The organism is Achromobacter sp. Root170 (assembly GCF_001428165.1).
Lineage (GTDB): Bacteria > Pseudomonadota > Gammaproteobacteria > Burkholderiales > Burkholderiaceae_B > Achromobacter > Achromobacter mucicolens.
The window spans coordinates 1-55377 of sequence record NZ_LMHN01000015.1; the positions used below are offsets into that span (position 1 = coordinate 1).

Annotated in this window: 50 protein-coding genes and 1 rRNA gene (1 of these 51 only partly in view); 19 read left to right on the forward strand and 32 right to left on the reverse strand. The window is 66.7% G+C overall.

Annotated elements, in window-relative coordinates; translation table 11 throughout:
* The first annotated feature begins 105 nt into the window (after positions 1–105).
* Positions 106–218 (forward strand): 5S ribosomal RNA (rrf, locus tag ASD87_RS14395).
* Between the two features lie 237 nt (positions 219–455).
* Here rrf and ASD87_RS14400 read toward each other — a convergent pair.
* Together ASD87_RS14400 and ASD87_RS14405 are read right to left on the reverse strand one after the other, a co-directional pair.
* Positions 456–1196, reverse strand: coding sequence for an aldolase (locus ASD87_RS14400; RefSeq protein WP_056322789.1), 741 nt, complete (start codon positions 1194–1196; stop codon positions 456–458).
* A gap of 27 nt (positions 1197–1223) precedes the next feature.
* Complete coding sequence (locus tag ASD87_RS14405; protein ID WP_056322791.1) at positions 1224–1937, reverse strand: haloacid dehalogenase type II; 714 nt, start codon at positions 1935–1937, stop codon at positions 1224–1226.
* A gap of 371 nt (positions 1938–2308) precedes the next feature.
* Between ASD87_RS14405 and ASD87_RS14410 the strand changes: the two genes are divergently transcribed.
* Positions 2309–3178, forward strand: coding sequence for a LysR family transcriptional regulator (locus tag ASD87_RS14410; protein ID WP_056322793.1), 870 nt, complete (start codon positions 2309–2311; stop codon positions 3176–3178).
* A 646-nt stretch (positions 3179–3824) separates the two neighbouring features.
* Here the strand turns inward: ASD87_RS14410 and ASD87_RS14415 are convergent.
* From ASD87_RS14415 to ASD87_RS14425, 3 genes are all read right to left on the reverse strand, one after another.
* Positions 3825–4229 (reverse strand): YchJ family protein, encoded by a 405-nt coding sequence (locus tag ASD87_RS14415; protein ID WP_056324484.1) that lies wholly within the window; start codon positions 4227–4229, stop codon positions 3825–3827.
* A gap of 860 nt (positions 4230–5089) precedes the next feature.
* Positions 5090–5362 carry a GNAT family N-acetyltransferase gene (locus tag ASD87_RS14420; RefSeq protein ID WP_056322795.1) on the reverse strand — a complete coding sequence of 91 codons (273 nt, stop codon included), beginning with the start codon at positions 5360–5362 and terminating at the stop codon, positions 5090–5092.
* Positions 5363–5805: 443 nt separating this feature from the next.
* A complete protein-coding gene (locus ASD87_RS14425; RefSeq protein WP_235512706.1) occupies positions 5806–6816 on the reverse strand; it encodes a 3-hydroxyacyl-CoA dehydrogenase NAD-binding domain-containing protein in 1011 nt (336 codons plus the stop codon).
* Between the two features lie 109 nt (positions 6817–6925).
* Here ASD87_RS14425 and ASD87_RS14430 point away from each other — a divergent pair, with 109 nt between their 5' ends.
* Positions 6926–7552, forward strand: coding sequence for a hypothetical protein (locus ASD87_RS14430; RefSeq protein ID WP_056322798.1), 627 nt, complete (start codon positions 6926–6928; stop codon positions 7550–7552).
* An 18-nt stretch (positions 7553–7570) separates the two neighbouring features.
* Here ASD87_RS14430 and ASD87_RS14435 read toward each other — a convergent pair whose 3' ends face one another.
* Positions 7571–8968, reverse strand: coding sequence for an MFS transporter (locus ASD87_RS14435; RefSeq protein WP_056322799.1), 1398 nt, complete (start codon positions 8966–8968; stop codon positions 7571–7573).
* 118 nt (positions 8969–9086) lie between these two features.
* On the opposite strand from ASD87_RS14435, the gene ASD87_RS14440 reads away from it, so the two are divergent.
* Both ASD87_RS14440 and ASD87_RS14445 read left to right on the forward strand, forming a co-directional pair.
* Positions 9087–9956 (forward strand): LysR family transcriptional regulator, encoded by an 870-nt coding sequence (locus tag ASD87_RS14440; RefSeq protein ID WP_056322801.1) that lies wholly within the window; start codon positions 9087–9089, stop codon positions 9954–9956.
* A gap of 84 nt (positions 9957–10040) precedes the next feature.
* Positions 10041–11456 (forward strand): amidase family protein, encoded by a 1416-nt coding sequence (locus ASD87_RS14445; protein ID WP_056324488.1) that lies wholly within the window; start codon positions 10041–10043, stop codon positions 11454–11456.
* 102 nt (positions 11457–11558) lie between these two features.
* Here ASD87_RS14445 and ASD87_RS14450 read toward each other — a convergent pair whose 3' ends face one another.
* From ASD87_RS14450 to ASD87_RS14490, 9 genes are all read right to left on the reverse strand, one after another.
* The gene (locus ASD87_RS14450; protein ID WP_056322804.1) at positions 11559–12344 is read right to left on the reverse strand and encodes a 2-keto-4-pentenoate hydratase; all 786 of its coding nucleotides are present in this window, start codon (positions 12342–12344) and stop codon (positions 11559–11561) included.
* A 4-nt stretch (positions 12345–12348) separates the two neighbouring features.
* The gene (locus tag ASD87_RS14455; protein ID WP_180100684.1) at positions 12349–12729 is read right to left on the reverse strand and encodes a hypothetical protein; all 381 of its coding nucleotides are present in this window, start codon (positions 12727–12729) and stop codon (positions 12349–12351) included.
* A gap of 139 nt (positions 12730–12868) precedes the next feature.
* Positions 12869–14134: a glutamate-5-semialdehyde dehydrogenase gene (locus ASD87_RS14460; protein ID WP_056322805.1), complete on the reverse strand. Its 1266-nt coding sequence runs from the start codon at positions 14132–14134 to the stop codon at positions 12869–12871.
* Between the two features lie 130 nt (positions 14135–14264).
* Positions 14265–15320: a DNA polymerase III subunit delta gene (gene holA / locus ASD87_RS14465; RefSeq protein WP_056322808.1), complete on the reverse strand. Its 1056-nt coding sequence runs from the start codon at positions 15318–15320 to the stop codon at positions 14265–14267.
* A 3-nt stretch (positions 15321–15323) separates the two neighbouring features.
* The gene (lptE, locus tag ASD87_RS14470; protein WP_056322811.1) at positions 15324–15986 is read right to left on the reverse strand and encodes an LPS assembly lipoprotein LptE; all 663 of its coding nucleotides are present in this window, start codon (positions 15984–15986) and stop codon (positions 15324–15326) included.
* A gap of 11 nt (positions 15987–15997) precedes the next feature.
* A complete protein-coding gene (gene leuS, locus ASD87_RS14475; protein ID WP_056324495.1) occupies positions 15998–18655 on the reverse strand; it encodes a leucine--tRNA ligase in 2658 nt (885 codons plus the stop codon).
* Positions 18656–18742: 87 nt separating this feature from the next.
* On the reverse strand, positions 18743–19903 hold the full coding sequence (locus ASD87_RS14480; protein WP_056322813.1) for an MFS transporter: 1161 nt from the start codon (positions 19901–19903) through the stop codon (positions 18743–18745).
* Between the two features lie 98 nt (positions 19904–20001).
* Positions 20002–20514: a MarR family winged helix-turn-helix transcriptional regulator gene (locus ASD87_RS14485; protein WP_056322814.1), complete on the reverse strand. Its 513-nt coding sequence runs from the start codon at positions 20512–20514 to the stop codon at positions 20002–20004.
* A 182-nt stretch (positions 20515–20696) separates the two neighbouring features.
* The gene (locus tag ASD87_RS14490) at positions 20697–21155 is read right to left on the reverse strand and encodes an HU family DNA-binding protein (protein WP_056322817.1); all 459 of its coding nucleotides are present in this window, start codon (positions 21153–21155) and stop codon (positions 20697–20699) included.
* A gap of 419 nt (positions 21156–21574) precedes the next feature.
* Between ASD87_RS14490 and ASD87_RS14495 the strand changes: the two genes are divergently transcribed.
* From ASD87_RS14495 to ASD87_RS14505, 3 genes are all read left to right on the forward strand, one after another.
* Positions 21575–22735, forward strand: coding sequence for a D-alanyl-D-alanine carboxypeptidase family protein (locus ASD87_RS14495; RefSeq protein WP_082586281.1), 1161 nt, complete (start codon positions 21575–21577; stop codon positions 22733–22735).
* A gap of 24 nt (positions 22736–22759) precedes the next feature.
* Complete coding sequence (locus ASD87_RS14500) at positions 22760–23308, forward strand: hemerythrin domain-containing protein (RefSeq protein ID WP_056322819.1); 549 nt, start codon at positions 22760–22762, stop codon at positions 23306–23308.
* Positions 23309–23403: 95 nt separating this feature from the next.
* Positions 23404–25173 (forward strand): SulP family inorganic anion transporter, encoded by a 1770-nt coding sequence (locus ASD87_RS14505; RefSeq protein WP_056322822.1) that lies wholly within the window; start codon positions 23404–23406, stop codon positions 25171–25173.
* Between the two features lie 13 nt (positions 25174–25186).
* On the opposite strand, the gene ASD87_RS14510 is transcribed toward ASD87_RS14505, so the two are convergent.
* The 6 genes from ASD87_RS14510 to ASD87_RS14535 all read right to left on the reverse strand — a co-directional run bounded on the left by ASD87_RS14510 (position 25187) and on the right by ASD87_RS14535 (position 31216).
* On the reverse strand, positions 25187–25954 hold the full coding sequence (locus ASD87_RS14510; RefSeq protein WP_056322824.1) for an ABC transporter ATP-binding protein: 768 nt from the start codon (positions 25952–25954) through the stop codon (positions 25187–25189).
* Positions 25951–27828 carry an ABC transporter permease gene (locus ASD87_RS14515; protein ID WP_056322826.1) on the reverse strand — a complete coding sequence of 626 codons (1878 nt, stop codon included), beginning with the start codon at positions 27826–27828 and terminating at the stop codon, positions 25951–25953. The genes ASD87_RS14510 and ASD87_RS14515 overlap by 4 nt, the downstream gene beginning before the upstream one ends.
* On the reverse strand, positions 27828–29057 hold the full coding sequence (locus ASD87_RS14520; RefSeq protein ID WP_056322828.1) for an ABC transporter substrate-binding protein: 1230 nt from the start codon (positions 29055–29057) through the stop codon (positions 27828–27830). The genes ASD87_RS14515 and ASD87_RS14520 overlap by 1 nt, the downstream gene beginning before the upstream one ends.
* Before the next feature lie 217 nt (positions 29058–29274).
* Entirely contained in the window at positions 29275–29442 is a 168-nt protein-coding gene (gene rpmG, locus ASD87_RS14525) for a 50S ribosomal protein L33 (protein ID WP_003810296.1), read from the reverse strand.
* Positions 29443–29479: 37 nt separating this feature from the next.
* A complete protein-coding gene (gene rpmB, locus ASD87_RS14530; RefSeq protein ID WP_050447723.1) occupies positions 29480–29716 on the reverse strand; it encodes a 50S ribosomal protein L28 in 237 nt (78 codons plus the stop codon).
* 300 nt (positions 29717–30016) lie between these two features.
* Positions 30017–31216: a Bcr/CflA family multidrug efflux MFS transporter gene (locus tag ASD87_RS14535; RefSeq protein WP_082586282.1), complete on the reverse strand. Its 1200-nt coding sequence runs from the start codon at positions 31214–31216 to the stop codon at positions 30017–30019.
* Positions 31217–31373: 157 nt separating this feature from the next.
* Here ASD87_RS14535 and ASD87_RS14540 point away from each other — a divergent pair, with 157 nt between their 5' ends.
* The 5 genes from ASD87_RS14540 to ASD87_RS14560 all read left to right on the forward strand — a co-directional run bounded on the left by ASD87_RS14540 (position 31374) and on the right by ASD87_RS14560 (position 37095).
* The gene (locus tag ASD87_RS14540; protein ID WP_156403427.1) at positions 31374–32642 is read left to right on the forward strand and encodes a class I SAM-dependent methyltransferase; all 1269 of its coding nucleotides are present in this window, start codon (positions 31374–31376) and stop codon (positions 32640–32642) included.
* A 535-nt stretch (positions 32643–33177) separates the two neighbouring features.
* Positions 33178–34179, forward strand: a complete 1002-nt coding sequence (locus ASD87_RS14545) for an ABC transporter substrate-binding protein (RefSeq protein ID WP_056322835.1) — start codon at positions 33178–33180, stop codon at positions 34177–34179.
* 292 nt (positions 34180–34471) lie between these two features.
* Positions 34472–35329, forward strand: coding sequence for a proline/glycine betaine ABC transporter permease (locus ASD87_RS14550; protein WP_056322838.1), 858 nt, complete (start codon positions 34472–34474; stop codon positions 35327–35329).
* Positions 35326–36594 (forward strand): glycine betaine/L-proline ABC transporter ATP-binding protein, encoded by a 1269-nt coding sequence (locus tag ASD87_RS14555; RefSeq protein WP_056322840.1) that lies wholly within the window; start codon positions 35326–35328, stop codon positions 36592–36594. The genes ASD87_RS14550 and ASD87_RS14555 overlap by 4 nt, the downstream gene beginning before the upstream one ends.
* A gap of 126 nt (positions 36595–36720) precedes the next feature.
* Complete coding sequence (locus tag ASD87_RS14560; RefSeq protein WP_056322842.1) at positions 36721–37095, forward strand: tautomerase family protein; 375 nt, start codon at positions 36721–36723, stop codon at positions 37093–37095.
* Between the two features lie 75 nt (positions 37096–37170).
* Here the strand turns inward: ASD87_RS14560 and ASD87_RS14565 are convergent, their stop codons facing one another.
* The 3 genes from ASD87_RS14565 to ASD87_RS14575 form a co-directional block, all read right to left on the reverse strand.
* Complete coding sequence (locus ASD87_RS14565; protein WP_056322844.1) at positions 37171–38136, reverse strand: tripartite tricarboxylate transporter substrate binding protein; 966 nt, start codon at positions 38134–38136, stop codon at positions 37171–37173.
* Between the two features lie 80 nt (positions 38137–38216).
* Positions 38217–38696 carry a MaoC family dehydratase gene (locus ASD87_RS14570; RefSeq protein ID WP_056322847.1) on the reverse strand — a complete coding sequence of 160 codons (480 nt, stop codon included), beginning with the start codon at positions 38694–38696 and terminating at the stop codon, positions 38217–38219.
* Positions 38693–39940, reverse strand: coding sequence for a CaiB/BaiF CoA-transferase family protein (locus tag ASD87_RS14575; protein WP_056322850.1), 1248 nt, complete (start codon positions 39938–39940; stop codon positions 38693–38695). Before ASD87_RS14575 ends, ASD87_RS14570 begins: the two co-directional genes overlap by 4 nt.
* Before the next feature lie 71 nt (positions 39941–40011).
* On the opposite strand from ASD87_RS14575, the gene ASD87_RS14580 reads away from it, so the two are divergent.
* Positions 40012–40911 (forward strand): LysR family transcriptional regulator, encoded by a 900-nt coding sequence (locus tag ASD87_RS14580; protein WP_082586283.1) that lies wholly within the window; start codon positions 40012–40014, stop codon positions 40909–40911.
* 6 nt (positions 40912–40917) lie between these two features.
* Here the strand turns inward: ASD87_RS14580 and ASD87_RS14585 are convergent, their stop codons facing one another.
* From ASD87_RS14585 to ASD87_RS14595, 3 genes are all read right to left on the reverse strand, one after another.
* Positions 40918–42054 (reverse strand): AAA family ATPase, encoded by a 1137-nt coding sequence (locus ASD87_RS14585; RefSeq protein WP_056322855.1) that lies wholly within the window; start codon positions 42052–42054, stop codon positions 40918–40920.
* Positions 42051–42929, reverse strand: a complete 879-nt coding sequence (locus ASD87_RS14590) for an RNA ligase family protein (RefSeq protein WP_056322857.1) — start codon at positions 42927–42929, stop codon at positions 42051–42053. The genes ASD87_RS14585 and ASD87_RS14590 overlap by 4 nt, the downstream gene beginning before the upstream one ends.
* 310 nt (positions 42930–43239) lie before the next feature.
* The gene (locus tag ASD87_RS14595; RefSeq protein ID WP_056324504.1) at positions 43240–44373 is read right to left on the reverse strand and encodes a metallophosphoesterase; all 1134 of its coding nucleotides are present in this window, start codon (positions 44371–44373) and stop codon (positions 43240–43242) included.
* Between the two features lie 170 nt (positions 44374–44543).
* Between ASD87_RS14595 and ASD87_RS14600 the strand changes: the two genes are divergently transcribed.
* Positions 44544–45059 (forward strand): GNAT family N-acetyltransferase, encoded by a 516-nt coding sequence (locus tag ASD87_RS14600; protein WP_056322860.1) that lies wholly within the window; start codon positions 44544–44546, stop codon positions 45057–45059.
* A gap of 17 nt (positions 45060–45076) precedes the next feature.
* Here the strand turns inward: ASD87_RS14600 and ASD87_RS14605 are convergent, their stop codons facing one another.
* The 4 genes from ASD87_RS14605 to ASD87_RS14620 all read right to left on the reverse strand — a co-directional run bounded on the left by ASD87_RS14605 (position 45077) and on the right by ASD87_RS14620 (position 49494).
* Entirely contained in the window at positions 45077–46102 is a 1026-nt protein-coding gene (locus ASD87_RS14605) for a histone deacetylase family protein (RefSeq protein WP_056322862.1), read from the reverse strand.
* Positions 46103–46235: 133 nt separating this feature from the next.
* Complete coding sequence (locus tag ASD87_RS14610; protein ID WP_082586284.1) at positions 46236–47270, reverse strand: tripartite tricarboxylate transporter substrate binding protein; 1035 nt, start codon at positions 47268–47270, stop codon at positions 46236–46238.
* The gene (locus ASD87_RS14615; protein WP_082586285.1) at positions 47207–48283 is read right to left on the reverse strand and encodes an NADPH:quinone oxidoreductase family protein; all 1077 of its coding nucleotides are present in this window, start codon (positions 48281–48283) and stop codon (positions 47207–47209) included. The genes ASD87_RS14610 and ASD87_RS14615 overlap by 64 nt, the downstream gene beginning before the upstream one ends.
* Complete coding sequence (locus ASD87_RS14620) at positions 48283–49494, reverse strand: CaiB/BaiF CoA-transferase family protein (protein WP_056322865.1); 1212 nt, start codon at positions 49492–49494, stop codon at positions 48283–48285. Before ASD87_RS14620 ends, ASD87_RS14615 begins: the two co-directional genes overlap by 1 nt.
* Before the next feature lie 104 nt (positions 49495–49598).
* Between ASD87_RS14620 and ASD87_RS14625 the strand changes: the two genes are divergently transcribed.
* Positions 49599–50543 carry a LysR family transcriptional regulator gene (locus ASD87_RS14625; RefSeq protein ID WP_056322867.1) on the forward strand — a complete coding sequence of 315 codons (945 nt, stop codon included), beginning with the start codon at positions 49599–49601 and terminating at the stop codon, positions 50541–50543.
* A gap of 28 nt (positions 50544–50571) precedes the next feature.
* Here ASD87_RS14625 and ASD87_RS14630 read toward each other — a convergent pair whose 3' ends face one another.
* The gene (locus tag ASD87_RS14630; protein ID WP_056322869.1) at positions 50572–51975 is read right to left on the reverse strand and encodes a hypothetical protein; all 1404 of its coding nucleotides are present in this window, start codon (positions 51973–51975) and stop codon (positions 50572–50574) included.
* Between the two features lie 299 nt (positions 51976–52274).
* Here ASD87_RS14630 and ASD87_RS14635 point away from each other — a divergent pair, with 299 nt between their 5' ends.
* The 3 genes in view from ASD87_RS14635 to ASD87_RS14645 are tightly spaced (at most 47 nt apart) and all read left to right on the forward strand, a layout consistent with a single transcriptional unit that may run on beyond the window.
* On the forward strand, positions 52275–53276 hold the full coding sequence (locus ASD87_RS14635) for a ligase-associated DNA damage response exonuclease (protein WP_056322871.1): 1002 nt from the start codon (positions 52275–52277) through the stop codon (positions 53274–53276).
* A gap of 47 nt (positions 53277–53323) precedes the next feature.
* Entirely contained in the window at positions 53324–54928 is a 1605-nt protein-coding gene (locus tag ASD87_RS14640; protein ID WP_056322874.1) for an ATP-dependent DNA ligase, read from the forward strand.
* Positions 54925–55377 carry the 5' end (the start) of a ligase-associated DNA damage response DEXH box helicase gene (locus ASD87_RS14645; RefSeq protein WP_056322875.1) on the forward strand. 2010 nt of this gene lie beyond the right edge of the window, so the window shows 453 of its 2463 coding nt (coding positions 1–453); the start codon lies at positions 54925–54927; the stop codon falls past the right edge of the window. Before ASD87_RS14640 ends, ASD87_RS14645 begins: the two co-directional genes overlap by 4 nt.

The window sequence follows — 55377 nt, forward strand, 5'->3', positions numbered from 1 at the left end:
CCCCACCGTGCGCCGATCATCGAGCCCCAAGCTCTGATCGCCACGCGTTGCGCTTCTTCCAAGATTGGAGCTGTTGCCTAACCCGCAACTGCTCAACCAGTTACGCCTGACGACCATAGCAAGGTGGTCCCACTCCTTCCCATCCCGAACAGGACAGTGAAACGCCTTTGCGCCGATGATAGTGGACGGACGTCTGTGAAAGTAGGTCATCGTCAGGCTTTTATTGCTCAAAACCCCGCAGGTATCCCCTGCGGGGTTTTGTCTCTGTGGCGTCGGGATTACTGCATTGGGATTCCAGTATCGGAAATGCGGTATTAGGGATGCAGCAAAGGAATTGCTGCAACGGGAATGCAGGCTCGGAATTTATTAAAAACCCCCTCGCGGCTGGCGCCGCGAGGGGGTTTTGTTTATGGCTGGATCGGGTGCTCTGCTGTTTGAGTCGGATGCTTTTCTGACTACGGAAGCTGGCGGCGCAGCGCTGCGAAAAATAGCTCGGATTGCAGGCGTTCGCTTTGAATCTGGGCCGCAACCTTGGCGGCGAGGTCGGCGTGGACGGGAACCAGGGGACGGCCGGTGGATTGCGCCAAGACCTGGGCGGTACAGGCCCGCTCGAGGAAGAAGAGATCGTCGTAGGCGTAGTCGAGACGTTCGCCGCAGACAACGACGCCGTGGTTGCCGAGGAAAACGATGTCCGCGCCTTGCATGGCGTGCGCGATGCGTTCGCCTTCGGACACGTCCAACGCCAGTCCGTTATAGGCGTGGTCGATGGCGAGGCGGCCGTGAAAGCGCATGGCGTTTTGGGACAGGGTGGTGTCCAAGCCGCGATCCGTGGTGAGCGTGAGTGCCGTGGCGTAGGGCATGTGGGTGTGCAGCACGCAGGCCTTGCCGGCGATGCGGTGGATGGCGGCGTGGATGAACATGGCGGTGGGCTCGACTTCGTGGCGGCCGGCAAGCTTGTTGCCGTGCGCGTCGACCAGCACGATGTCGTCCGCCTGCACCTCGTTCCACATGAGGCCACGTGGGTTCAGAAGGAAATGATCGGGATCGCCCGGCAATGCCACGCTGAAATGATTGCAGACGCCTTCGCCCAGTCCGTGAGCCGAGGCCGCACGTAGGGCCAGCGCCAGGTCCGTGCGTAGAGCGGTGACGGGATCTGCATGGAAGAGTGCGCTGGCAAAACCGGGTTCCTGGAACATGACAACCTTCAAGGGATGGGTTGGGGATCAGAGCCAGCCGGCTTTACTGAAAACGTCCAGCACGCGATCCAGAGTTGCTACGGTAGCGTCAGGCTGGTAGTCAGGCAAGGGTTTGCGGCCGGTGCCGCGGTCGATCCAGATGCAGCGAAAGCCAATGTCGCGTGCTGCAGCGAGATCCAGATGAGGGCTGGCGCAGATATGAACGACGTCTGCCGGGGTGACGCCAAGCTTTTGATGAGCGTGCGCGAAGATGGCGGGTGAGGGTTTGTACGCGCGGGCCTGTTCAGCTGAAATGACGCGGTCGATATGGCCACCCATTTGGGCCACGTTGCCCGCGATGATGTTGTCATCGGTGTTGGAGATGATGCACAGGCTAAATCCGGCTTGTTTGAGCCTGCCGAGTGTGTCGACGACTTCCGGGAAGGGGGGCATGCGGGAAATGCTGCCCGTTAGTGTCTCCGCGTCTTCGGGCCGGTACTCAAGGCCGAAATGCGCCATGGTGAGGCGTAACGATTCGCGGGTGACCTCGGCGAAGTTGCGGTAGGGCGGCGTCTGTTCAAGGTGGTGCTCGTGCCCATCGTATATATGCAGAAACTGCGCGGCGGTCGGCCGGTTCATTGCGGCCTCGCGGCCCGCGAGGATCTTTTCCACCGCGGCTTGCAAGCCTTCGTCCCATTGAATGAGCGTGCCGTAGCAGTCGAAGGTCAGCCATTGCGGGCGGGGAGCTTGGTTAAAAGGCATGTCGGTGCTCGGAGAGAGTTCGGAGCTTCAGCGTAAGGCCCGCTGCTATAAGTTGTAAAATTAATTAATGCGCTTACCTTAGTTGTGCAGCCAATGAGGTGCGGTATGCTTATCAAGCGCCGTAGTGCATGGGTGGCTCCGCTAGCAAGAAGGGCCGTCCCATCCAGCTGATGAGCCGCACGCCGCGAGTGCGCAAACGGCGCTGGGGGAAGGGCCCCACGCCGACGTACAAGCGCGCCGCGCCCGACCTGCTTTGTTGTCTGGGTGTAGAGGTTAGATGCCAGGGCTAGCCGAGCCGGTCAGGGCGGGAAGATTTGGAAGCGATCCAGCTCGCTCGTGAGCGGCACTTCAACATCAATTAATCAAAGCCGATGCTCGATCTTGAACTATTGAAGACGCTGGTTTGCGTCGTGGACGAAGGCAGTTTCACTCGGGCGGCCAGCCGTGTTCATCGCACGCAGTCGACGGTTAGCCAGCAGGTGCGCAAGCTCGAACTGAGCGTGGGCAAGACCTTGCTGCTGCGGGACCGCGCCGGCGGCAATGTGTCTGCGACCGAGGACGGCGAAGTCATGTTGGCGTACGCGCGGCGCTTGCTTGCGATTGCGGGGGAGGCCGAGCATGTACTGTCAGCGCCGAGAAGCGCTCGCGTGATTCGATTGGGCGTGCCTGAGGACTTCGATGTGTCGCGGTTGACGGTGCTGTTGGCGGAGTTTGCGGCGCGGCATGCGCAGGTGCGGCTGGAAACGTTGAGCGGCATGAGCACGGATCTTCGGGCGGGGCTGGCGGCCGGCGAGTTCGATCTGGCGCTGGTCAAGCGGGATCCGGGTGAAGGGCCTTGCCTTGCGGCTTGGCCGGAACGGCTGGTGTGGGTGGGCGGACAAGGGCGCAATCAAGCGGCGGCCGTCGTGCCACTGGTTCTTTTTCCGCAGGGATGCGTCTATCGCAAGCGGATGATCTATGCGCTGGAGAGCACCGGGCGGCCGTGGCATATCGCCTACCACAGCCACAGTCTGGCCGGCGTGCAGGCGGCCGTGGCAGCGGGGCTGGGCGTCAGTCTGTTGCCGGCTTCGGCGCGCCTTGATACGCATGTCGAATTGGGCACCGCGGACGGGTTTGCCGATGTGCCGCCGACCGAGCTCGCGATCGTGGGAGACGCGCGCGCCCTCGGCAGTGTTGGCCAGGATCTGGTGGGTGCGCTGAAGCAGGCGATTGGTGGGGAGATGAAGCAGCCGGTGACGTAGCAGGGACGTTTTGGATGGTCGGGCTAAGCGGGAGAGGCCGCGCGGTGTAGAGTCAAATCTACGCCGTGGTGACGGCCTCAGCACAAGCGACAGTCATGGTGGCGGTCACGGCGGCGGTCAGGGATACAGTCGCGGCAGCGGTCGTGGTAGCAGTCACGGCGACAGTCACGGGCACCATCATGGCCACAGTCGTGGTCCCAATCCTGGACCCGATCGCGGCCTCACCTGCTGCGATACTCGCGGCAACATCGCGGCSTCAAACACKGCGTCARTCGCGGCAMCATTGCGGCGYCAAACACGGCGTCAGTCGCGGCAMCATTGCGGCGCCAAACASGGCGTCAATTGCGGCACCATTGCGGCCTCAAACACCGCGACATTCGCGGCAGCATCGCGGCCTCAAACACGACGTCAGTCGCGGCAATATTGCGGNCGGCCTCAAACACCGCGACATTCGCGGCAGCATCGCGGCCTCAAACACGACGTCAGTCGCGGCAATATTGCGGCGTCAAACACGGCGTCAATCGCGRCAACATYGCGGCKTCAARYACGGCGTCAATCGTGATCTCATCGCTGCCTCATCGCGGCTTCAAATTCGGCGTCAAATTTGGCGTCAATTATGGCCGCGATCGTGGCGGGAGGTTTCCCTTCAGCGTACGTCGCCGTCTAGGTAGAACCACTGTCCGTTTTCTCGCAGGAAGCGGCTGGTCTCGTGGATGCGGCTGGCGCGGCCGTCAAGGCGGCTTCTGGCCACGAACTCGACGGTTGCGTGTTCTGCGTCCTGATTTGCCGCGGCCTTGATTTGCAAGCCCAGCCATTTCAGGCCGGGCGGGTTGGGATCGAGTGACGCAGGGCGCGTGCGCGGGTGCCACGTTGCCAACAGATAAGGCAGGTTGTCCAGCACAAAGGCGCTGTATCGTGAGCGCATGAGGGCTTCGGCCGTAGGGGCTTGCAGCGCCTGCGGGCCGTCGTGCCAGCGGCCGCAGCACTCGGCGTAGCTACGGGAGCTGCCGCAGGGGCAGGAGGGATTGGAGGGGCTTGGTTGCTTTGGCACGGCTTGGGGCAATTGGATCCGGACGCGGATCAGAGAATCAGAAGTGTTCAAGCGGTCAGCATAACGGATCGAGGCGACCGGCAGATAAAACCAATTTGGAAGCGAGGCCGGAAGCCCGCTCGATTCGTCAGATCTAGGCTTCTGACGATACGGCAGAACAAAAAACAAGGGGTCGCTTCACCTGGGCCGCGAGAGGCTGAGGCGATTGATATGGCCGCTAGACAGGGCATCAAATCGAGGCAAGCAATCGAGGCGACGCGGCTCGAGGCAACGGACCGAGGCAACGGATCGAGGCAGCGAGTCGAGGCAACGGATCGAGGCAACGGACCGAGGCAACGGACCGAGGCAACGGACCGAGGCAACGGACCGAGGCAACGGACCGAGGCAACGGATCGAGGCAACGGACCGAGGCAACGGACCGAGGCAACGGACCGAGGCAACGGATCGAGGCAACGGATCGAGGCAGCGAGTCGATGCGACGGACCAAGGCAGCGAGTCGACGCAACGGATCGAGGCAATGGATCTGGCCCGCAAGTCGAGGCAAGAGATCGAGACAACGGGCCCAGGCAGCGGATCGAGCCAGCGAAACGAGCGAGCGAGTCGGGGCGGAGGATCGAGGCAACGGATCGAAGCAACGGATCGGGGAGCCGATCGAGGCAACGCAATCGCGCGACAAGAGCTCGTGCCTGATCACCGCAACAAATTACGGCAACTTGGCGGGACGACAGGCAAACCTGCCAAACCGAGCGCCGCTGCGACTGCAGCCAAGATATGGCGCAGGCGGAGGGCGCTGCGCATTAGCGCCAGGTCGGGCGAACAGGACTCGCAGGTAAAGGCGGAGAACGGATCGGGAGATCGCGTCAGGCCAGCAGGTCGGCGTATTCGGGATGGCGTCTGATGTAGGCGTCGGCGTAGGAACAATAGGGTTTGACCTTCCAGCCGTTTTTGCGCGCGGTGAGCAGGGCTTGTTGGGTCAGTTCGGCGGCGATGCCGCGGCCGCCTACCGCGCTGGGTACGCCTGTGTGCGTGATTGCCATGGCGCCGTTTTGCAGTTGATAGTCCAGCACGCACAGCACGCCGTCGACGGTGGCGGTGAAGCGGGAGCGGTCGGTGTCGTGTATTACGGAAATCATTCAAGAAACTCCTTGGGTGGCGGCTGAGCGGGCGTTGTTGAGGCCCGCGCCGCATTCACAAACAACGCGCTAATTGAGGATCGCGCCGGGCATAAACCGTGCACACCGCGTGCGAGTCACACCGGGCAGCCCCGCTCCGCTTCGAACGCGTTTCAAACCCCTCTCGCGGGCAGAACGGCAACCCCGCTCTGTAAACCGGGAAAGGACGGACTTCATTCAGCGAGCAAGTTTCGAGCCCGCGGCCTGGGTTGCCGACTCGGAAATCTGCCTTCGTGGCGCCAGGCACTTGCCATCGTATACAAGACGCCGCCGAAAAGCCGCGCCCGGAGTCGGTTCGCCGGGTGCGGCCCGGGGATCGGCGGGCGATGGCGGATGGCTATAACGATGACGGGTTACCGATATTAGCGCCGACGGCGCGCAGCTCCGGCTCAATGCTGAGGCCTTTACCGGTGCAGCACCTTGATCAACGCGGTAAGTTGCGCGTCGCGGGTTTCGACGAGGTCGGCAATGTTGCGGTGGCCGGCCTCGGCGTTGACGCCTTCGATCAGGCGTTGCTGCAGCGCTGGCGTGACCTCGGGTGCGCCTAGGTCGTCCCACCAAGTTTGCACCGGGCCCAGGAGGTGGTGCATGAAATGCGCCAGACCGCCTTCGCCGCCGCCCAGGTTAAACGTCATGTGCGGGCCGAAGAGCGCCCAGCGCAGGCCGGGGCCTTGCGATACCGCGGCGTCGATGTCCGCGACGCTGGCGACGTTTTCGGCGGCAAGGTGGATGGCCTCGCGCCACAGGGCGGCTTGCAGGCGGTTGGCGATGTGGCCGGGGACTTCCTTGTTCAGGCGGATGGGGTATTTGCCCATGCTGCGATAGAAGTCGATGGCGCGGTCCATGGTGTCGGCGGACGTCTGGTCGCCGCCGACGACTTCGACCAGCGGAATGAGGTGCGGCGGATTGAAGGGGTGGCCGATCACGAACCGTTGGGGATGGCGGCAGCGCGATTGCAGCCGGCTCATGATGAGTCCCGATGAGCTCGATGCGACGATGACGTGCGGGGGCAGGACGGCGTCGATGCGGGCAAACAGGTCCGTCTTGAAGTCTTCGCGTTCGGGCGCGTTTTCTTGCACGAAATCCACGCCGGTCAACGCCTTTTCGAGATCGGGTTCGAAGCGTAGCGCGTCGGCGGTGGCGCCGGAGCGCACGTGGCCAAGTTCGGCCAGGACCGGCCAAGCCGCCTGCACGCGGGCGATGGTTTGGGCCTCGGCATGCGGGCTGGGATCGCTGACCACGACTTCAAGTCCGTGCGCGAGAAACAGCGCTGCCCAACTGGCGCCGATCGTGCCGGCGCCGACGATGGCGACGCGGCGGATGGGGATGGCGGTGGAGGAAGCGGAGCCGTGCAAGTCAGACGGCGACGACGGCGGGTTTGACGAAGCAGAGCTGGACGAAGCAAGGCTGGACATGCAGGTCTCCGTTGTTGGGTTTGCTTCATTGTGAAGCAAAGCCGATGCCGTTGCCATGCAAGCTGAGCGGCGGCAAGATAGGGCTTTTAGAAATTGCCAGGAGGCTTGCATGCGTCCAACACCCGCGCGCGCGACCGTTCCGTATTTCTGCCAATGGGAATCCGCGCATCGGGCGGGCGAGATCATTCGCGGGGAACTGGCGCTGGCTGACGACCCCGCATGGCGCAATTCCGGGGCGCGGGATCTGGACGAGTACGTGCGTTGGGCCAGCCATGTGTGCGGGATGGCGTGTCTGAAGATGGTGCTCGCGGCGCGCACCGGTCACGCCTATCCGACCCTGGAGCTGGCGCGGCGCAGCTTGTCTTACGGGGCGTACGTCGAGGAACCGGACGGAAGCATCAGGGGCCTGATCTACGCACCGTTCGTGCAATACGTCGCGGAAGTCTTTGGCATGCGTGCGCACGTGCGCGTGGACTTGCCGGCTTCAGGCCTGCCTGAGCTGATGGCGCGGGCGGATTACTTCATGGCCTCGGTACATCCGTCGATTCGCTGGCCCGCTGTGCAGCCGCCGAAAAAGGGCGGGCATCTGGTGCTGGTGACGCGCGCCACGCCCGACGCCGTGACGTTTCATAACCCGTCGGGCGAGCCGGGCTCGCAGGCGGACGTGGTGCTGCCGCTGGCCGACTTCGACAGGTTCTATGCCGGCCGCGGCGTGGAAATCCCGCCCGCTGGTTGAAGATGCTTACATGCCGGCTCAGGCGTTGCGGGTGCGGCGCAGATAGCGCCATGCGAGCACAACCGTGATGCCATAGCTGGCGGTGATGACGCCGTAGGCGGCAGGCAACGTGGCGTGCCAGTCGGGCAGCAGATGCAGAAGGGTGCCCATCACCGCGACGCCGACCAGCGCGCCGGACTGGCGATTGGCATTCAGGGCGGCGGCCGCGCTGTTGGCGTGCTGGCGGCCGGATACCTGCATGACGATACTGGTCATCGCCGGCACGGCGATCCCTACGCCCAGGTTGGCCAGCGCGACGACGATGGCAAATGGCCAGTACGCGACGCCGGGAGTGAACGCGGCGATGCCGACGGCGCTCATTGCGGCCGCGAGCGAGACGCCGCCGAGCAGCGATGCCGACACGTTCCACCGCGCCGACACGCGCCCCGAGATGAGGTTGCCGATGGAGAATACCGCCAGCATCGGCACCAGCTCGATGCCGGTCTGCAACGCATCGGCGCCGCGTGCATGCTGCAGGAACAGGCTGAGCAAGAACAGTTGGCCATACGACGCGAGGTTGATGAGAAACCCCACCGCGTTGGCCGCGGAGAATTGCGGGGTGGCGAAGAGCGTCCGCGGGAGAATGGGTTCGGCGTGCTGCCGTTCGCGGTGCACCAGAAGCGCGGCGGCGGCCAGGCCCAGAAGCATCGTCGCTGCGATGGCCGGGGAGGTCCAGCCATAGGCGTTGCCCTGGATCAGCACGAAGCACAGACTGGACAGCGCCACGACGCCGAGCACGTGGCTCATGGGGTTGAGCGCGCGGGCGCGACGTGGCGCGGACGCGATGCGGCGGCGGGCGAGCCACAGGCCTGCCAGGCCCAGCGGGATGTTGATGAGGAAGATGCCGCGCCATCCAAATTGGTGGATCAGCGCGCCGCCCAGCAACGGTCCCGATGCGCCAGCGACCGCCACGATGGCGGACCAGGCGGCCAGCATGCGGTTGCGCACCCTTTCGTCGTCATAGGCGTGCGTGAGCAGGCTGAGCGAGCTTGGCATGAAAAGCGCCGCGCCGACGCCTTGCAGCATGCGGGCCGCGATCAGGGTGTTGGCGTTTGGCGCCAGGCCGCAGAGCAGTGACGCGGCGGTGAACACCCCCAAGCCGGCAAGGTAGAGGGTCTTGGCGCCGTAGCGGTCGGCCAGCGCGCCGGCGACCAGCAGCAGGGCGGCGAACGTCAGCGTGTAGCCGTCGACGATCCACACCAGGTCGGTCAGCGGGACGGCGAACTGGAGCGCGATGCTGGGAATCGCCACATTGACCACGGTTACGTCGAGCATGGCCATGACGAACCCGATGGCCAGGGTGACAAGCGGCACCCATCCCGTGGCAGCGACGGGCAGCGCGTCTTGGGCGGCGATGGGGCGGCAGGCGGATGACATGATGGGACTCTTTTCGAGGGGGCGGGGTGCGGGAGGTGCAAAGCTTAGGCGCTTGTTGTGATGCAAAAAAGCCGTATTACTGCTTTATAGTCATGCAAAAGTGCATCACGGACGTCAAATGGATTGGGACAACGCGAGAATATTTCTGGCCATCTACCGTGTGGGAACGCTGCGCGGGGCGGCGGCGGTGCTGCAGATCGACCAGGCCACCGCTGGACGGCGCCTAGCCGCGCTGGAGGCGTCGCTGGATGCGCGCCTGTTCTTGCGCACGCCCGGTGGCTACGTCCCGACTTCGGCGGGCGAGCTTGCGTTTGCGGCCGCCGAACGCATGGAGCAGGCGGCGGACCAGCTGCAGCGCCAGATGCAGGGGCTGGATCACCGGCTGTCGGGGGTGGTTCGCGTGGCAGCCTCGGAGACGGTTGCCCGTTATTTCGTGATGGAGGCCATCAAGCGGGTCCACGCCGAACACCCTGACATTCGCGTGGTGCTGACGACCGGCATCCAGATCAGCAATCTGACGCGCCGTGAGGCCGATCTGGCCATCCGCAACATCAAGCCCGACAACCCCGATCTGATCCATCGCCACTTGGCGCGCAAGGAGGTCGGCCTGTATGCGTCGCGCGCGTACCTGGACGCGCACGGAGAGCCCAAGCCCGGCACCGCGTTCGCGGGGCACACCTTGATCGCCTATCAGCAAGCCGTGCTGCCGGGCTGGTCGGATTCCCTTTGCGGCGAACCCACGCGCAATGGCCGCATCGGTGTCGAGGTGAATTCGGGGTTGATGATCATCGACGCGGTCGTGGCGGGTCTTGGCATCGGCGAGCTGCCCACGCACATGGCGCCCGACCACCCGGACCTGGTGCGCATCTGGCCAGCGCGCGCCGAGGCGTATGACCTGTGGCTGGTGATGCATGGCGACCTGAACCGCACCGCGCGCGTGCGGGCCGTGGCCGACGCGATTGTCGAGGTCTTTGAAGAGAGCAATTAGCGGCAAGCCGAGGCTTGTCGCGCGGCGCGACTGGCGCTAAGGTTTGCTGGCCCGCAGGAAAACCCACGACCTCAGGAGTTGCGCGTGTCCGATCTTTGGCGTTTGTCCGCAGTTGAGCTTGCCGCCCTTGTCCGCAAGCGTGAAGTGTCCGCCGTGCAGGCCGCGCAAAGCGCGCTGCAGCGGCTTGATGCCGTCAATCCCGCGATCAACGCGGTGGTGGATCATCGGCCGGAAGACGTGCTGGCGCAGGCGGCCGAGGTGGACGCGGCAATCGCGCGCGGAGAAGATCCCGGCATGCTGGCCGGCGTGCCCGTGACCGTGAAGGTCAACGTGGATCAGGCGGGCTTTGCTACGACCAACGGCGTGCGATTGCAGAAAGACCTGATTGCCGAACGGAACAGTCCGGTCGTCGACAACTTGCGGCGGGCCGGCGCGGTGATTTTGGGCCGCACGAACACGCCGGCGTTTTCCCTGCGCTGGTTCACCGGCAACGTGTTGCATGGCGACACGCGCAATCCGCGGAATCCGGCGCTGACGCCCGGCGGTTCGTCGGGCGGCGCCGCGTCTGCCGTGGCGGCAGGCATTGGGCATCTGGCGCATGGCACCGACATCGCCGGGTCGATCCGTTACCCCGCCTATGCGTGCGGCGTGCATGGCCTGCGTCCATCGCTGGGCAGGGTGGCGGCCTACAACGCCTCGCTGCCGGAGCGTTCGATCGGCGGGCAGATCACCGCCGTGTCGGGACCGCTGGGCCGCACGATTGCCGATGTGCGGGTGGGGCTGGCCGCGCTGGCTGCGCCGGATCCGCGCGATCCGTGGTGGGTGCCGGCGCCGCTGACCGGCCCGGAGGCGCCGCGGCGCGCTGCGCTGTGTCTGAACCCGGAAGGCATGGATACCGATCCCGCAGTGGTGAAGGCGTTGCAGGAAGCGGCGCGGCGGCTGAGCGAGGCGGGTTGGACAGTCGATACGCTGGAAGCGCTGCCGCCGATGCAGGAGGCCGCCGACCTGCAGATCCGCATGTGGATGGCCGACGGCTACGACGCCATGCTGGCGGCTGCGGAAAAAGAAGGCGACCCGGGCGCGTTGGTGGCGCTGGCCGGGCAACGCGACAAAGCGGCGGGCGCGGATCTGACGACCTTTTCGGCGGTGCTGACGCGTCGCGCCACGCTCACGCGTTTGTGGGAGATGTTCTTTGCCGAGTATCCGGTGCTGCTTTTGCCGGTGTCGGCCGAACTGCCATTTCCCGACAACCTGGATCTGCAAGGCGACGCGGCCTATGCGCGCGTGTGGCGCGCGCAGATGACCCAGATCGGTCTGCCGTTCATGGGCTTGCCGGGACTGTCCGTGGCGATGGGTAGCGCCATGAGCAGCGCGGGCCCGAGTCCGGTGGGCGTGCAGGTGGTGGCGGGGCGGTACCGCGAGGACCTGTGCCTGGCGGCCGGCGAAATCATCGAGGCGGCCGGCGAGCCGATCAGTATCGCCGGGCCTGCGCCGAAGTAATTGGCGGTTGGTGGATAACGGCGGGGCTGCCTGAAGGTGGGACGGCCAGAAGGTGGGCCAGCCTGAAAGTGAGGCGGCCTGAAGGTGGCCGTCCGTGCGGCCTTAGCCGCCGAAGCGCACCTTCAGCACGCCCAGATCGCCGTACGCCAGTTCGATGTCTTGATTGGCGGGCACGTCCAGAAAGCCCGCGTATGAGCCGGTGATGACGTGCTGGCCGGCCGTCAGCCCCAGGCCTTGCTCGCGCAGGAAATTGGCCAGCCAGTACAGGCCGGCCTTGGGGCGGTCGTTCGGGTGGATGCCCGCGTGCTGCTCGACTTCAACGCCATCGACCGTCAACGTGATGGTCATGCAGCCGGGGGCTGCGTCGGGCGATGAAATCCGCGGGCCCAGGACGAGGCCTTGGTTGAACATGTGGTCCGCCAGCAGCTCGGGCAGGCTTGCATGTTCGGGGGCGGCGTAGCGGCAGCCCAGAACTTCGAGCGCCAGGCGGGCGCCGCCGACGGCGGCATCGATCTCGGCTTCGGTGTAGGGTGTGTCGCGCGGCGGCAGGTCGCGGGCGATTTCGAACGCGATTTCGGGTTCGATGCGCACGACGGCATCGCGGGTGGCGACCGGCCCGGCCGCGGCGTCAGCCGTGCCCGAGGCATAGATGGGCGCCACGACGGTTTTTTCGGGCGAGGGTAGCGCGCTTTTCCAGGCCGCGATGGTGTCCTGGCGCGTTTCGCGAAGCAGTTCAGCGGTGCGCTGCTGCACGGCGAAGGCCTGGCCCAGGGACTGCGGCCGGCATTCCGCAGGCAGGCGGGGGCCGGCCACGCCGGTCTGGCGCGCGGCGATCAGAAAGCGCGCGGCGTCGATGCTGCCGGGATAGTCTTCAAATCTGATCTGCATGCGTTCAGGCTCCGAGGAACAGCATGATCCACAAGACGATCATGGCGATCAGGCCCAGCCAGCAAGATCCCCAGAAGCCGACGATCGGCCATTTGAGGGACAGCGGAACCTTCTTGGGATCGACGTGGGCAAGCAGGTCGTTGGCATTGCCGATCAACCACATGCGCGTGCCGGGAAACATCAGGCGGAAGAAATAATCGAGCATGATCGCGGCTTGGATCGCCAGCGGGAATTGCTTGAACGGCCGATGCTGCAGATAGGGGTGCTTGAGGGCCGCATTGACCTGCTGGGTCTTGAAGAAGAACAGCACGATGCCGCTGATCGTGCAGGTGATGAAACACAGCACAAACAGGCTGAAGGCCATTGCCATGACGGGTGAATGCATGGGGGATCTCAACGATGCGCGGCGGGACCGCGTGGGATGGACAAATTCAGGCAAAAAAAGCTGGCCCTATTGTAGAGGGCTTGGCGCGGCCCCGTGTTCAGGGCCGCGTCAGTAGCGCCGGTCGGGCGCTTGGGCTGGGTCAGCCGCGGGTCTGGCCTTCGCCGTTCAAGACCCACTTGAGCGTGGTCAGGCCTTCCAGACCGACCGGACCGCGCGCGTGCAGGCGATTGGTGGAAATGCCGATTTCGGCGCCCAGCCCGTATTCGAAGCCGTCTGCAAAGCAGGTGGGAAGGTTGACGTACACGGAGCTGGAGTCGACTTCACGCTGGAAGCGCTGGGCCGCAGACAGGTCTTGCGTCACGATCGCGTCGGTGTGGCCCGAGCCATAGCGCGCGATATGTTCGATGGCGTCGTCCAGCGTGTCGACGATGCGCACGGCCAGGATGGGCGCCAGGTATTCGGTGGCCCAGTCTTCCTCGGTGGCGGGCGTGGCGTGCGGCAGCAGCGCCAGCGTGCGCGGGCAGCCGCGCAGTTCGACGCCGTGTTCGGCGAAGGCGGCGGCCAGGCTGGGCAAGATGGACACGGCGGCCACGGCGTCGATCAGCAGCGTTTCCATGGCGCCGCAGATGCCATAGCGGTAGGTCTTGGCGTTCAGGGCGATGGCGTGGGCCTTGTCGGGGTCTGCCGCCGCGTCGATGTAGATGTGGCAGTTGCCGTCCAGATGCTTGATGAGCGGCACGCGCGCTTCCTGGGACAGCCGGGCGATGAGGCCCTTGCCGCCGCGCGGCACGATGACGTCGATGTGCTCGGTCATGGTGATGAGCGCGCCCACGGCCGCGCGGTCGGTCGTGGCGACGACCTGCACGGCATCCTGCGGCAGGCCGGCGGCGGCCAGGCCGGTCTGCACGATGCGGCCGAGCGCCACGTTCGAGTGCAGGGCTTCGCTGCCGCCGCGCAGGATGGCGGCGTTGCCGGACTTCAGGCACAGGGCCGCCGCGTCGATGGTGACGTTGGGGCGCGATTCGTAAATGATGCCGATCACGCCCAATGGCACGCGCATCTGGGCGACACGCATGCCGTTGGGCCGCACGGTGGTGGCGGTGATGCTGCCGATCGGGTCGGGCAGGGCGGCGATTTGGCGCAGGCCTTCGGCCATGTGCGCCAGCGTCTTGTCCGACAGGGTCAGGCGGTCGAGCAGGGCGGGCTCCAGGCCATTTGCCCGGGCGGCGGCCACGTCCTTTTCGTTCGCGGCTTTCAGTTCGTCGTGGCTGGCGGCCAGCGCGTCGGCCATGGCGATCAGCGCCCGGTTCTTGGCGGCGCTGTCGGCGCGCATCATGGCGCGCGAGGCGCGGCGGGCGTTTTCGCCCAGGGTCAGCATGGCTTGTTCGATGGAGGACGAGGACATGGCGGCGTCGATCTTGTGGAGAAGGCGGCGCGGGCGCCGCCTGAAGAGTCAGTGTATATCCGGCGGGAGGGCCGGGCGAGATCCGGTCGGCGGACCGGATGGGGGCGGGAGGCAGGCGGCGAAGCCGCCTTCACGGTCGGCCGCCGGCGGCGGCCACGCGCAGGGCCAGCCGGGTCATTTCTTCCCAGGGGTCCGACAGGCGTCCGGGCACCGACAGGCCCTTGATCAGGCGGTCGACTTCGTGGGCGTGCTGCACGGCAGCGGGCCAGACGTTGGGCTGCACCCGGTTCAGGGCCTGCAGCGCAAGGCGTTCATGCGCGCCGAAAATGCGCAGGCGGCGCATGAGGCCGCCCGCGTCCTGGCCCAGCGCGCGTGCTTCGGCAATGCGGGCCAGCAAGCGGATTTCTTCGCCGACTGCCCACAGCACCAGCGGCAGCGCCTCGCCTTCGGCGCGCAGGCCGTCGATCATGCGGATGGTGCGGCCGATGTCGCCGGCCAGCATGGCATCGCGCAGACCGAAGACGTCGTAGCGGGCGACGTTCAGCACGGCGCGCTCGACGTCCTCGGGGGCAAGCTGGCCTTCGGGGTAGAGCAGGCCCAGCTTCTGGATTTCCTGGTGGGCGGCGAGCAGGTTGCCTTCGACCTTGTCCGCCATCCATTGCAGGGTGGCGCTGTCGGCGCGCTGGTTCTGGCGCGCCAGGCGCATGCCGACCCAGGCGGGCAGGCGGCCGCGTTCGATGTTGGCGATATCGACAGACATGCCGGCGCGGGCAAGCGCCTGCATCCAGCGGCTTTCGCGGGTGGCCTTGTCCAGACGGGGCAGCGCGATCAGCACCAGGGTGTCGGCGTCTGGCTGCTTTTCGGCCTGTTCGGCCAGTTTGGTCAGGGTGTCGGCGCCGGATTTGCCCGGCTTGCCGGTGGGTATCTTGATTTCAAGGATGCGGCGGTCGCCAAAGAGCGACACGCTCTGGGTGGCGGCAATGACCGCGCTCCAGTCGCTGCGCGCGTCCATCACCATGGACAGCCGCTCGGTGTAGCCAGCGTTGCGCGCGGCGGCGCGAAGGGAGTCGACGGCTTCGGTCACCAGCAGCGGCTCGTCGCCCGACACCGTGTACAGCGGCGCCAGGCGGTTGCCGGGCCGCTGCAGGTGTTCGGCCAGCCGATCCGCGTCCAGAGGCTGTGCCATGGACTAGCGGACGATGGCCGGATCGGTGACGGACGGCGTCTGCCAGGGCGTGGGCACGCGCGGTCGTTGCTGCTCGTTGGGGTCGAACAACGGCGCGTTTGCGTCGTCGCCGCCCGCTTGCGCGGCTTCGAATGCCTTGTGCACGTCCGGCGCGGTGATGCGGCGCAGCACGCGCGAGACGAGGTCCCGCTGCATGGCCTTGTACAGCGTTTCGATCTGGCCTTGCTTGGCCTGCACGACCTGGTCGTCGTACGGCATTTCGCGGTAGATGGACAGCGTCGTGTCGGGGACCAGGGCGCGGCCCTTGGCGTCGATCAGGCGGAACGTGTAGTTGATGCCGAGTTCGTAGGATTCGACACGGCCTTGCGCGTTCAGCGAGACCTCACGCAGCGTGCGCGTGTCGTTGACCTGCTGGAGGATCGCCTGGGCTTCCTTGCGCGAATCCACCAGTCTGGTGTTGGGCGAGGCCGCGCGCAGCGCGCGGCGCAGGTCTGCGCCGAACTGGATGTTGTCGGGAATGCCCACGTACAGTGTGTCGAAGGGCATCGGGGTGGTGCCGCGCAGCGCGAAGCCGCAGGCGGAGAGCAGCATGAACAGCGCCAGGCAGGCGCCGCGCAGCAGCCAGGTTTGGCGGGAGACTTGCGATTGTTGCCCGGCGAAGTGCATGCTTGACCTCATCAGCCTACGACGTTGACCAGTTTGCCCGGAACCACGATGACGCGCTTGGGCGGACGGCCCTCCAGGAATCGGGCGACCTCTTCCTGGCTGGCTGCCAGTTTTTCGATATCTTCCTTGGCCGCCTTGGCCGCCACGCGGATCGAGCCGCGCAGCTTGCCATTGACCTGCAGCATCAGCTCGATCTCGTCGGCGACGAGGGCGGCTTCGTCCACATGCGGCCACGGCGCGTCGAGCAGGTCGCCGAGTTCCTTGGCGTAGCCCAGATCCTGCCACAGGTGCCAGGTGATGTGCGGCACGACCGGGTAGAGCACGCGCAGCAGGACGCCGACGGTTTCGGCATAGGCGGCATCGGCCTCGGCGCCTTCGGGCAGCTTGGCATCGTCGATGGCGTTCAGCATCTTCATGCAGGCGGACACGACGGTGTTGTACTGGATGCGCTGGTAGTCGTAGTCGGCCTGCTTGAGCAGACCGTAGACCTCGCGGCGCAGGTCCTTGACCGCGGCGGGCGCTTGCGCCCAGTCCGCGCCGTGGGCCAGGCCGCGGGCGATGGCTTCGCGGCGGTTGTAGCTGATGGACCAGAGACGGCGCAGGAAGCGGTTGGAGCCTTCGACGCCGGAATCGGACCATTCGAGGGTCTGCTCGGGCGGGCTGGCGAACATGACGAACAGGCGGGCCGTGTCGGCGCCCAGCGTGTCGATCAGCGATTGCGGATCGACGCCGTTGTTCTTGGACTTGGACATCGTGCCCACGCCGCCGTAGTTGATGGCCGAACCGTCCGACTTCAGCTTGGCGCCGACGATGGCGCCGCGGTCGTCGTAGACGTTGTCGACGTCTTCGGGCCAGAAGTACTCGATGCCGCCCTGGGGCGTCTTGCGGGAATAGATGTGGTTCAGCACCATGCCCTGGCACAGCAGCTTGGTGAAGGGCTCGTCGAAGTTGAGCAGGCCCATGTCGCGCATGACCTTGGTCCAGAAGCGCGCGTACAGCAGGTGCAGCACGGCGTGCTCGATGCCGCCGATGTACTGGTCCATCGGCATCCAGTAGTCATTGCGCTGGTCGACCATGGCGTTGTCGTTGCCGGGCGAGGTGTAGCGCATGAAGTACCAGGACGAGTCCACGAACGTGTCCATCGTGTCCGTTTCGCGGCGGGCGGGCTTGCCGCACTTGGGGCAGGCGCAGGACAGGAAGGCTTCGTTCTTGGCCAGCGGGTTGCCGCTGCCGTCGGGGATGAGGTCGTCGGGCAGGACCACGGGCAGGTCCTTTTCGGGCACCGGCACCGGGCCGCAGTCGGCGCAGTGGATGATCGGGATCGGGGTGCCCCAGTAGCGCTGGCGCGAAATGCCCCAGTCGCGCAGGCGCCAAGTGGTCTGCTTTTCGCCCAGGCCCTTTTCGCCCAGGTCGGCCGCGATGGCGTCCACGGCTTCCCTGTAGGACAGGCCGTCGTACTTGCCGGAATTGATGGTGCGGCCCGACTGCTTGTCGCCGTACCATTCCTGCCAGGCGTCGGTGGAGTATTCCTTGCCGGGCACGTCCACGACTTGCACGATGGGCAGGCCGTATTTCTTGGCGAAGGCGAAGTCGCGCTCGTCGTGCGACGGCACGCCCATGACGGCGCCGTCGCCGTAGGTCATGAGCACGTAGTTGCCGACCCAGACTTCAACCTGCGCGCCGGTGATGGGGTGCGTGACGAACAGGCCCGTGGGCATGCCTTCTTTTTCGCGCGTGGCCATTTCGGCCTCGGTCGTGCCGCCGAGCTTGCACTGCTCGATGAACGCGGCCAGCGGCGCATTGTTGGCGGCGGCGTGCGTGGCCAGGGGGTGTTCCGGCGCCACGGCGCAGAAGGTCACGCCCATGATCGTGTCGGCGCGGGTGGTGAAGACGTACAGCTTGCCGTCCTGGATCAGTTGGCCATCCTGGCCGGCGATCTGGTGCGGGAAGGCAAAGCGCAGGCCCTCGGACTTGCCGATCCAGTTTTCCTGCATCAGGCGAACGCGCTCGGGCCAGCCGGGCAGGTCGTTCTGGACCGCGCCCAGCAGTTCGTCGGCGTAGTCGGTGATGCGCAGGTAGTAACCCGGGATTTCGCGCTTTTCGACGAGCGCGCCCGAACGCCAGCCGCGGCCGTCGATGACCTGTTCGTTGGCCAGCACGGTCTGGTCGACCGGGTCCCAGTTGACGACCTGGGTCTTGCGGTAGGCGACGCCCTTTTCGAGCATCTTCAGGAACAGCCACTGGTTCCACTTGTAATACTGCGGATCGCAGGCGCACATTTCGCGCGTCCAGTCGATTGCCAGACCCATCGCCTTCATCTGCTTCTTCATGTAGGCGATGTTGTCGTAGGTCCACTTGGCGGGCGGGACCTTGGACTTGATGGCCGCGTTTTCCGCCGGCATGCCGAACGCGTCCCAGCCCATGGGCATCAGGACGTTGTAGCCGCGCATGCGCAGCTGGCGGGCCATCATGTCGTTGATGGTGTAGTTGCGCACGTGGCCCATGTGCAGCTTGCCGCTGGGATAGGGCAGCATGGAGCAGGCGTAGAACTTGGGCTTTTCGGAGCCGTCGGGGTTCTTTGCGTGTTCTTGGACCAGATAGACGTCGCGGGCCTGCCAGTCTTGTTGGGCGGCCGCTTCGACGGTAGTGGGGAGGTAGCGTTCCTGCATGGGCTCGTGCGCGGTGGCGAAAAAGGGGTGAGCCGCCCCATCGCGCCGGGGCGCGGTGGCGGTCAAAACCCCTGATTATAGGAGGTGCTAGGGGCGGGCAGGGGGCGAGGGCATTTCCGGGATGCGCGCACTGGGCGCAAGGGCGCCATAAGCCAGCGTGAGGGCCGCCAGGAGGGCGCCCGCCGTGACCACCGCCGGCCAGCCGAAATGGGCGTACAGCCAGGACGATACCAGCGAACCCGATGCGCCGCCGATGAAGTAGCAGGTGACGTATCCGGCGGTCAGGCGGCTGCGCGCTTCGGGCCGCAGCCGGTAGATGGAACTGGTGTTGGTGACGTGAACGCCCTGGATCGCCAGATCCTGCACCAGGATGCCCGCCAGCAGCGCAACGACCGACACCTGGCCGAACGCCATCAGTCCCCAGGAACCCAGGAGCAGCAGCAGGCCCACGCGGGTGGCGAGGTTGCCCAGTCCGCGGTCGGCAAGGCGGCCGAAGCGGTTGGCGGCGTAGGCCCCGGCGGCGCCGGCCAGGCCGAAAAGGCCAATGGTGGTGTTGCTGTATTCATAAGGCGGGCCGGCCAACAGGAAGGTCAGCGGGGTCCACAGCATGCTGAAGGCGGCAAACAGCAGTCCGCCAATCAGGGAGCGGGCGCGGAACAGGGGTTCCTCGACGAACATGCGCAGGATCGACCCCAGCAGACGCGGATAGCTCATTGCCGTGGGGCTTTGGTAGCGGGGCAGCACGCGCCACAGGACGGCGGACATGCACAGCATCAGGATGGCGGCCACCCAATACACCGTGCGCCAGCTGCCCACGTCGGCCAGCGCGCCGGCCGCAGTGCGGGCCAGCAGGATGCCCAGGAGCAGTCCGCTCATGACGGTGCCGACGGCCTTGCCCCGCTCGTGGGGCGCGGCCAGCGTGGCGGCGAAGGGCACGAGGATTTGGGCGACGACGGACAGCATGCCGGTCAGGGCGGTGCCCAGGATCAGCACCGCGATGTTGCTGGCAAAGGCCGAGATCAGCAGGCCGCCCGCGGCCAGCAGGTTCATCAGTACGATCAGCGCGCGGCGCTCGAACATGTCGCCCAGCGGCACCAGCAGCATCAGGCCCACTGCGTAGCTGAGCTGCGCCGTTGTGACGATGGTGCCGGCGGCAGCATTCGAAATCGAGAACTGCTGACCGATCGTGTGCAGCAGGGGTTGCGCGTAGTAGTTGCTGGCGACCGCCAGGCCGGTGGCCACGGACATCAGGAGGATGATGGGCGCGGTGAGCGTGGGCGGGGATTGCGTAGGAGAAGTCACTGATCTGAGGCTGAAAAGGGTGATGACGGTGGGCGGCAGGCAGCTCAGGCGTCGACGCTGCCGGGCGTTTCCTGGTCCTGCTTGATCAGCAGCTTTTTCAGAAGGCCCGCCAATTGGCGGCGTTCCGCGGCGGACAGCGGTTCCAGCAGGTCGTTCAGGTCGCTTAGATAGTCCTTGAGCAGGATCTTGATCGTGCGCAGCCCGTCGGCGGTGAGCGACACGATGACGCCGCGCCGGTCGTCGGGATTGGGACTGCGCACGAGCAGCCCGGCCTCTTCCAGCCGGTCCAGGCGGTTGGTCATGGCGCCGGACGTCAGCAGAAGGGCTTGCACGAGTTTTTGCGGATTCATCGCATACGGCGCGCCGGTGCGGTAGAGCGTGGCGAGCACGTCGAATTCGCCCTGATGCAGGTTGTACTGGCGAAAGGTGCGATTGACGTTGCGGGCGGCGAATGCGTTCAGGCGGAAGAGGCGGGCGACCACCGACATGGCGGCGAAGTCCTGCGCAGGGCATTCCTGCGTCCATTGCGAGATCACGAGATCGACAAGGTCATTCATGGCGGCGGGCTGGTGTGTCAATGTGAAGTATCTTCACGTAAAGACAAAATTCTAGCAGCGGCTTGCCGCCGGTGCAAAGCGCGCGCCACCTACCGAGCCAAAGACCGCGCGCAAATGAAGAAGGGCCCGCCTCTTGCGAGGCGGGCCCTTCCCGGCTTGACCGGATACTGCGCGTAATGAAATTACTGCGCGGCGTCCTTCAGCTTCTTGAGCGGGCGAACCTTAACCTTGACCGAAGCCGGCTTGGCGGGGAACCAACGCTCTTCGCCCGTGAACGGATCCTTGCCGAAGCGCTTGGCCTTGGCGGGAACCTTCTGCACGGCGACCTTGAACAGGCCGGGCATCGTGAATTCGCCAGCGCCCTTCTTGTCCACGGAGCCCAGCACCGAGGTTTCCAGGCTGGCCAGGACGGCCTTGACCGACTTGGCTTCGACGCCGGATTGCTCAACGATGTAGGCGATGAGCTGGGTCTTGTTCATCGCGGCCTTGATGGCCTTGGGGGCGGCAGCGACCTTCTTGGCGGCGACGGCCTTCTTGGCAGCCGGCTTCACGGCGGGCTTGGCGGCAGTTGCCTTCTTTGCGGGCGCCTTGACGGCGGTCTTGGTGACTTTCTTGGCAGGAGCTTTAGCTTTCGTGGCCATGGTCAAAATCCGTATGTTGAGGACATGGAGCAGCGCGTGCCGGATATCGGCATTTGACGCTACGCGCCCGATGATAGCGGAAGAGTGGCGGTAAAAGCGGCTTTGCAGCGGGTTTTAAGCCACTGTTTGTTGTTTCCACGCAGAAAAGTGCCTTCTGCAAGGGGTTTCGCAAGAAGTCGTGACGTTCGCTGACGTTCTGACGGCTCGCGTTTGCGGGACGCGCACGTGGGCCAATCCAGGGCGCCACGTGCGCGCTCAGGGACCCTTGCCGCGCGTGCGGATGAACCTATCTTGTGGCGCATGTTCCAATTGCGGGCGGCGCGCGCGGCGGGCATGGGCGGAACGTCCCGTGAATCGGACTTGTCCCAAGCGCGTTGCGCGCGCCCGAAGAAAACAGAACCTGGAAGTGAAGCAGCTATATGTTGATGAAGAAGTTGGCGGCGAGCCTGCTCGTTGCGACCGCCTGTATATCCAGCGCCATGGCGCAATCGATGCCGGCGCCCGCGCTTTCGGCCAAGGCGTGGCTGCTGCTGGATGAGACCAGCGGCCAGGTCATCGCGTCGCACGCGGCCACCACCCGCATCGAGCCGGCGTCCCTGACCAAGATCATGACGGCTTACGTCGTGTTCGATGCGATGACGAAGAAGGAGCTGACCGCCAGCCAGCTGGTCACCATCTCGACGCGGGCCTGGAAGGTGCCGGCAGGCAGCTCCAAGATGTTCCTGGAGCCCAACTCCAAGGTGTCGGTGGACGACCTGCTGCGCGGCCTGATGATCCAGTCGGGCAATGACGCGGCGGTTGCGCTGGCCGAGGCCGTGTCGGGCAGCGTCGAAGCCTTTGTCGCGCGGATGAACGACACCGCCGCCCGGCTGGGCTTGCACGCCACGCACTTTGCCAGCCCGCACGGGCTGCCGGATCCGAACACGTATTCCACCGCCAGCGACCTGTCGATCCTGGCCACGCGGTTCATCCGTGACTTTCCGCAGCTCTACAAGACCTACGATTCGGCCAGGCAGTTCACGTTCAACAAGATCACTCAGCCCAACCGGAACCGGCTGCTTTGGCTGGATCCCAGTGTGGACGGGCTGAAGACGGGCCATACGGCATCGGCCGGCTATTGCATCATTGCCACGGCGCAGCGGCCCAATGGCAAGGATCAGCGGCGGCTGATCACGGTGGTGGTGGGCACTGCGTCGGACAAGCTGCGCACGCAGGAAAGCCGCGAGTTGCTGGAATGGGGCTTCCAGGGGTTCAATACCATCAAGCTGTATGCGCGCGGACAGGCCGTGGCCACGCCCGAGGTCTGGAAGGGCGAGACCGACAGCCTGAAGGTGGGATTCTCGCGCGACGCCTACGTGACGGTGCCGGCCGGCGCGAAGGTCGAATCGGCCTGGGCGCCGCAGGCGCCGTTGATCGCGCCCATTGCCGCGCAGTCGACGGTGGGCGAACTGAAGGTGACGGTGGACGGCAAGCCCGCCATGCACTTTCCGGTGGTGGCGCTGGAGCCCGTGGCCGAGGCGGGCATCGCCGGGCGCGCGTGGGATTCCATCCGTTTGTGGTGGCGAGGCACAGCGGGTTAACGCAACACGATTCGGAGGCAGGCGATGGCAGTGAGTTTTCCAGGCGGTCCGGCTGCGGCGCCGGGCTCAGACGATCCGCTGGCGCTGTTGTCGGCCTGTCATGGGCGCATCGCGCGCCAATGCGCGACGCTGGCGCGGCTGGCGGCGCACCTGCCATCGCACGGCAGCGACACGGCGGCGCAAACCGCCGCCACCAGCGTCCGCCGGTACTTCGACACCGCGGCCGCGCATCATCATGAAGACGAAGAAGAAGACCTCTTTCCAGCCTTGATCGACTCGATGGCGGGGTCGGACGCGGTGTGCCTGCACGCGCTGGTGGACGGCCTGATGGCCGATCATCGCCGCTTGGCGGGCCTGTGGGAACCCTTGCGCCAGACGCTGTCCGAGATCGCGGCGGGGCGGCCGGCGCAATTGCCGCCGGAGCAGGTCCAGGCCTTCACCGAGGCCTACGAAGCGCACATCCGGCGCGAAGAGGACGAGTTGCTGCCGATGGCGGCGCGGCTGATACCGGACGACGCGCTGGCTGCGATCGGTCAGGCCATGAAAGCGCGGCGCGGCGGCGAGGCCGGCTGAAAAGGCGCGTTGCGCGGGCGGGGGCGAGCGTTTACCCTTGCCGGACAGGCGGGAACGCCGATGTCAGGGAACAAGACAGGATGATGCTGGGGGGAATGAACGTCGCGCGCCGGCTGTTCGGTTCGTGGGTCGAGGACGTCAACCGGGTGACGCTGCGCGCCGACCTGGCGGCGGGGTTGTTGGGCGCGTTGCTGGTGCTGCCGCAGGGCGTCGCGTTCGCGACGCTGGCGGGCCTGCCTCCTGAATACGGCCTGTATTCGGCCATCGTGCCCTGTATCGTGGCGGCGTTGTTCGGCTCCAGCCGCCATGTGATGTCCGGACCGACCAACGCCAATTCGCTGGCGCTGTTTGCGGTGCTGGCGCCGCTGGCAGCCGCGGGCACCCCCGCCTACATCCAGCTTGCCCTTGCCGTGACCGTGCTGGTCGGGATCATGCAGTGGCTGGTGGGGACCTTGCGGCTGGGATCGCTGGCGCACTTCATTTCGCCGTCGGCGTTGTTTGGTTTTACCAGCGGTGCGGCCGTGCTGATCGCCGTGCATGCGCTCAAGGACGCGCTGGGTTTGCCCTCGACAGAGGCGCATGGTGCGGGCGCGGTGCTGGAAAGCATCGCCACGCATATCGGCCAGGCGCATCCGGGCGCCTTGCTGGTGACGCTGGTCACGCTGGGCACCGCGCTGCTGGCGCGCAGGCTGGACAAGCGCAAGCCATACATGCTGCTGGGCCTGGCGGCGGGGACATTCGCGGCGTGGGCCTTCAATTCGGTGGTCCCGCCGCAGGCAGGCACGCCGGTGCCTGTGCTGGGCGCAATCGCCCAACCGTGGCCGCCTTTTCATGTGCCCAGCGTCGACTGGCGCGCGCTGCCCGATCTCTTGAGCCTGGCATTTGCGTTGACCATCGTCGCATTGGCGCAATCCATCTCGATTGCCAAGGCGGTTGCGACGCGATCTGGCCAGCGCATCGACGCGAACCGGGAGTTCGTGGGACAGGGCCTGTCCAACATCGTGGGCGGCTTCTTTTCGTGCTACCTGTCCTGCGGCTCGCTCAATCGTTCCATTCCAAACTTCGAGGCGGGCGCAAAAACGCCGCTGGCGTCGGTGTTTTCCGCGCTGCTGCTGATGCTGCTGGTGGCGGTGTCCGCGCCGCTCCTGGCGTTGATCCCGCATGCGGCGATCTCGGGGCTGCTGTTGCTGGTGGCCTGGACGCTGCTGGACATTCCCCGCTGGCGTCACCTGTTGCGCACGCAACGCGGCGAATGCGCAATCGCCGCGGCCACGCTGGCCGCCACGATCGCCATCCGCATGGAGGTCGCGATCCTGCTGGGCACGGTGCTGTCGCTCATGGTGTACCTGCACCGCACGTCGCGGCCGGCGATGCGCACGATGGGCTTTGATTCGCGCGGGCCGGATCGCCGCTTCGTCGTCCTGGAGCATCACCCGGACGCCTTGCCGGAATGCCCGCAGCTCAAGCTGCTGCGCATGGAGGGGTCAGTCTATTTCGGGGCGGCCGCGCACGTGGCGCAGCGGCTGCACGATCTGCGTTCGGCGCCGGGCGCGCCGCGCCATTTGCTGGTGATGGCCAAGAGCATGAACTTCATCGACCTGGCCGGCGCGCAGGTCTGGGACGACGAGTTGGCGGCGCGGCGCGCGATGGGCGGAGATCTGTATTTCCATCGGCCGCGGCCCGAGGTGATGGACATGTGGCGCCGCACCGGATTTCTGGCCCGGCTGGGCGAGGACCACATCTTTCCGGACAAGGCGACGGCGTTGCACGAGATCTACGCCAAGCTGGACCGGAACATCTGCGCAGGGTGCACGGCCCGGATTTTCTGGGAATGCCAGCCGGACCGCCCGCAGCGCGACGGTTGAGGCGTTTGGCGGGTCAGGCTTTCTGCGGCGTCTCGGTGCCCAGATAAGCGGCCTTGACCCGCTCGTCGGCCGCGATGGCGGCCGGCGCGCCTTCGGCCAGCAGGCCGCCCCGTACCAGCACCGCGATGCGATCCGCGTGCTTGAACACGACATCCAGACTGTGTTCCGTGAAAAGCACCGCAATGCGCTGCGTGTCCGCCAACTGGCGGGTCAGGCGCATCAGCGCATGGCGTTCGTTGGTGGCCATGCCGGCGGTGGGCTCGTCCATCAAGAGCAGACGCGGCTGGTGCGCCAGCGCCATCGCAAGCTCCACCCGCTTGACGTCGCCATAGGCCAGCGTGCCGCACGCCTCGTTGGCCTTGTCCGCCATCTGCACTTGCGACAGCAGGGTCTTCGCTTCTTCAACCGCATGGCGGCCGGCGCGCCGCCATGGGTTGAACAGCAACCGGTCGCGCGACAGCAGGGCTGTCTGCACGTTTTCCAGCACGGTCATCGAGCGGAACGTGGCGGCGGTCTGGAAGCTGCGGCCCACGCCCAGCTGGCAGATCTTGCCGGCCGACAGGCCGACCAGTTCGCGCCCGTCCAGCCGCACCGAACCCGAGTCCGGGCGCAACTGGCCGCCCAACACATTGAAGCAGGTCGATTTGCCCGCGCCGTTCGGGCCGATCAGGGCCAGCATGTGGCCCGCGTCCAGGTCGAACGACACATCGGCCAGCGCGTCGATGCCGCCGAAGGATTTGCGCAGGTTGCGCACCTGCAGCAGGGGGGCGGCCGGGGTCATGCGGACCTCTTGCGCAGCCGGGCGGCAGCGCCCGCCAGGCCTTCGGGGAAGGCCATGACGAGGGCCAGGATCGCCAGGCCCAGCACCGCGTGCCAGTACTCGGTGCTGCGCGCCGCGGCATCCTGCAGCCAGGTGTAGGATGCCGCGCCGACAAGCGGGCCGGCCAGCGTCTGGATGCCGCCCAGCAGCACCATCACCAGTCCATCGACCGAGCGGCTGACGGCCAGCACGTCGGGCGCGATGCTGCCCTTGGAAAATGCGTACAGGGAGCCCGCCAGGCCCGCGGCGAACGAGGCGGCCACGAATCCGGCCCACTGGATGCGGCGCGTGTCCATGCCCAGCGCTTCGGCGCGCAAGGCCGAATCGCGCGCGCCGCGCAGCGCGAAACCCAGGGGCGAAAACGCCAGCCGGCGCAGCCACCAGACGCCGGCCGCGCACAGCGCCAGCGTGAGGTAGTAGAACCAGGGCCCCTGCGCCAGCCAGGCCGACGGCCACAAGCCCGTCAGGCCGTTGCTGCCGCCGGTCACGTCATCCCATTGATAGGTCAGGGCCCACAAGATCTGCGCGACCGCCAGCGTCAGCATCGCCAGATACACGCCGGACAGCCGCACGCAGAACCACCCGAACACCAGGGCGCCGAACGCGGCGGCAAACGGGCCCAGCAGCAGCGCCGCCTCCATGGGGATGGCGGCCAGTTTCAGGAGCAGCGCCGCGCCGTAGGCGCCCAGTCCGAACCAGGCGGCGTGGCCGAACGAGGTCATGCCCGCCAGCCCGGTCAGAAAGTGCAGGCTGGCGGCGAACAGGGCGGCGATCAGGATCTCGGTCATGAGGATGCTGAGGTAGGGCCAGTACAGCGTCGCGACGGGCACCAGCGCCAGCAAGGCCAGCAGCACGCCATAGGCCAGACGCAGGCGCGGACCCGCCGGGGATATGGGGCGCTCCGGCATGCCCGCGTGCGAAGTTGGGGCGGGGGGCTTACCCATCAGGCCCCACGGCCGCACGACCAGCACCACGGCCATCACGGCGAATTCGGCCAGCAGCGTGAGCTTGGACAGGTTGAACACCCACGGGCCGATGGCGACCTGGCCCAGGAACACGAACAGCGCCTTGACCGAGCAGATCAGCACGGCCGCCAGGAACGCGCCCGGCACCGATCCCAAGCCGCCCACGACCACCACGACAAAGGCGCTGGCGATGATTTCAAGGTCCAGGCCGAGCGTGGCGGGCACGCGCGGCGCCGCCAGCGCGCCGCCCAGGCCGGCGAGGAACGCGCCCAGTGTGAAGGCGGACGTGAACAGCCAGGCCTGATTCACGCCCAGCGCCGCCAGCATGGTGCGGTTTTCAGCGGCGGCGCGCAGCAGCCGGCCCCAGCGGGTGCGCATGAGCAGCAGCCACAAGAGGCCCAGCACGATGGGGCCGGCGGCAATCAGCAGGAGGTCGTATTCGGGATAGCGGCGGCCCAGGATCTGCACGGCGCCCGACAGGCCCGGCGCGCGGGCCGAGAACAGGTCTTCGGGGCCCCAGATGGCCAGGGCCGCGTCGCCGATGATGAGGACGAGGGCGAAGGTCGCCAGCAGCTGGAAGAGTTCGGGGGCGCGGTAAAGGCGCTTGAGCACCAGAAGTTCGGCCGCCGCGCCGATCAGGCCGGTCGCCAGCGCCGCCAGCAGCAGGCCGAACCAGTAACCCGCGCCGCTGCCGAAATGGCTGGTGAAGGTCCAGGCCAGGTAGATGCCCAGCATGTAGAACGAGCCGTGCGCGAAGTTGACCACGCGGGTTACGCCAAAGATCAGCGACAGGCCCGCGGCGACCAGGAACAGCGCGCTGGCGTCGGCCAGGCCATTGAGCAGCTGCAGCAGCAGCCCGGACACATTCATCAGTGTGCCGGCCGCATCTTGCGCACCTGTTCGTCAGGCGGCTGCAGGCGCGCGCCGTCGATGTAGGCAAAGTCCTTCATGATGCCCTTGCCGTCCTCGACCGCGGTCACGCCCACGTAGACGCCCATCGTGGATTGATGGTCGATCTTGCGGTACTGGATCGGGCCGTAGGGCGTGTCCACCTTCAGGCCGGCAAAGGCGTCGACGAGCTTTTCCGTGTCCACGGAGCCGGCGGCCTTCAGGCCCTGCGCGATCGACATCAACGATGCATAGCCGACCACCGACCCGACCTTGGGCGTTTCGTTGAAGCGCTTCTTGTAGGCCTCGACAAAGGTCTTGTTGGCCGGCGTGTCGATGGCGTACCAGGGATAGCCGGTGACGATCCAGCCGGTGGGCGTGTCGGCGCCCAGCGGCTCCAGATATTCGGGTTCGCCGGACAGCAGCGAGACGACCGGCATGTTTTCAAAGAGGCCGCGCGTGTTGCCTTCGCGCACGAAGCGCGTCAGGTCGGCGGCGAACAGCACGTTGAAAATGGCGTCGGGTTTGGCGTCGGCCAACGCCTGCACCACCGCGCCGGCATCCACCTTGCCCAGCGGCACGGCCTGTTCCGCGACGAATTCCACGTCGGATTGGAACGACTGCATCATGGCCTTGAACGTGGCCACGGCGGATTGCCCGTATTCGTAATTGGGGTAGACGATGGCCCAGCGCTTCTTGCGCAGGGCCAGCGCCTTGGGCGCCACCGCCGCCACGTGCATCCATGTGGACGGACGCAAGCGGTAGGTGTAGCGGTTGCCTTCCTGCCAGGTGATCTTGTCGGTCAGCGGTTCGGCGGCCAGGAAGAACACCTCTTGCTGCTTGGCGAAATCGGTCAGCGCCAGGCCGGTGTTGGAAAGGAACCCGCCGAACAGCAGCTCGACTTTTTCGCGCGCCAGCAGTTCCTGCGCGGCGCGGACCGAATCACCCGGATTGCCGTTGTCGTCGCGCGAGATGACTTCGAGTTTTCGGCCCAGGACGCCACCCGCGGCGTTGACCTCTTCAAGCGCCAGCTGCCAACCCTTTTTGTACGGGCCCAGGAAGGCGGGAATGGCCTTGTAGCTGTTGATCTCGCCGATGCGGATGGGCGGTTCCTTGTCTTTGGCGGCGGCGGGGGCGGCCGGAGCCAGGGCCAGGGCCAGGATCGCGGGCGCAAGCGCGCGGCGCAGCAAAGTGAGGCAGGGACGGATCATGGTGGAGTAATCGCAGGCTGAAGATGAATCGGGCCTCGCGCGCGCCTGAGGCGCCGCCGGTGCGGCCTAATTGAAACATGGGCCTTGGCGCAGCGGCAAATTAATGGCAATAAAAAGCCGGCAACAAAAAGCGGGCGACAAGAAGCCGGCAATAAAAATGGCCGGCAATAAAAAAGGCCCTGCATGACAGGGCCTTTTTTGCGGGATACCGGCTGAATTACTTCAGCTTGGTTTCCTTGTAGTCGACGTGCTTGCGAGCGACCGGATCAAATTTCTTGATCAGCATCTTCTCGGGCATGTTGCGCTTGTTCTTGGTGGTCGTGTAGAAATGACCCGTGCCGGCGGTCGACTCGAGCTTGATCTTTTCGCGGATACCTTTGGCCATGTCGTGCTCCTAGTATGTAGATTGGCGGGGCGGCCGATTAGGCCATTTCGCCGCGGGCACGCATTTCGGCCAGCACGGCTTCGATGCCGTTCTTGTCGATCGTGCGGATGGCCTTGGCAGAAACACGCAGGCGAACCCAGCGGTTTTCGCTTTCAACCCAGAACCGGCGCGATTGCAGGTTGGGCAGGAAGCGACGCTTGGTCTTGTTGTTTGCGTGCGAAACATTGTTGCCCACCATCGGGCCTTTGCCGGTCACTTGGCATACGCGTGCCATGGATGCACCTCTTTAGTGTCGTTCTTGCCGCGCATCGCTTCGGGGGAGTAGACGGGGGTTTAGCCGCCGGGCTGTGAAGGCTGCTGTACGCTGCCTTGGCCGGCCACCCAGTCTTAGTGGATGAGGGGGAAAGTGATTTCACCCCAGTGCTTATACCCGCTGCCTGCCGCCCGCTTGCATTCACAACACGCGGTTGGGGGTCAGAGTGCTGAACTACAAAGCATAGTAGTCCTGCACGGGAAACTTCATGTGAAGACCGCGATTCTAATACGAAAATCTTAAGTAAATCAAGCTGCAGGGCTACGCGGTGTGCGAACGCGCCACACGCCCGGCCGTCCAGGACAGGCATGCGCAGGCCGCCAGGGTGGTGGTCAGCGGCAGGGCGGTGTCGGATTGCCAGGCGCTGACGGCGAAACCCGCGAGGGCGCCGCACGACAACTGAAGTGTCCCCAATAGCGCGGACGCCGCGCCCAGCCGCTTGCCCTGGTCCGCCAGCGCAAGCGCCGCCGAGTTGGGGTTCACGAAGCCCTGGCTGCCCATGTAGCAGATCAGGCACAACATCAGCAGCGGCAGCGTCAGCAGCCCGGCCAGCGTCAGCGCGACGGCGGCGAGGCTGGCGCAGGCCAGCGTGACCAGCGCGCGGCTTTGCAGCTGGCGCGGGGTGTAGGTGCGCAGCAGCCGCGCGCTGATCTGCGAGCAGATGATGAGCGACAGCGCATTGGTGCCGAACAGCAGGCCGTAGTATTGCGGCGGCACGCCGTAGAGTTCGATGAAGACGCGGGGCGAGCCGATGATGTAGGCAAACATGCCGGCCTGGCCAAAACCGCCCGCCAGGCTGTGCGACATGAAGCCGCGGTGCGCGAACAGGCCGCGATAGTTTTGCAGGATGGTGCTCCAGCGCAGCGGCACCACGCGCTCGGGCGTGAGCGATTCCTTCATGATGAGGATGACGGCCGTCATCAGCATCGCGCCGCCCGCGAGCATCACCCAGAAGAGGCTGCGCCACGAGGTGATGGCCAGCAACTGGCCCCCGATCAGCGGCGCGAGGATCGGCGCCAGGCCCATGATGAGCATCAGCAGCGACATGGCGCGCGCCGCCTCGTGGGTCTCGTAGTGGTCGCGGATGACCGCGCGCGGAATCACGATGCCGGCCGCGCCACCCATTGCCTGCACGACGCGCCAGCCGGTCAGGGCTTCGACCGATCCCGACAGCGCGCACCCCAGCGAGGCGATCATGAACAGGGTCAGGCCCACCAGCAGCGGCGGCTTGCGGCCGAAGCGGTCGGCCATCGGGCCGTAGAACACCTGCGCCATCGCCAGGCCGATCAGGTACGCCGCCAACGTGCGCTCGACATCGCCGCGGGAGACGCCGAGATTGGCCGCGATCGTGGGGAACGCGGGCAGGTACATATCGATGGCGAACGGGCCGATGGCCGTCAGCGCGCCCATGAGGATGAGCCAACCGGGCAGGCTGCTGCGGGATGTCTGTGATGGGGGCATGTAGATCGCGATGAAACGCAGGGACAGGGCGCGTGGCGGTGCAGGGGCTGTACTGGCCGCGCCAAGCCGGGGACTTTATCATGGGCTGGCTTACAGGAAAATTGCGGGAGTTTTCCGAAAGCGTCCCTGGCGCCGCTACGCATCCGGAGGAGAAGCCGTGAATCCTTTGCTATCTGTCGTGGAACGCAAACTTCAGGCCCTGCCTGTCCCTGTGCAGCTCGTGCTGCCCGATGGCGCCGTGCTCGGCGCGCCGTCCCCCCGCGTGCGGTTCGTGACGCACGACAAGAATGCGCTGGCCCATCTGGCCGAAGGGGCCGTCGGCGTGCTGGGCCAGGATTACGTCGAAGGCCGCATCGATATCGAAGGACGCATGCGCGACGTCATGGCGGCCGCGGCAAAGCTGCTGCCCGGTTCGCCCATGGACGCCGCGAGGGGCGGATGGCTGACCGATCTGGTGCGCAAGGTGATGTCTGTGTGGCGGCATTCGGTCGAGCGCGACGCCAAACAGATTCAGTTCCACTACGACCTGTCCGACGACTTCTACGCGCTGTGGCTGGATCCGCGCCGCGTCTATTCGTGCGCCTACTACCGCGAACCGGGTATGACGCTGGCGCAGGCGCAGGAGGCCAAGCTCGATCTCATTTGCCGCAAGCTGCGTCTGTCGGCCGGCGAGCGGTTCCTGGACGTGGGCGCGGGATGGGGCGGGCTGCTGCTGTGGGCCGCCGAGAACTATGGCGTCGACGCCACCGGCATCACGCTGTCGCGCAACCAGCATGCGCACGTCAGTCGGCTGATCGAAGAGAAGGGGTTGTCCGGGCGGGTCCGCATGATGCTGCTGGATTACCGCCAGCTGGACGAATCCCAGCCCTACGACAAGATCGCATCGGTCGGCATGTTCGAGCACGTGGGGCGCGCGCAACTGGAAAGCTACTTCGCCAAGCTGCGGAGGCTGCTCCGTCCGGGCGGGCTGATCATGAATCACGGCATCACCGCGGCCGGCGTGTACAACGCCGAACTGGGCAATGGCATGGGCGAGTTCATCGAGAAATACATCTTCCCAGGCGGCGAGCTGACGCACGTCAGCGTGGTGATGCAGGCGCTGGCCAATGGCGGGCTGGAAGACCTGGACGTGGAGAACCTGCGGCCGCACTATGCGCGCACGCTCTGGGCCTGGAGCGATGGACTGGAGGCGCGCTTGCCCGAAGCGGCCCGCATCCTGGGCGGGGACCAGGGCGAGCGGTCGCTGCGCGCGTACCGGCTGTATCTGGCCGGCTGCGCCATGGCGTTCGAACATGGGTGGATCGCACTGCATCAGATTCTTGTCCAGCATCCGGCGTCGGGCCGCTCGGACGAACTGGACGGGCCTGGGGATCTGTCTTATCCGTGGCGGCGGGACTATATGTATGGGGATCGCGGTCCGTACTGAGGGGGCCACCGCCGCGGTTTGAACCTTTGACTGGCGGGTCCGGAATGGTGTCAATTGGAGCCATCGTACAAGCATGAATGTTTACGCTTTCTGGAACCAATTCCCGTGTTGCAGTGCACTCTGGAACGCGCTGAACGTATTAATAGGCACATAATATTAACTAAATGTATCGGTCTTTTCGGGTTTGGTCTTCCTAGGAGAAATCTGCCGTTTCCCCCTGATCTACTGGGGTTTTCCCGGAGCAATTTGGCCGCGAATGTATCTGTTTCATTCACCCCTGGGGTTGGGCGGCGCAGCAATTTCGTTTAAGATGCTGCCTTCTTCGTTCAGTTTGTTCTCTTTCTGTGAGTATTCAAAAACCCGTTTTTGAAGCTCCCTGTCTTGCAAGACGCCGCACCCCTCGCGGGCAGTCTTGTTGCTAGTGTCGGTTTGTATTGGCGGTTCAGCCCGTCTTCCGCACAACCCCCTTAGCTCCACGGTGCCGCCCAGGCCTTCATCCTGGCGTGAGTGCCTGAACCTATGGAGGCAAAAGCCAATGCGTTTTACCCCTGTCAAGTCCCTGGCCGCCGCGGCCGTTTTGTTTGCGTTTGCTGGTTCGGCTCAAGCCGCCGACGCCCCGCAATGTGAACTCAAGCGTCCGGTCACGTTCGGCGCCATGAACTGGGAATCCAACCTGGTCCTGGTCGACGTCGAACGATTCATCATGGAAAAGGGCTACGGTTGCAAGACCGAAACCCTGCCCACCGAGACCTTGCCCGCCCTGGCCGCGCTTGAGCGCGGCGATCTGGACATCAACACCGAGATCTGGCTGAACAGCGTGGCCGATCCCTGGGCCCGCGCCGAGAAGACCGGCAAGGTCAAGCGCATCGGCGATCTGTACATGGGCGCCGAAGGCTGGTACATCCCCAAGTACACGGCCGAGCGTCTGCCCGAGCTGAAGTCGGCGGCGGACCTGCCCAAGTTCAAGGATGAATTCAAGGATCCGGAAGAACCCGGCAAGGGCCGTTTCTATGGCTGCCCGGCCGGCTGGGGTTGCGAAGTCACCAGCAACAACCTGTTCCACGCCTTGAAGCTGGACGACACCTACACGCTGTACTCGCCCGGCACGGGCGCGGCGCAGAAGGCGGCCCTGATGTCGGCCTACAAGCGCAAGCAGAACGTGGTCTTCTATTACTGGTCGCCCACGCCGCTGGTCGGCGCCATGGATCTGGTCAAGCTGGACCTGCCGGCCTACGATGCTGAAAAGCACAAGTGCCTGACGTCGCCCAAGTGCGCCAAGCCCGAGCCCAGCGCCTACCCCGACAACCCTGTCTTTACCGCGGTGAACACCAAGTTCTCCGAAGATGCGCCCAAGCTGACCGAATTCCTGTCCAAGGTCTCGGTGCCGCTGCCGGTCATCAATGAAACCCTGGCCCACATGGAAGAGTCCGGCGATGAGTCCAATGCCGTGGCCAAGTGGTTCCTGAAGAACAAACCCGACGTCTGGACCAAGTGGGTCCCCGCCGACGTCGCCGGGCGCGTCCAAAGCGCGCTGTAAAGCACTGTGATCCTGGCTGCGCGCCGCGGTGGCGCGTACCGGCTCTTCAAGGGGCCGGAACTCTTTGCCGGGATGGCCGCCGGCCGGGCGCATGCGTCCGGCCCGGCAAGCGTGCTTGTGCCGCCACCCGCGGTGGCAGTGATTCCGGTGCCGGGCACCGATGCGGAATGGATTTGCGCAATCAGCGGTCCTTCCGGGTGCCTGGCGCCAGTCTCAGTCTCGATGTCTTGTCCTGCGCCAGCGTGCCCGGTGGCGACACGGGCGGCGAGCGCGCCAGAATGGAGTCGAATGTATGTTTCCTGAAATTATTCCCGCCCGTCAGGTACGGGGGGCGATCGACGGTTTCGTCGATCACCTGGTCACCAACTACGCGGACACGCTGGAAAAGATGTCCCAGCCCGTGCTGCACGCGTTGGTGTGGCTGGAGCAACTGCTGCGCAATTCGCCCTGGTGGGCGGTGGTCGCGGTCACCATCGCGATCGCCTACGGCGTGAGCCGCCGCATCGGCCTGAGCCTGGCGATGGGCGCGCTGCTGTGCGTCATCGGGGTGCTGGGCTTGTGGGACGCCGGCATGCAGACGCTGGCGCTGATGATCATGGCCGCCGGCCTGTCGGTGCTGATCGGCATTCCGCTGGGCGTGCTGATGGCACGGGTGAACTGGCTGCGCTCGGGCATGCTGCCCGTGCTGGACGTGATGCAGACGATGCCCAGCTTCGTGTATCTGATTCCTGTCGTGATGCTGTTCGGCCTGGGCAAGATCCCCGCCATCATCGCAACCGTCATCTACGCCGTGCCGCCGCTCATCCGCCTGACCGACCTGGGCATCCGCCTGGTCGACCGCGAAGTGCTGGAAGCGTCGCGCGCCTTTGGCGCCAACCCGCGCCAGCAGCTGTTCGGCGTGCAGCTGCCCCTGGCGCTGCCCAACATCATGGCCGGTATCAACCAGACCACGATGATGGCGCTGTCGATGGTGGTGATTGCGTCGATGATCGGCGCGCGCGGCCTGGGTTATGAAGTGCTTCTGGGCATCAACCGCCTGGAAGTGGGCCGGGGCCTGCTCGCCGGCCTGGGTATCGTGGTGCTGGCCGTGCTGTTCGACCGGATCACGCAATCGTATGGACAGCGCATGCGCACGGGAGGCCAGCGATGAGCAAGATCGAAGTCAAGAACATCTACAAGATTTTCGGTGCGCATCCGAAGAAATGGCTGCAAGCCGCGCAGGGCGGCATGAGCAAGGAAGAGCTGCTGGCCAAGAGCGGCCACACGCTCGGCCTGCGCGACATCAGCCTGTCCATCGAAGAAGGCAGCATCTACGTCATCATGGGGCTGTCCGGTTCGGGCAAGTCCACGCTGATCCGCCACTTCAACCGCCTGATCGAGCCCAGCGCGGGCCACATCCTGGTCGACGGCGTGGACGTGGTCAGCCTGAACAAGCGCGACCTGGAAATCTTCCGCCAAAAGAAGATGAGCATGGTGTTCCAGCGTTTTGGCCTGTTTCCGCACCGCACCGTGCTGGACAACGCCGCGTACGGCCTGACCGTGCAGGGCGTTGGCAAGGCCGAACGCGAGAAGCGTGCCCGCGAATGGCTGGAACAGGTGGGCCTGTCGGGCTTCGAGAACCAGTATCCGCACCAACTGTCGGGCGGCATGCAGCAGCGTGTCGGCCTGGCGCGGGCGCTGGCCACCGATGCCGAGATCCTGCTGATGGACGAAGCGTTTTCCGCGCTGGATCCGCTGATTCGCCGCGAAATGCAGGATCAGCTCCTGCAGCTTCAGGCCAAGCTGAACAAGACCATCGTCTTCATCACGCACGATCTGGACGAAGCGCTGCGCCTGGGCAACCGCATCGCCATCCTGAAGGACGGCGAACTGGTGCAGGAGGGCACGCCGGAAGACATCCTGCTGAACCCGGCCAACGATTACGTGCAGTCGTTCCTGCAGGACGTGAACCGCACCAAGGTGCTCAACGCCACGCACGCCGTGAATCCGGCGCGCCTGACGCTGACGATGCGCTCGCGCCCGGCGCACGCCGTGGACCGCATGAAGGCGCTGAACTATGAGTACGCGCCGGTGCTGGATGGCAAGCGTCTGGCTGGCGTGCTGACCGCCGAGGCGGCCCAGAAGGCGATGCAGGAAGGCGTGCGCGACGTGTCCCGCTTCGTCGAGGACCTGGCGTCGGTGCCCGCAACCGCGGGACTGGGCGAGGTGCTGGCGCAATTGGTGCACAGCGACCAGCCGGTGGCGGTGACGGGCGAGGACGACGAGTTCCTGGGCATGTTGTCGCGCAAGAAGGTCGTGGAGCTGGTGACACCGGCCCTGACCGAGACGCAGGTAGCGGGCGACACCGCCACGCCCGATGCCGCTGCGTTGACGGCCCAGCCCGAACAGGAAAGCGAGGGCAAGGCCGCCGCCTGATCCCCGCATTGTCGGCATGACCCCATGCGCCCGCGTGCACCCGCTTGCATGCGGGCGCAGTCACGATATGATGGCTTGCCGGCCGGTTTGGCCGGCTTTCCTCGTCATGCACCCTCGGAACCTGTCATGCCCCTCTTGAACGTCCAGATCATGCAAGGCCACTCGGCCGCCCAGAAAGCCGCCCTGTTGAAGGCGGCGTCCAACGCGGTGGTCGAAAGCATCGCGGCCCCGGTGCCCAGCGTGCGCGCCGTGCTGCACGAAATCCCGGCGGAACACGTGATCGTGGCGGGCGAGATCGGCAAGCGCATGGCGCGCGTGGACGTGGACCTGATCGAAGGGCGCGACGAGGCCAAGAAGGCGGCGCTGATCGCGGCGCTGAACCAGGCCGTGTGCGCCAGCCTCGACATGTCGGGCGAAGACGTGCGCGTGATCCTGCGCGACGTGCCCAAGACCGACATGGGCGTGGCCAATGGACTGAGCGCCAAGGCCGCCGGACGCTGATCCGGCCCGCCCTCAGAACAGGAAACGCCCGCTTGCCGCGGGCGTTTCTCATGGGCGAATACGTGGGCTGTGCAGTCAGTCCAGCTTCACGTTTGCCGCCTTCACCACCTCGCCCCACCGCGCGATCTCGCTCTTGATGTAGGCGGCGTACTCCTGCGGTGTCGACCCCAGCGCCTGCGCGCCCTGCACCTTGAGCTGCTTCTGCATTTCCGGGGATTTGAGCGCGCGCAGGATCTCGGCGTTGAGCTTGTCGATGATGGGCGCGGGCGTGCCTGCCGGCACGACGACGCCTTGCCAGGCGCCCATGCCAAAGCCCGGCGCCACCGTCTCAGCCACCGTCGGCACGTTGGGCAACTGGTCGCTGCGGGTCTCGCTGGTCACCGCCAGGGCGCGCAGCTTGCCTTCGCGGATGAATCCCAGCGAGTCGTTCAGCGTGTTGGTCATCACCTGGACCTGGCCGCCGACCAGGTCGGTCATGGCCGGAGCGCTGCCGCGATAGGGCACGTGGACCGCGTCGATGTTCAGCGACTTCAGGAGCAGCAACGCGCCCAGGTGCGTGACGTTGCCCGCGCCCGCCGAGCCGTACGACAGCTTGCCGGGATGCTTGCGGGCGTAGTCGACGAACGCGGATGCGGTGTCGGCGGGCACCGAGGGATGCACCAGGAGGACGAGTGGAATGACGGCTGTGCTGGAGACGGGCGCAAACTCCTTGACCGGGTCGAACGCCAGCGAGCGGTACAGGTTGGGGCTGAGTGCGATGGACGAGGTGTTGTACAGCACCGTGTAGCCGTCTGGCTTGGCCGCGGCTGCGTATTGCATGCCGATGTTGCCGTTGGCGCCGCCCTTGTTTTCGACGACGACGGTCTGGCCGAGCTGGTCGGTGAGCTGTTTGGCCAGCACGCGCGCCACCAGGTCGGTCGGCCCGCCGGGCGGGAAGGGCACCACCATCGTGATCGGGCGGTCGGGCCATGCGGCCTGGGCGCTTGCGGCGCCTCCCAGCGCCAGGATGGCCAGCGTCGCGGCCAGCATTGCTTTTTTCATGGTTGTCTCCTTGTGCTGTTATGGGTACTGCGAACTGGCGGCCGCGTCCTCTGCCGGGACCCGTGCCGCCGCAGGGGCATTCAGCCGGGTCTGCCGGCCAGCATGCGCACGGCCGTGTAGGCCATCACCGGCTTGCCATGCTGGTTGCGGACGTCGATCTCGGACGTGACCACCGCGCGGTTGTGCTGCGAGGTGGGGCGCACGCCGGTCACTTCGATCTCGGCCCAGACCGTGTCGCCGGCCACCACGGGCGCGATCATTTTCTTGTGGACTTCCAGCAGCGCCAGGCCCGTTCCCTGCACCATGCCCTGCATGATCAGCCCTTCGATCAGGCCGTAGGTCAGCGCGCCGGGGGCGGGCCGGCCCTTTATCGCACCGTGGCTGTAGGTGGCGTCGATGAAGATGGTCTCCAGCATGCCCGTGACGCTGATGAAGTTGACGATGTCGGTCTCGGTGACCGTGCGGCGAAACGTCTGGAAGCGCTGGCCGACGGTAAGGTCCTGCCAGTAGTAGCCTTGGCCCAGTTGGGCGGCGGGCGAGGCGTTGCGGTCTTGGGTCATGCGGTGTCCTTGGCGTTGTCGGAAGAGGGGGAGGGTGCTTGGCCGGCGGCGCCCGCTTGCAGCAGGGCGTCGATGGCGGCCGGTGCAAGGCCGGCCTGGCGCAGCACTTCGTGGGTGTGCTCGCCCAGGCGCGGCGGCATGGCGGGCGGCACGCTGGACTGCTGCAGGCGCACCGGGTTGCGGGGAAAGCGGTATTGGCTGCCGGACGCGCTTTGCAGCGGCACGAAGAAGCCGACGCTCTCCAGGTGCGGATCGGTCTCCAGGTCTTCCAGCCGGTTCACGGGCGCGGCCGGAATCTCCAGCCGCTCGCACAGGGCAAGCCAGTACGCGGTGTCGTGGGCCGCGACGATGCCCGCCTGCAGTTCGTACAGCGTCTCGATGTGCCGGGTGCGCGCCGAGATGTCGGCAAAGCGCGCGTCCCGCGCCAGGTCGGGGCGGCCTGCGGCGTTGAAGAAATCGCGCCAATGGGCGTCCGTATAGGGCATCAGGCAGACGTGTCCATCGGCGGTCTGGCAGGGCCGGCGCCACGGCGTCAGCACCCGCGGATAACCGGCCGGGCCGGGCGCATCGGCCAGATGGCGGCCGTAGTAATGCTCCACCAGCGCAAACGACGCCATGCTTTCGAACATGGGCACTTCCAGCTGCTGGCCGCGGCCCGTGCGCTCGCGCTGGAACAGCGCGGCCAGGATGGCGTGCGCGGCGATGAGGCCGCAAGTCTTGTCGGCGGCCACGGTGGGCAGGTAGCGCGGCGCGCCGGTCTGGCGGCCCACCAGGTCGGCAAATCCGGACAGGCCCTGGATGATGTCGTCGTAAGCCGGGCGGCCGTCGTAGGCGCCGCCTTCGCCAAAGCCATACAGGCCGGCATACACCAGCCGCGGATGGCGGGCGCACAGCGTGGCGGGGTCCAGCCCCAGCGCGGCCATCTTGGCCGGCCGCATGCTGTGCATCAGCACGTCGGCCTGGTCCACCAGCGTCAGCAGCGCCTCGCGCGCGGCCGGCTGCTTCAGGTCCAGCACGATGCTGCGCTTGTTGCGGTTCAGCCCCAGGAAGATCGCGGACAAGCCGGGCTCCTGCGCGGGGCCGGTGTGCCGGGTGGAATCGCCGCCGGGCGCTTCGACCTTGATGACGTCCGCCCCGTAGTCGGCCAGGATCTGCGAGGCATAGGGGCCGAACACGACGGAGGTCAGGTCCAGGATGCGGATGCCGTCCAGCGCGGAGACGGTCGGGGAGGGAGGCGTGGTCATGGCGGAAATCCTATCGGCGCCGCACATACGCGTCTAATATGGCTTCGGTATTGCTTGATACGGAATCTGTTATGGCTATAGATTTGCGCCAGCTTCGGCAGTTCGTCACGATTGCCGAACTGGGCAGTTACCGCCGCGCGGCCGACGCGCTGCACATCGCGCAGCCGGCGCTGTCGGTGTCGATCCAGAAACTGGAGCACGCGGTGGGCGTTCCGCTGCTGGTGCGGGGCGCCAAGGGCGTCTCGACGACGCCGGCGGGCGATGCGCTGATGGCGGACGCGCGCCGCGCGCTGTTTCATACCGACCAGGCGCGCCAGGCCGCCCGCCGGGTGGCGCTGGGCGAATGGGGCACGCTGCGGCTGGGCTTCGTGGGCTCGGCCACCTACATGCTGCTGCCGGGTTGCCTGCCCGCCTTCCGGACGCAGTACCCGGACGTGCAGCTGGATCTGCGCGAGGACAGCACGGTCGGCCTGGTGGCGATGCTGCGCGCCAACGAAATTGACGCCGGCCTGGTGCGCGGGCCGCTGGCCGAAGACAACGAACTGGATTCGTGGGTGGTCGAGCGCGATGACCTGATCCTGGCCGTGCCCGCCGGGCATCCGCTGGCCGGCGCCGGCCCGATCGCGCTGGAACGCATGCGGTCCGAGAACTTCGTGCTGTATTCGCCGGCCAAGGTGCCGGGGCTGAACGGGGTGACGCTGGCGCTATGCCACAAGGCGGGGTTTTCGCCCCGCATCAGCCAGGAAGCGATCCAGGTGCAGACGCTGGTCAGCCTGGTCGCCAGCGGCCTGGGTGTGGCGCTGGTGCCCGGCGTGACCCGCGCCTATTCGACGCCGCATGTGGCCTTTGTGCCTTTGACCGACGCGGACGCGCAGGGTGCGTTGTCCCTGTCTCTGGTGACGCATCGCGACACCTCCTGCGCGTCCGTGCTGCGGCTGCGGGACAGCATGCTGGCGCCGGCCCCAGCCTGACCGGCGCTACACCGCGTAGACGACGCGGTGCGCCTCGGTCGGCAGCGGCAGGTCCCAGCGGTGCAGCATGCCCGTCAGGGTCTTGTTGGACAAAGACGTGTCGCGCCGGGCATTGCGCCGCAGCAGCTCGGCGCGCGGCTTTTCCAGATACACCAGCTCCACGTCGGCCTGATACGCGTACAGCAGGTCCAGCGTCTTTTTGCGCATCAGTTCGCTGAGGTTGGTGGCGTTCCACACGAAGGGTGCGCGGGCGCGCAGCAGGGCCTTCGCGCGGTCGACGGCCAGGTGCGCCACCATGCCCTCGTTCTTGCCGTGGCGCAGCCCCAGTTCCTCGCGCGCATCGTCGAACGAAACCACCGGCAGATCGGGATGATGCGCCGCTACCCAGGTGTTCTTGCCGGAGGCGGGCAGGCCCGACATCACGATGACGCGCGAACCGGGCTCCTGGAACAAGGCGTAGTCCGGATGCACGTCCGCGCCGCGGAAATAGCTGACGGCGGTGTGCGCATCGGCAAAGGCGCGGGGCTGGCCAAAGCACGCTTCGTCGCGCGCCAGTTCGCAAAAGAGGGCGATGTTGTCCAGCACGCGGCCCGCGTCCGCGCAGAGGCGGCCGCGCATGTCGGCCTCGGCCAGCATGGCAAGCAGCGGAAGGGACACTTGCCAGGACAGCTCGCGCACGATGAATTCGGGCGAGCGGCCGCGGCGCGAGCCTTCCAGCGCAAAAAACGGCACCTGGTGCGTGGCAATCAGCCGGCAGATGGCTTCGCGCACCGCGAAGGGGACGCCGGCGTCCCACAAGGCGATGCGCGCATCGATCGCGCCCTTGCGCGAATGGCCGGGCTGGCCGATGGCGCCCGTCACCGGGTCGATCACCGTGGTGCTGTGCTTGGCCACGTCGTGCAGCAGCGCCGCCAGGAACACGATCTCCTGGTCGGCGCGTGATGCAGCCTGGTACTGCGGCAGCGCGAGCAGCGCGTCCACGACCATTTGCGTGTGCGTCCATACGTCGCCCTCGCCGTGATAGCGCGGGTCCTGCGGCGTGGTCTTGGCCAGCTCCAGCGCGGGAAAGGCCGCCAGACACGCGGCGTAATCTACGCCGCGCGCTGACGTGGGAACCAGTGCCCGGATCTGTTCGTAGTTCATGATGTCTCTCCGTCGCGGGTGGCGCCGCGCAAGGTGTCCCAGTCCACCGCAAGGCGCGGCGCGTACAGGTCGACGCCGTCGGCGAGCAGATTGGGGATGTAGGGCTGCTCCGAATGGTGCATGTCCGAATCCAGGATGGCCTGCACGAAGTCGCGGCGCACCCACTTGTAGCGGGCGAGCGTCTTGCCGTCGGCTTCGGCCTTGATGTAGAGTCCTTCGGACAGATCCGACTTGTCGCACTGCTTCCAGGCGCGCGCCAGGTCCAGGCCTTCGCGCAGCACGGTGGCTTCGAACGCGTCGCGCCAGCCGGTCGTCTTGGCCAGCGAGGGCTTTAGCAGGGCCTTCAGATCGGCCAGCCGCGCGGGCGCCGGGCCTTCGTACAGCACGGGCACGGACAGCACCGGGCCGCCGGCCAGCAGCGCGCGGCGCGCGCCGGTCGACAGGAATTGGCCGGTGCGGCGGTCCAGTACATCGAATTCAAAGAAGTGATGCGGCAGCGCGTCGTAGAACACGGAGTGCTTTTTCGACAGGGTTTCGCCGTACATCACGTAGCGGTCTTCCAGCCGGTCCAGCAGCCAGTCCGCATGCGCGGCGGCCCAGGCCTTGATGAAGCTGAACTGCCGTTCGCGCCCGCCGCCCACCAGATAGTGGCCGCGCGATTGCAGCAGCAGTTCGCCCGACGGGCTGAAACTGATGCCCGTGTTCGCGCCGTCGAGCTTTTCTTCAACGACAAGGGTCTGGCCCGCCAGCGCGCGGTAGGGCACGTGGTCGTGGCCTTCATCGCCTTCCTGCAGGCGCGAGCCTTCCAGGTGGGGCGTTCGGGGATATCGGAACAGGTCCAGCGATTGCGCGTAGGCGCAGAAATCCAGCGTCATGGGTCTTCTCCAGCAGATGGGAAAAGCCGACAACGCAGTCTTTACGGGAGGGGAAGCAGAGATGGGGTGGTGTTGCGCTTCCTGGATCCGCGCCTGCCGGGCGGGGTGTGCTCATGACATGGCGTTGAGCAGCGAATGCGGGCAGGCTGACCGCGGTACCAGGACGGTACTCGTCGGCGTTCAGGCGAATTGACGAATGGCAGACACGGTTGCACCCAGAAAATGGCAAGGGTTGAAAAAGCAGGGCCGAATGCTAAGTCAGCGCGGCGGCGCTTGTCAATGCGCCGCCGAAGTGGCCCGCTCGCCAGCGTCAGGCAGGAGGCGCGGCGCGCAGCACGATCTGCGTGATTTCCGACGGCCGTCCGAGCCGGATGGGAAAGCCCGGCCACAGGCCCGCGCCGTTGCTCACGTAGAGCTGCATGCCGCCGACCTGATACATGCCGGACACATAGCCCTCGTTGGCCAGTTGGGTGATGAAGTGCGGACCCAGGATCTGGCCGCCGTGCGTGTGGCCCGACAGCTGCAGGCCGGCGCCTGCCTGCGCGTGGCGCTTGGCGCCGACCGGCCGGTGGCTCAGCAGGATCACCGCCGACGACGGCGGCACACCCTTCATGGCCGCGTCGATATCCGGCAGCGGCTGGCCGACGCGCGCGGCCACGCTGTCGGTGATGCCCGCCAACACGAGCGGCTGGCCGTCGCGGTCAAGGACCATGTGTTCGTTCAGCAGCATGCGCAGGCCCAGCTTCTCGAAGGCCTGCAGCCAGCCCAGGTATTCGGCGTAATACTCGTGGTTGCCGGGGATCGCCACCACGCCATGCGGCGCGCGCAGATCGGCCAGCGGTTGCACGTCGGCGGCGCGGGCCGCGGGCGTGCCGTCGACCAGGTCGCCGGTGATGAGCGTCAGGTCCGGATCAAGCGCATTGGCGCGCGCCACGACGGCCTGCATCCAGTCGCGTTGCAGCAGGCGGCTGGCGTGCAGGTCGGTCAGATGCACGATGCGAAAGCCGTCGTAGGCGCGCGGCAGATTGGGCAGGGCGACTTCGATGGTTTCGACTTGCGGCACGCGCACCGCCTGCCAGACACCCAGCGCGGACAGCGCCAGCGCGGCCACGGCGGACACGGCGCGCAGGCGCGCGCAGCCCAGCAGCGCGCGGCCGCGGCGGCGCGAAAACAACGACACGGCAAGCCCCGCCACGTCCGAGACGAACAGGAGGACGGCCAGCAGAATCAGCGCGCCAAACGCCCAGCCCAGCGCCATCAGGACGGCGGCGGGCACCTCGGGCGAGGCCATGGTGCCGAAGAAGGTGCGGGTGATGAGGTGATGTTCGGCGGCAAGCAGCACCAATGCCGACAGCAACACCTTGCCGGCGGCCGGCCAGCGCAGACGCCAGACGAAGCGCCAGATGACGTAGAGCGCGATAAACGCGGTGATGACATGAAACACGTGCGACATCCTGAACCTTGTTGTTGGAATCGGCGGGGTCAGCCTATTGCGGCCGCCCCAGCGAAGTGTCCCGCGAGGGATCGCCGATTAAACAACGGATTGCGGGGGGGGATTGAAACAGGGCGCGGCGTAGAATCGCTGGCGCCTGCATTTGGAGATTTCTGCGCCCCATGTCGATCCGTTTCGCCCGTCCCGAAGATGCCATCCTCTTGCCCGCCATCGAACGATCCGCGGCGGCGGTGTTTCGCGCCGCGCCCGGGCTGGCGTGGATCGCGGACGATGCGGTCATGTCCGAATCCGAACATCGGCGCCTGATCGCGCTGGGCACGGCGTGGGTGGCGCAGGACGCCGATCGTGTGTGCGGATTTCTATGCGCGGAGCGCTTTGACGACGACCTGCATGTGTGGGAACTGGCGGTCGATGCAGATCATCAGCGGATGGGGCTCGGTCAGCGTCTGGTGCAGGCCGCGTGCGGCCATGCCGCGGCGGCTGGGCTGTCCGCGGTCACGCTGACGACCTTTCGCGATCTGGCCTGGAACGCGCCGTGGTATGCGCGGATGGGGTTTCGCGAGGAGGCCGCGTTGCCCGGGACGCGGCTTTACGCGGTGCTGCAAGCGGAAGCCCGGCACGGGCTGCCCGCGCAGCGGCGTGTGGCGATGCGCCTGCCGGTTGCCGGCGGCGCGTGACTGGCCGGGGCAGCCGCCTAGCGCCCAGCGCCCGTCAGCCCCGCAAAAAACCGCGTCGCATTCGATTCCAGCCCATCGATGTAATAGCCCCCTTCCTGCACGATCAATGTGGGCAGGTTCAGGCCGCCGACCTCGCGGCCCAGGCGCTCGAAGCCGTCTTCCGTCACGCTGACCATGGCCTGGGGATCCTTCTCGAAGATGTCAAAGCCCAGCGACAGCACCAGGGCATCGGGCTGGAACAATGCGATCGCGCGGCGCGCCTGCGCCAGCCGCTCGAAGAACACGGATTCCGGAGAACCGTGCGGCATGGGCAGGTTGATGTTGTAGCCGTAGCCCGCGCCGGCGCCGCGCTCGTCCTCGAAGCCCGCCACCACAGGGTAGAAGTTCTCGGGATCGCCGTGGATGGAGACGTACAGCACGTCGCTTCGTTCGTAGAAGATTTCCTGGATGCCCTGGCCGTGGTGCATGTCGGTGTCCAGGATGGCGACGCGGGGAAACCGGCGGGTCAGCCGCTGGGCGGCGATGGCGGCGTTGTTCAGGTAGCAGAAGCCGCCCGCGGCATCGCGCCGCGCATGGTGGCCGGGCGGGCGGCAGATGGCGTAGGCGCTGCGGTCGCCGGCCAGCAGCGCATCGGCGCCCGCGATGGCGCACTGCGCCGACCAGTAGGCCGAATGCCAGGTCTTCGGGCCAACCGGGCAACTGCCATCGGCCAGGTAACGCCCGGCCTTGGCCAGCACGCCGCGCAGCGCGTTGGGCTCGCGCACGAAGACGTTCGACACGACCTCGCCGCCCCAGTCTCCGGGCAGCTTCATCCAGTCTTCATGCGCATCTTGCAGAAAGCGCAGGTAATCCAGGCTGTGCACCGCCGCGATCGCGCCCGCCCCGTCGTCGGCCGGCGCCTGGACGTCGAAGCCCAGCTTGCGCGCCGCCTGCACCAGGCCGTCCAGCCGCGACGGCACCTCCTGCGGCGTGCGCATCTTGCCGCGCGAAAAGTAGGTCTGCGGATGGTGAAGCTTTTGATCGTCGTGAAAGAACGCCTTCATGCCTGGGACCTCTGGACTGGTTGGCTCGCAAACCATGAATTCTTATCCAGCGGCGCGGCGCTGCTTATGGGGGATTACCCGCGCCGCGCGTGCCCGCGTCCGGTCCGAAGGTCTTTGCGGCCCGCCTTTCCCACTACTGCGGCTTGATTTGCGCTGCCTTGACGATGTCCCGCCACTTTTCGCCTTCCGACACGTTGAATCGGGCAAACGTCGCGGGGTCCGATCCCACCGGCTTGGCGCCCAGGCCCGCATACTGCGTCACGACATTGGGCTGGCTAAGCGCCCGGGCCGCGTGCTCGGACAGCTTGGCCACGATGGCCGGTGGCGTGCCTTTGGGCGCCCACAGGCCGTACCAGGTGCTGATGTCAAAGCCCGGAAATCCGGACTCGGCCATCGTGGGCACGTCGGGCAGCTCATCCACTCGCCGGCTTGTGGTGACCGCCACCGCGCGCAGCTTGCCGGACTTGATGAAGGGCATGGCCGACGGCATGGAATCGAACATCAGCTGAATCTGTCCGCCCACCAGATCCGTCAGCGCGGGCGCGCTGCCTTTGTAGGGCACATGCTGCATCGGCAGGCCGGTGCGCACCTTGAAGGACTCGCCCGCAAGCTGCTGCGCAGACGCCGAGCCGGCCGAACCGAAGTTCAGCGGCTGGGTCTTGCCCTGCGCCACCAGGTCCTGCACGGTCCGCACCTTGGACGTCTGCGGCACCACCAGCACCAGCGGCACGTCCGCCAGCTGCGTGATGGGAACGAAATCCTTGAAGGCGTCATAGCGCATCGACGCGTAGATGTACGGGTTGATGACATGCAGCGAGGCGTTGGCCAGGAATGTGTAGCCGTCGGGCGCGGCGCGCGCCACCAGGTCCGCGCCGATCATGCCGCTGGCGCCCGGCTTGTTGTCGACGACGATGTTCTGGCCGATGGTCTTGGACATTTCCGCGGCCACCAGCCGCGCCACGATATCGGTCGGGCCGCCCGGCGGGTAGGGCACCACCATGGTGATGGGCTTGCTGGGGTAGGCATCGGCAGCCTGCGCCGCGGCCGTAAAGCAGGCGCAACTGGCCGCCAGGGCCAAGGCTGCAAGCTGGCGAACGCGGGGCGCTACATCGATCGCTGCGCGGGCGCGGCGCGGCCAGGCGGCGCGCCGGAAGTCGTGGGTACGCATGGGGTTGTCTCCGTCGTTATTGTGATCGCCACCTTGCCGACGACTTGTCGGCTTTCCAGGGCGGCGAGTGCTGCGGCAAGACCGGTGATCGGATAGATCGCCGTTACAGCCGGCCGGATCCGCTGGCGGCGGGCCCAGTCGAAGAGGGTGGACATGGTCCGCTGCACGGCGGGCGCGTGGACGATGCGTTCGTCCGCGGGCGTCCAGCCGATGTAGCGGCCAAAGAAAAACCCATGCAGGGCAATGTTCTTCACAAGCAGCAGGTTCAGCGGCACGTCGGGAATGCGGCCGCTGGCGAACCCCACCGACACCATGCGCGCGTTGGCTGCCGCGGCGCGCACGCTGTGTTCAAAGGCGTCGCCGCCCACGGCGTCCAGCACCACGTCCGCGCCATGCCCGTGGCTGGCTGCCTTGACGGCCTGCGGCATGTGCGCGTCGGCGGCGAACGCATGGGCCGCGCCCGCGTCCAGCGCGGCCTGGCGCTTTTCCGGCGTGCTGGCGCAGGCGATCACGTTTGCGCCCAGTGCCGAGGCAATCTCGACGGCTGCCAACCCCACGCCGGAGCCGGCGCCCAGAACCAGCACCGTCTCGCCGGGCTGCATGGCGGCGCGCCAGAGCAGCGCTGTCCAGGCGGTGCCGTACGAAATCGGGATGGGCAGCGCGCTCAGGAGCGGCAAGTCTTCGGGCACCGGATAGACGGTGTATTCGGGCACGGTCAGGCGTTCGGCGTAGCAGCCCCAGCGCGCCAGCGCCACCACCCTGTCGCCGGGCTTGAGGCGCGTGACCTTGGCGCCGCAGGCGATGACGCGGCCGGCGGCCTCCGTGCCGGGCGCAAAGGGCAGGGGCGGGCGGCTTTGATAGCGCCCCTCGATCAGCAGCTTGGTTGCATGGCTGACGCTCGCATGCTCGATGGCGATGGTGACCTCGTCGGGAGCGGGGGCGGGCGCGTCGGCAAGCTCGCCGGGCACGACGTCCTCGACCGGACCGTGGCGATGGCAGACCAGGGCGCGCATCAGACGGCCTCCTTGCTGCAAGCAGCCTGGCGCAGCACGCCGGTCTCAAGCAGGGCCTGGATCTGCCCGCGCGGCACGCCCCAATCGGTCAGTGCCTCCACCGTGTGCTCACCGACCGCGGGCGCGGCGGCAAGGGGCCGGCGCGACAAGGCGCCGGCCGCGCGCGCATAGGGCAGCGGCTCGCCGCCCGGCTGCGCCAGCGGTTCCAGCAAGCCCAGGTGCGCGGCCTGCGGATGCGCGGCCAGACCGTCGTAATCGCGCACGCGGGCGTGCAGCACGTCTTCGCGCGCTAGCCGTTCCACCCAGTGCGCGGCGGGATGCAGCGCCAGTTGCTCGGCCATTTCCCGATGCAGGCGGTCGCGCTGCGCCATGCGCCCCGCGTTGGTGGACAGGGCCGGGTCGGCCAGCCAATCGGTCCGCTCCAGCGCGCGGCACAAGCGCGCGAACTGATCGTTGTTCAGCGCCAGCACCGACAGGCGCGCGTCGGCGGTGTCGAACACGCCGTTGGGCGCGCTGACCGCCACCGCCTCGCGCTGCCCCGCGATGCCGTAGGCAAGAATGTCGTTCACCTGCAAGGCCGCGCAGGCGGCAAGCAGGCTGAGCTGCACATGCTGGCCGCGGCCGCTGCGCGCCTGCTGGTAGAGCGCGGCACTGGCGGCCTGCACGGCGTACAGCGCGGTGGCGATGTCTGCCATCAAGAGGCCGATGCGGCGGGGCTCGCCGGCGGGCGTCTGGTTGGCGAACATCAGGCCGCTGTCGGCCTGCATCACCGAATCCGAAGCCGGCGCGTTGGCATAGGGGCCGTCCGGTCCGTAACCGCTGATGGACACGTAGACGAGGCCGGGGCAACGCGCCGCGAGGCTGTCGTAGCCCACCCCCATGCGCTCGGCCACGCCCGGCCGGAAGTTCTGGATCACCAGGTCCGCGCGTTGCGCCAGCTCCGCCAGAAGTGCCTTGCCGCGCGGCTGGCGCGCGTCCACGCACACGCCGCGCTTGCCGGCGTTGTAGGCGATGGACAGCGCGCTCTGGTCGTCGCGCACAACGCCCACGTGCCGGCCCCAGTCGCCGTCGGGCGGCTCCACCTTCATGACGTCGGCGCCTTGCTGCCACAGGATCTGCGCGCAGTACGGGCCCGCGATCCCCTGGCTCAGGTCCAGCACACGCAGTCCGGCGTAGGGGCCGCAAGAAGCGTCAATGGGCGGGGTCGGCATGGGGATCGGGCGCTCCTCGGCAAGGGGTCTAGGGCAATGAAGACGATGCTAGACTCGGCCGACGCATTGGACAATCCATCGGTTTGTGCCGGGAATGGTGAATCATGATTGACAATATGCCGGACCTGAACCTCGTCAGGCTATTTGTCGCGATGGTCGAGTCGCGCAATCTCAGCGCAGCCGCCCAGCGCTGCGGCATGACGCGGTCGAACATGTCGCATCGGCTGAAGCGGCTGGAACTCGATCTGGGGGCGCAACTGTTCCGGCGCACCACCCGCCATGTCGAACTGACGCAGGCGGGGCAGTTGCTGTACCGGCACGGCATCCGGCTGCTGGACGAGATGCGCGCGGTGCAGGCGGCCATCGACAGCCTCGATGGCGCGGTGCGCGGCGATGTGCGTATCCGCCTGCCCACGGGGCTTGGCCATCTTTATCTGGCGCCGGTGCTGCTGGAGTTCGCGCGCGCCCATCCCGACATCGCGCTGCGCGTGCACATCAACGACGGCATCGGCGACCTGATCTCCGCCGAGGTCGACATTGCGCTCAAGATCACCTCGTCTCCGCCCGAGGATCACGTGGCGCGGCGGCTATGCGGCATCCAGTGGTGCCTGTGCGCATCGCCCGGCTTCCTGGCGCGCAACGGGCCGGTGCGGCACATCGAACAGTTGGGCCGTTGCGACCTCATCGCGCCGCAATCGATGGGCCGGCGCTTCGATCTGCGGCTCAAGCAGGCGCACGGCGATCCGTTGATCCTGCGAGTGGCGCCGCGGCTGCAGTCGGGCGATTATCCGTTCCTGCGCGACGCGGTGCAGGCGGGCCTGGGTGTGGCGCTGCTGCCGCGCTACGCCGTGTGGGAAATGCTGCGCGATCAGACGCTGGTGCAGGTGTTGCCCACGTTCGAGCCCGAGGGCGTGGGCGATGCCATCTATCTGCTGTCTGCACCGAACCGCTTTCCGTCGATGGCCACGCGCGTGCTTGCCGACTTCATCCGCGGGCACATCGAGCGGCATGCGCGGGACTGGGGCGGGACGCTTGGCGCCGCGCAGTAATGCGAAGGAACTTGCGCGTGCGCAGCGGTCAGGTCTTTACGCGGTCCTGACCCAACCGCGCGATGGCCGCCTCAAGATCGTCGGCATGCACCATCAACGCCCGCACCTGCTGCAAGCACGGAAACTGATTGAGCACGGGGCTCCAGCGTGGCTGTGCAAGCAGTTGATGCCATAGCGGCGCAAGCGTCTGCGAATCCGGCGCTTCGCCTGCGATCGTCTGGCTGGCGTAGTCCAAACTCTTTTGCGCGGAAAGCAGCTGCATGCGGCTCGCGGCGCTGAGCAGCCGGGGCGCGGGTTCTGCGGGCGCGTCCGAGAAATACAGGATCGTGCTGGCCAGCTCGTCCGGGTCCGCCGGCAGGGCGGCCAGCGCCGCCCCGCGCAGCCGCAGGGGCCCCTGATGGCTGTCGAACACATAAGTGGTCTGCGCATCGGCATGCTTGAGCAGCCGCAGGCCCCGCAGCAACCGCGGCAGATCCGTGGTGGCGGCATCCGTGGACGCCTTGGCCTCCACCAGCAGACACACATCCCAGACCGGGTCCGCCGCATCGCCACCCGACTGGCGCAGCAGGGCCACGTCCCATTCGGTCTTGGCGCGGTCGGCATTGCCGGGTATCGATGCCGGTACGCGCAGGGACGTGGCCACCCGATAGGTCTCGCCAGCCGCCTGCGCAAGGTGTTGGGCCAGCGCAGCGATTGACGATTCCGCGCGCGCCTCGACGGCCACACCGCGGCGCCGGGCGTCCAGCCCCTGGGCGGCGGCCTCGGGCGTGCCGGTGCGCGGGCCTTGGCGCTGCCACAGGGATTGATAGCGTTGAACCTGGGGATCCGACGCCAAGTCGTCCTGCCGCCGCAGACGCGCCAAGGCGGGGTCGCGAAGCAACCCCTCCAGTTGACCGGCAAGCGCTGGGTCCGCCTTCTCATCGGACCCCAGTGCGGAAAGCAGGGCTTGCACGCCTTGCGTCAGCGCGCGCCATTCGCCGGCGGCGCAGGCGCCATCCAAGTCCGCGAGCGCATCCGCCAACGGCCCGGCGGGCATCCGGCGACGCTTGCCGGGATGCGCAAACGCAGCCACCGCCGTGCGCACGGCGCGCCGGTCCGCGCCCGCATGCGCCGATAGCGAAGCATGTTCGCGCACCTGCGCACTTTGATGGCGCAGGACCATGGCCTGGAAAACGGGATCTCCGCCCCGGTCCCGCAGGGCGTCGCGAATCAACCGCGACAGCGCGGCGACAAAGAGATGCTGATGCTCACGCTGGGGCTCGGCACCGGAAGTCAGCGCCGCGCGGCCCGCTTCGATGGCGGCGGCAAGCGCCGCCGCCGGGTCGGAATCTTCAAGCCCGCGCGTGGGTGCGGACATCGCCGCGACGCGGTAGCGGCGCGCCACGGCGCGCAGCGTCTGTTCGATCAAGGCGGGCGGTAAGGCAGCGGGCATGAAGGTTCCGTGGCATGCCCGGCCTCGTCGCTAGATAACTACCAGGGTACGACCGACACGGCGATCGATACCACGACGACCAGGGCAATGATGGTGAGGATGTGATTTGTACGCATATTTTCTCCTTTGAGCCACCGCTACACACTACTTGCTTGCGACGCCCCTCGTCTGCAACTGAAGTTTTAAATTCTCATCGGATGTTAGCGGCGCGCGTTTGGCGCGGATTTCCCGCGGCGGCGCGGGGTATAACCAAGGCAAGCGGCCGCGAACCCCTTGCGCCGCGCCGATCGGGAGGTGCCATGCGCGATATCGTGCAATTGCGTCCGGAAGGGCTGTACTGTCCGGCCGGCGGCTTTCATATCGATCCCTGGCGGCCGGTGGACGTGGCCGTGCTGACGCACGGTCACGGCGATCATGCGCGTTCGGGCATGGGCCGCTATCACACCAGCGCAGAAGGCTTGCCCATTCTGCAATGGCGCCTGGGCGACCAGGATTACCGGGTCCATGCGTACGGCGAGACCTTCACGTTGGGCGACGCGCGCGTGTCGCTGCATCCGGCCGGCCACGTGCTTGGATCGGCGCAAGTGCGCATCGAAGTCGGTGGCGAAGTCTGGGTTGTGTCCGGCGACTACAAGCGCCAACCCGATCCGACGTGCAGCCCCTTTGAAGTCGTGCCGTGCGACACCTTCATCACCGAGGCCACCTTTGGGTTGCCCATCTATCGCTGGCCCAGCGCCTCGGACGTGGCGCGCGACATCGTGCAGTGGCGCGACCACTGCGCCGCGCGTGGCGAGGCGGCCATTCTGTATTGCTATGCGTTAGGCAAGGCGCAACGCGTGCTTGCGGAATTGATCCCGTTCATCGACCGCCCGGTCTACCTGCATGGCGCAATCGCCGCAGGCGTGGACGTGTACCGCAAGGCGGGCGTGCCGCTGGCCGAGACGCGGCTGGTCATCGACGCGGACGGCCCCGCCGCCTCGGGCACGGGATTTGCTGGGGAGCTGATCCTTGCGCCGCCGTCAGCTGCCGGCAGCCCGTGGCTGCGGCGCTTTCGCAAGGCGCAGCATGGGTTTGCGTCCGGGTGGATGCGGCTGCGGGGCAATCGGCGGCGGCGCAACATGGATCGGGGTTTCGTGGTGTCGGACCATGCGGATTGGCCCGATCTGGTGCGCACGATCCGCGACACCGGCGCCAAGCGGGTCATCGCCACGCACGGCGACACCGAGGCGCTGGTGCGGACGCTGAATGATTCGGGCATCGCCGCGGAGACGCTGGTGACGCAGTACGGAGAAGACGACTAGGACGGACACGAACATCCTGGATCATCGACAGGGGAACGGACGCAGGCATGAAGCGATTCGCGGGGTTGTATCAGGAGCTCGACCGCAGCACAGCCACCTTGGACAAGCGCGCGGCGCTGGTGGCGTACTTCCGCGATGCGCCGCCGCGCGACGCGGTCTGGGCGCTGTATCTGCTGGCGGGCGGCAAGATCACCAGCGCGCGCAAGAAGATTGCCGGCGTGGGCGAGCTGCGCGCTTGGGCGGCCGACGCCTCCGGCACGGCGCCGTGGCTGCTGGACGCCTGCTATGACCAGGTCGGCGACCTGGCCGAAACCTTGGCGTTGCTGGTGCCGGATCCGGTACAGGCCGCGCCCGATCGCGGGCTGGCCGATTGGATCGAAGAGGTCTTGCTGCCTGTGGCCAATCGCGACGAGACCGAGCGGCGCGAGGTCGTCGTGTCGGCGTGGCTGGGCCTGCCCTATGCCGAACGTCTCGTGTTCAACAAGCTGCTGACCGGCGCGCTGCGCGTCGGGGTGTCGCAGCGCATGGTGCAGCAGGCGCTGGCCGAGATGTCGGGGGTGCCCATCGCCCGCATCGCGCAGCGCATGCTGGGCGCGTGGTCCCCCAGCCCGGCGTTCCTGCGCGACTTGCTCAGCGTCGAAGAGCTGCCCGGCGATCGCCAGCAGCCTTACCCCTTCTTCCTGGCCTCGCCGCTTGAAGGCGAGCCCGCCATTCTGGGCCCCATCGACGAGTGGCTGCTGGAATGGAAGTGGGATGGGATCCGCGCGCAGCTGATCCGGCGCCACGGCGAAGTGTCGCTGTGGTCGCGCGGCGAAGAGCGGCTGGACGGGCGTTTTCCGGAAGTGGAAGCGGCCGCCGCCGCGCTGAACGTGGACTGCGTCATCGATGGCGAGTTGCTGGCCTGGCAGGATGGCCAGACGGACCCCATGCCGTTTTCAGCACTGCAAACCCGTATCCAGCGCTTAAAGCCCGGCCCCAAGTGGCTGGCCGAGGCGCCGGTGCAGATGCTGGCGTACGACCTGCTTGAACTGGAGGGCGAGGACCTGCGCGAATTGCCGCAGGCACAGCGGCGTGAGCGACTGGAAGCGCTGCTGCGCCGCCACCCCGATCCGCGGCTGCGCATGTCGCCGGCCGTGGCGCCCTCGGACTGGGACGAGGCCCTCGCACTGCGCGCGGAATCGCGCGAGCGCGGTGTCGAAGGCTTCATGCTCAAGCGCCGCAGCGCGCCCTATCAAAGCGGGCGGCGGCGCGGCGACTGGTGGAAGTGGAAAATCGATCCGCTCACCATCGACGCCGTGTTGTTGTACGCGCAATCCGGTCATGGCCGGCGCAGCACGCTCTACACCGACTACACCTTCGGGCTGTGGGATGGCGATGCGCTGGTGCCGATCGCCAAGGCATATTCGGGGCTGGACGACAAAGAGATCCTGGAACTGGATCGCTGGCTGCGCGCCCACACGCGCGAGCGCTTCGGGCCGGTGCGCTCGGTCGAGCCGGTGCAGGTGTTCGAACTGGGCTTTGAGGGTGTCAACCTGTCCAAACGGCACAAGTCCGGCGTGGCGGTGCGCTTTCCGCGCATCCTGCGCTGGCGGCACGACAAGCCTGCAGGCGAGGCCGATCAGCTTGTCACCCTGAAGGCGCTGGCGCGATGAGTGGCGGGGCCCGGGGCAGGGACGCGCCGCTGATCGCGTGGTTCAAGACACGCGGCTGGAAGCCCGCGCCTTTTCAGCGCGAAACGTGGCGCCGTTATCTGGATGGCGAGTCGGGGTTGCTGCACACGCCGACGGGCAGCGGCAAGACATTGGCGGCATTTGGCGGCCCGCTGCTCGAAGCGCTTGAAGACGACACACCGGTGCGCGCGGCCGCGGGCGAGGGACCGCGCGTGCTGTGGGTGACGCCGCTGCGCGCGCTGGCCGCCGATACCACGCGGGCATTGACGCAGACGGCGAGCGAATTGGGCATCGACTGGACGGTCGCGTTGCGCACCGGCGACGCCAGCGCGCGTGACAAGCGGCTGGCGCGGCAGGGCAAGGCGCACGTGCTGGTCATCACGCCCGAATCGCTGGCGCTGCTGCTGTCGTACGCCGATGCGTCGCTGCGC

What these genes read in the sequence shown, in the direction of transcription:
- ASD87_RS14490 (WP_056322817.1), bottom strand. Translation starts at nt 21,155, where the DNA reads ATGGCCACGAAAGCTAAAGCTCCTGCCAAGAAAGTCACCAAGACCGCC.
- leuS (WP_056324495.1), bottom strand. Translation starts at nt 18,655, where the DNA reads ATGCAGGAACGCTACCTCCCCACTACCGTCGAAGCGGCCGCCCAACAA.
- ASD87_RS14510 (WP_056322824.1), bottom strand. Translation starts at nt 25,954, where the DNA reads ATGACCCCGGCCGCCCCCCTGCTGCAGGTGCGCAACCTGCGCAAATCC.
- ASD87_RS14420 (WP_056322795.1), bottom strand. Translation starts at nt 5,362, where the DNA reads ATGATTTCCGTAATACACGACACCGACCGCTCCCGCTTCACCGCCACC.
- ASD87_RS14480 (WP_056322813.1), bottom strand. Translation starts at nt 19,903, where the DNA reads ATGTCCGTGGCCACCGGCCTGGCGGTCGCCAGCAACTACTACGCGCAA.
- lptE (WP_056322811.1), bottom strand. Translation starts at nt 15,986, where the DNA reads ATGCACTTCGCCGGGCAACAATCGCAAGTCTCCCGCCAAACCTGGCTG.
- ASD87_RS14610 (WP_082586284.1), bottom strand. Translation starts at nt 47,270, where the DNA reads ATGCGTACCCACGACTTCCGGCGCGCCGCCTGGCCGCGCCGCGCCCGC.
- ASD87_RS14565 (WP_056322844.1), bottom strand. Translation starts at nt 38,136, where the DNA reads ATGAAAAAAGCAATGCTGGCCGCGACGCTGGCCATCCTGGCGCTGGGA.
- ASD87_RS14635 (WP_056322871.1), top strand. Translation starts at nt 52,275, where the DNA reads ATGCGCGATATCGTGCAATTGCGTCCGGAAGGGCTGTACTGTCCGGCC.
- ASD87_RS14505 (WP_056322822.1), top strand. Translation starts at nt 23,404, where the DNA reads ATGAACGTCGCGCGCCGGCTGTTCGGTTCGTGGGTCGAGGACGTCAAC.
- ASD87_RS14590 (WP_056322857.1), bottom strand. Translation starts at nt 42,929, where the DNA reads ATGACGCTGGATTTCTGCGCCTACGCGCAATCGCTGGACCTGTTCCGA.
- ASD87_RS14450 (WP_056322804.1), bottom strand. Translation starts at nt 12,344, where the DNA reads ATGCAGATCAGATTTGAAGACTATCCCGGCAGCATCGACGCCGCGCGC.
- ASD87_RS14550 (WP_056322838.1), top strand. Translation starts at nt 34,472, where the DNA reads ATGTTTCCTGAAATTATTCCCGCCCGTCAGGTACGGGGGGCGATCGAC.
- ASD87_RS14535 (WP_082586282.1), bottom strand. Translation starts at nt 31,216, where the DNA reads ATGCCCCCATCACAGACATCCCGCAGCAGCCTGCCCGGTTGGCTCATC.
- ASD87_RS14405 (WP_056322791.1), bottom strand. Translation starts at nt 1,937, where the DNA reads ATGCCTTTTAACCAAGCTCCCCGCCCGCAATGGCTGACCTTCGACTGC.
- holA (WP_056322808.1), bottom strand. Translation starts at nt 15,320, where the DNA reads ATGGCACAGCCTCTGGACGCGGATCGGCTGGCCGAACACCTGCAGCGG.
- ASD87_RS14545 (WP_056322835.1), top strand. Translation starts at nt 33,178, where the DNA reads ATGCGTTTTACCCCTGTCAAGTCCCTGGCCGCCGCGGCCGTTTTGTTT.
- ASD87_RS14455 (WP_180100684.1), bottom strand. Translation starts at nt 12,729, where the DNA reads ATGCATTCACCCGTCATGGCAATGGCCTTCAGCCTGTTTGTGCTGTGT.
- ASD87_RS14410 (WP_056322793.1), top strand. Translation starts at nt 2,309, where the DNA reads ATGCTCGATCTTGAACTATTGAAGACGCTGGTTTGCGTCGTGGACGAA.
- ASD87_RS14440 (WP_056322801.1), top strand. Translation starts at nt 9,087, where the DNA reads ATGGATTGGGACAACGCGAGAATATTTCTGGCCATCTACCGTGTGGGA.
- ASD87_RS14625 (WP_056322867.1), top strand. Translation starts at nt 49,599, where the DNA reads ATGATTGACAATATGCCGGACCTGAACCTCGTCAGGCTATTTGTCGCG.
- ASD87_RS14630 (WP_056322869.1), bottom strand. Translation starts at nt 51,975, where the DNA reads ATGCCCGCTGCCTTACCGCCCGCCTTGATCGAACAGACGCTGCGCGCC.
- ASD87_RS14500 (WP_056322819.1), top strand. Translation starts at nt 22,760, where the DNA reads ATGGCAGTGAGTTTTCCAGGCGGTCCGGCTGCGGCGCCGGGCTCAGAC.
- ASD87_RS14575 (WP_056322850.1), bottom strand. Translation starts at nt 39,940, where the DNA reads ATGACCACGCCTCCCTCCCCGACCGTCTCCGCGCTGGACGGCATCCGC.
- ASD87_RS14560 (WP_056322842.1), top strand. Translation starts at nt 36,721, where the DNA reads ATGCCCCTCTTGAACGTCCAGATCATGCAAGGCCACTCGGCCGCCCAG.
- ASD87_RS14435 (WP_056322799.1), bottom strand. Translation starts at nt 8,968, where the DNA reads ATGTCATCCGCCTGCCGCCCCATCGCCGCCCAAGACGCGCTGCCCGTC.
- ASD87_RS14585 (WP_056322855.1), bottom strand. Translation starts at nt 42,054, where the DNA reads ATGAACTACGAACAGATCCGGGCACTGGTTCCCACGTCAGCGCGCGGC.
- ASD87_RS14485 (WP_056322814.1), bottom strand. Translation starts at nt 20,514, where the DNA reads ATGAATGACCTTGTCGATCTCGTGATCTCGCAATGGACGCAGGAATGC.
- rpmB (WP_050447723.1), bottom strand. Translation starts at nt 29,716, where the DNA reads ATGGCACGCGTATGCCAAGTGACCGGCAAAGGCCCGATGGTGGGCAAC.
- ASD87_RS14640 (WP_056322874.1), top strand. Translation starts at nt 53,324, where the DNA reads ATGAAGCGATTCGCGGGGTTGTATCAGGAGCTCGACCGCAGCACAGCC.
- ASD87_RS14495 (WP_082586281.1), top strand. Translation starts at nt 21,575, where the DNA reads ATGTTGATGAAGAAGTTGGCGGCGAGCCTGCTCGTTGCGACCGCCTGT.
- ASD87_RS14520 (WP_056322828.1), bottom strand. Translation starts at nt 29,057, where the DNA reads ATGATCCGTCCCTGCCTCACTTTGCTGCGCCGCGCGCTTGCGCCCGCG.
- ASD87_RS14600 (WP_056322860.1), top strand. Translation starts at nt 44,544, where the DNA reads ATGTCGATCCGTTTCGCCCGTCCCGAAGATGCCATCCTCTTGCCCGCC.
- ASD87_RS14605 (WP_056322862.1), bottom strand. Translation starts at nt 46,102, where the DNA reads ATGAAGGCGTTCTTTCACGACGATCAAAAGCTTCACCATCCGCAGACC.
- ASD87_RS14515 (WP_056322826.1), bottom strand. Translation starts at nt 27,828, where the DNA reads ATGAATGTGTCCGGGCTGCTGCTGCAGCTGCTCAATGGCCTGGCCGAC.
- ASD87_RS14555 (WP_056322840.1), top strand. Translation starts at nt 35,326, where the DNA reads ATGAGCAAGATCGAAGTCAAGAACATCTACAAGATTTTCGGTGCGCAT.
- ASD87_RS14400 (WP_056322789.1), bottom strand. Translation starts at nt 1,196, where the DNA reads ATGTTCCAGGAACCCGGTTTTGCCAGCGCACTCTTCCATGCAGATCCC.
- ASD87_RS14430 (WP_056322798.1), top strand. Translation starts at nt 6,926, where the DNA reads ATGCGTCCAACACCCGCGCGCGCGACCGTTCCGTATTTCTGCCAATGG.
- ASD87_RS14425 (WP_235512706.1), bottom strand. Translation starts at nt 6,816, where the DNA reads ATGTCCAGCCTTGCTTCGTCCAGCTCTGCTTCGTCAAACCCGCCGTCG.
- rpmG (WP_003810296.1), bottom strand. Translation starts at nt 29,442, where the DNA reads ATGGCCAAAGGTATCCGCGAAAAGATCAAGCTCGAGTCGACCGCCGGC.
- ASD87_RS14620 (WP_056322865.1), bottom strand. Translation starts at nt 49,494, where the DNA reads ATGCCGACCCCGCCCATTGACGCTTCTTGCGGCCCCTACGCCGGACTG.
- ASD87_RS14615 (WP_082586285.1), bottom strand. Translation starts at nt 48,283, where the DNA reads ATGCGCGCCCTGGTCTGCCATCGCCACGGTCCGGTCGAGGACGTCGTG.
- ASD87_RS14580 (WP_082586283.1), top strand. Translation starts at nt 40,012, where the DNA reads ATGGCTATAGATTTGCGCCAGCTTCGGCAGTTCGTCACGATTGCCGAA.
- ASD87_RS14460 (WP_056322805.1), bottom strand. Translation starts at nt 14,134, where the DNA reads ATGTCCTCGTCCTCCATCGAACAAGCCATGCTGACCCTGGGCGAAAAC.
- ASD87_RS14570 (WP_056322847.1), bottom strand. Translation starts at nt 38,696, where the DNA reads ATGACCCAAGACCGCAACGCCTCGCCCGCCGCCCAACTGGGCCAAGGC.